This window comes from Pseudomonas sp. CGJS7 (genome assembly GCF_036961695.1).
The window spans coordinates 1-57537 of sequence record NZ_JBAMDI010000067.1 but is presented as its reverse complement, the minus strand read 5'-3'; the positions used below and the strand labels follow the sequence as shown (position 1 = coordinate 57537).

General features: G+C 67.4%; 45 protein-coding genes and 1 riboswitch. Of the genes, 25 read left to right on the top strand and 20 right to left on the bottom strand.

What is annotated here, in order from left to right; all coding sequences use genetic code 11:
• Positions 1-137: 137 nt before the first annotated feature.
• The 4 genes from V7787_RS31420 to V7787_RS31405 all read left to right on the top strand — a co-directional run bounded on the left by V7787_RS31420 (position 138) and on the right by V7787_RS31405 (position 2409).
• On the top strand, positions 138-461 hold the full coding sequence (locus V7787_RS31420) for a hypothetical protein (RefSeq protein WP_336091339.1): 324 nt from the start codon (positions 138-140) through the stop codon (positions 459-461).
• A gap of 94 nt (positions 462-555) precedes the next feature.
• Positions 556-1236, top strand: a complete 681-nt coding sequence (locus V7787_RS31415; protein WP_336091338.1) for a hypothetical protein — start codon at positions 556-558, stop codon at positions 1234-1236.
• A 152-nt stretch (positions 1237-1388) separates the two neighbouring features.
• Complete coding sequence (locus V7787_RS31410) at positions 1389-1952, top strand: SCO family protein (protein WP_336091337.1); 564 nt, start codon at positions 1389-1391, stop codon at positions 1950-1952.
• Positions 1953-1965: 13 nt separating this feature from the next.
• Complete coding sequence (locus tag V7787_RS31405) at positions 1966-2409, top strand: copper chaperone PCu(A)C (RefSeq protein WP_336091335.1); 444 nt, start codon at positions 1966-1968, stop codon at positions 2407-2409.
• 14 nt (positions 2410-2423) lie between these two features.
• Here V7787_RS31405 and V7787_RS31400 read toward each other — a convergent pair whose 3' ends face one another.
• The gene (locus tag V7787_RS31400) at positions 2424-3017 is read right to left on the bottom strand and encodes a response regulator transcription factor (protein ID WP_336091333.1); all 594 of its coding nucleotides are present in this window, start codon (positions 3015-3017) and stop codon (positions 2424-2426) included.
• Between the two features lie 201 nt (positions 3018-3218).
• Entirely contained in the window at positions 3219-5819 is a 2601-nt protein-coding gene (locus V7787_RS31395) for a glycoside hydrolase family 3 protein (RefSeq protein ID WP_336091331.1), read from the bottom strand.
• Positions 5820-5952: 133 nt separating this feature from the next.
• Between V7787_RS31395 and V7787_RS31390 the strand changes: the two genes are divergently transcribed.
• The gene (locus tag V7787_RS31390; RefSeq protein WP_336091329.1) at positions 5953-6978 is read left to right on the top strand and encodes a LacI family DNA-binding transcriptional regulator; all 1026 of its coding nucleotides are present in this window, start codon (positions 5953-5955) and stop codon (positions 6976-6978) included.
• 83 nt (positions 6979-7061) lie between these two features.
• Here V7787_RS31390 and V7787_RS31385 read toward each other — a convergent pair whose 3' ends face one another.
• The 3 genes from V7787_RS31385 to V7787_RS31375 all read right to left on the bottom strand — a co-directional run bounded on the left by V7787_RS31385 (position 7062) and on the right by V7787_RS31375 (position 13733).
• Positions 7062-8627 carry a sodium/sugar symporter gene (locus tag V7787_RS31385; protein WP_336091328.1) on the bottom strand — a complete coding sequence of 522 codons (1566 nt, stop codon included), beginning with the start codon at positions 8625-8627 and terminating at the stop codon, positions 7062-7064.
• A gap of 318 nt (positions 8628-8945) precedes the next feature.
• A complete protein-coding gene (locus V7787_RS31380) occupies positions 8946-11603 on the bottom strand; it encodes a TonB-dependent receptor (RefSeq protein WP_336091326.1) in 2658 nt (885 codons plus the stop codon).
• 732 nt (positions 11604-12335) lie between these two features.
• Positions 12336-13733 (bottom strand): S8 family peptidase, encoded by a 1398-nt coding sequence (locus tag V7787_RS31375; RefSeq protein WP_336091325.1) that lies wholly within the window; start codon positions 13731-13733, stop codon positions 12336-12338.
• 668 nt (positions 13734-14401) lie between these two features.
• Here V7787_RS31375 and V7787_RS31370 point away from each other — a divergent pair.
• Genes V7787_RS31370 through V7787_RS31355 form a run of 4 tightly spaced genes read left to right on the top strand, consistent with a single transcriptional unit; the run spans position 14402 to position 17840 of the window.
• Complete coding sequence (locus tag V7787_RS31370) at positions 14402-15223, top strand: hypothetical protein (RefSeq protein ID WP_336091323.1); 822 nt, start codon at positions 14402-14404, stop codon at positions 15221-15223.
• A 16-nt stretch (positions 15224-15239) separates the two neighbouring features.
• Positions 15240-15827 carry a hypothetical protein gene (locus V7787_RS31365; RefSeq protein WP_336091322.1) on the top strand — a complete coding sequence of 196 codons (588 nt, stop codon included), beginning with the start codon at positions 15240-15242 and terminating at the stop codon, positions 15825-15827.
• Positions 15824-16513 (top strand): M23 family metallopeptidase, encoded by a 690-nt coding sequence (locus V7787_RS31360; RefSeq protein WP_336091321.1) that lies wholly within the window; start codon positions 15824-15826, stop codon positions 16511-16513. Before V7787_RS31365 ends, V7787_RS31360 begins: the two co-directional genes overlap by 4 nt.
• Positions 16514-16544: 31 nt before the next feature.
• Positions 16545-17840, top strand: coding sequence for a caspase family protein (locus tag V7787_RS31355; RefSeq protein WP_336091319.1), 1296 nt, complete (start codon positions 16545-16547; stop codon positions 17838-17840).
• A gap of 211 nt (positions 17841-18051) precedes the next feature.
• Here V7787_RS31355 and V7787_RS31350 read toward each other — a convergent pair whose 3' ends face one another.
• From V7787_RS31350 to glnA, 5 genes are all read right to left on the bottom strand, one after another.
• Positions 18052-19263, bottom strand: a complete 1212-nt coding sequence (locus V7787_RS31350; protein ID WP_336091340.1) for an ammonium transporter — start codon at positions 19261-19263, stop codon at positions 18052-18054.
• Positions 19264-19456: 193 nt separating this feature from the next.
• Positions 19457-19795, bottom strand: coding sequence for a P-II family nitrogen regulator (locus V7787_RS31345; RefSeq protein WP_057941192.1), 339 nt, complete (start codon positions 19793-19795; stop codon positions 19457-19459).
• 36 nt (positions 19796-19831) lie between these two features.
• Complete coding sequence (locus V7787_RS31340) at positions 19832-20641, bottom strand: TorF family putative porin (RefSeq protein WP_336091318.1); 810 nt, start codon at positions 20639-20641, stop codon at positions 19832-19834.
• A gap of 209 nt (positions 20642-20850) precedes the next feature.
• Positions 20851-21306, bottom strand: coding sequence for a GNAT family N-acetyltransferase (locus tag V7787_RS31335; protein ID WP_336091317.1), 456 nt, complete (start codon positions 21304-21306; stop codon positions 20851-20853).
• Positions 21307-21429: 123 nt separating this feature from the next.
• Positions 21430-22839, bottom strand: coding sequence for a type I glutamate--ammonia ligase (glnA, locus tag V7787_RS31330; RefSeq protein WP_336091316.1), 1410 nt, complete (start codon positions 22837-22839; stop codon positions 21430-21432).
• Between the two features lie 288 nt (positions 22840-23127).
• Here glnA and V7787_RS31325 point away from each other — a divergent pair, with 288 nt between their 5' ends.
• The 5 genes from V7787_RS31325 (at position 23128) to V7787_RS31305 (ending at position 27318) form a co-directional block, all read left to right on the top strand.
• The gene (locus V7787_RS31325) at positions 23128-23934 is read left to right on the top strand and encodes an undecaprenyl-diphosphate phosphatase (protein WP_336091315.1); all 807 of its coding nucleotides are present in this window, start codon (positions 23128-23130) and stop codon (positions 23932-23934) included.
• Positions 23935-23959: 25 nt separating this feature from the next.
• Positions 23960-24466: a DUF2750 domain-containing protein gene (locus V7787_RS31320; protein ID WP_336091314.1), complete on the top strand. Its 507-nt coding sequence runs from the start codon at positions 23960-23962 to the stop codon at positions 24464-24466.
• Positions 24467-24642: 176 nt separating this feature from the next.
• The gene (locus tag V7787_RS31315; RefSeq protein WP_336091312.1) at positions 24643-25539 is read left to right on the top strand and encodes a hypothetical protein; all 897 of its coding nucleotides are present in this window, start codon (positions 24643-24645) and stop codon (positions 25537-25539) included.
• A gap of 22 nt (positions 25540-25561) precedes the next feature.
• The gene (locus tag V7787_RS31310) at positions 25562-26356 is read left to right on the top strand and encodes an META domain-containing protein (protein WP_336091311.1); all 795 of its coding nucleotides are present in this window, start codon (positions 25562-25564) and stop codon (positions 26354-26356) included.
• An 89-nt stretch (positions 26357-26445) separates the two neighbouring features.
• Positions 26446-27318 (top strand): META and DUF4377 domain-containing protein, encoded by an 873-nt coding sequence (locus tag V7787_RS31305; protein ID WP_336091309.1) that lies wholly within the window; start codon positions 26446-26448, stop codon positions 27316-27318.
• Positions 27319-27345: 27 nt separating this feature from the next.
• Here the strand turns inward: V7787_RS31305 and V7787_RS31300 are convergent, their stop codons facing one another.
• The 7 genes from V7787_RS31300 to V7787_RS31270 all read right to left on the bottom strand — a co-directional run bounded on the left by V7787_RS31300 (position 27346) and on the right by V7787_RS31270 (position 35020).
• Positions 27346-27810 (bottom strand): RDD family protein, encoded by a 465-nt coding sequence (locus tag V7787_RS31300; protein ID WP_336091308.1) that lies wholly within the window; start codon positions 27808-27810, stop codon positions 27346-27348.
• A gap of 280 nt (positions 27811-28090) precedes the next feature.
• Entirely contained in the window at positions 28091-28576 is a 486-nt protein-coding gene (locus V7787_RS31295; RefSeq protein WP_336091306.1) for an RDD family protein, read from the bottom strand.
• Positions 28577-28600: 24 nt separating this feature from the next.
• Entirely contained in the window at positions 28601-29227 is a 627-nt protein-coding gene (locus V7787_RS31290; RefSeq protein WP_336091305.1) for a YbhB/YbcL family Raf kinase inhibitor-like protein, read from the bottom strand.
• A 214-nt stretch (positions 29228-29441) separates the two neighbouring features.
• Positions 29442-31514: a tetratricopeptide repeat protein gene (locus V7787_RS31285; protein ID WP_336091304.1), complete on the bottom strand. Its 2073-nt coding sequence runs from the start codon at positions 31512-31514 to the stop codon at positions 29442-29444.
• Between the two features lie 204 nt (positions 31515-31718).
• Positions 31719-32711, bottom strand: a complete 993-nt coding sequence (locus tag V7787_RS31280) for a YheT family hydrolase (protein WP_336091302.1) — start codon at positions 32709-32711, stop codon at positions 31719-31721.
• Positions 32712-32715: 4 nt separating this feature from the next.
• Positions 32716-33522, bottom strand: coding sequence for a lysophospholipid acyltransferase family protein (locus tag V7787_RS31275; RefSeq protein WP_336091301.1), 807 nt, complete (start codon positions 33520-33522; stop codon positions 32716-32718).
• A gap of 181 nt (positions 33523-33703) precedes the next feature.
• Complete coding sequence (locus V7787_RS31270; protein WP_336091299.1) at positions 33704-35020, bottom strand: sugar MFS transporter; 1317 nt, start codon at positions 35018-35020, stop codon at positions 33704-33706.
• A gap of 405 nt (positions 35021-35425) precedes the next feature.
• Between V7787_RS31270 and V7787_RS31265 the strand changes: the two genes are divergently transcribed.
• The 8 genes from V7787_RS31265 to V7787_RS31230 all read left to right on the top strand — a co-directional run bounded on the left by V7787_RS31265 (position 35426) and on the right by V7787_RS31230 (position 50607).
• Positions 35426-36484 (top strand): glucokinase, encoded by a 1059-nt coding sequence (locus V7787_RS31265; RefSeq protein WP_336091297.1) that lies wholly within the window; start codon positions 35426-35428, stop codon positions 36482-36484.
• 215 nt (positions 36485-36699) lie between these two features.
• Positions 36700-39369, top strand: a complete 2670-nt coding sequence (locus V7787_RS31260; RefSeq protein ID WP_336091296.1) for a TonB-dependent receptor — start codon at positions 36700-36702, stop codon at positions 39367-39369.
• A gap of 302 nt (positions 39370-39671) precedes the next feature.
• Positions 39672-42287, top strand: a complete 2616-nt coding sequence (locus tag V7787_RS31255) for a TonB-dependent receptor (RefSeq protein ID WP_336091295.1) — start codon at positions 39672-39674, stop codon at positions 42285-42287.
• Between the two features lie 254 nt (positions 42288-42541).
• Complete coding sequence (locus V7787_RS31250; RefSeq protein WP_336091294.1) at positions 42542-44917, top strand: family 20 glycosylhydrolase; 2376 nt, start codon at positions 42542-42544, stop codon at positions 44915-44917.
• Between the two features lie 315 nt (positions 44918-45232).
• The gene (locus V7787_RS31245; protein ID WP_336091293.1) at positions 45233-45871 is read left to right on the top strand and encodes a hypothetical protein; all 639 of its coding nucleotides are present in this window, start codon (positions 45233-45235) and stop codon (positions 45869-45871) included.
• A gap of 228 nt (positions 45872-46099) precedes the next feature.
• Positions 46100-47296: an EAL domain-containing response regulator gene (locus V7787_RS31240; protein WP_336091292.1), complete on the top strand. Its 1197-nt coding sequence runs from the start codon at positions 46100-46102 to the stop codon at positions 47294-47296.
• A gap of 7 nt (positions 47297-47303) precedes the next feature.
• A complete protein-coding gene (locus V7787_RS31235) occupies positions 47304-50174 on the top strand; it encodes an ATP-binding protein (protein WP_336091291.1) in 2871 nt (956 codons plus the stop codon).
• 22 nt (positions 50175-50196) lie between these two features.
• On the top strand, positions 50197-50607 hold the full coding sequence (locus tag V7787_RS31230; RefSeq protein WP_336091290.1) for a hypothetical protein: 411 nt from the start codon (positions 50197-50199) through the stop codon (positions 50605-50607).
• A 37-nt stretch (positions 50608-50644) separates the two neighbouring features.
• Here the strand turns inward: V7787_RS31230 and V7787_RS31225 are convergent, their stop codons facing one another.
• From V7787_RS31225 to V7787_RS31215, 3 genes are all read right to left on the bottom strand, one after another.
• Positions 50645-51307 (bottom strand): ankyrin repeat domain-containing protein, encoded by a 663-nt coding sequence (locus V7787_RS31225; RefSeq protein ID WP_336091289.1) that lies wholly within the window; start codon positions 51305-51307, stop codon positions 50645-50647.
• Between the two features lie 469 nt (positions 51308-51776).
• A complete protein-coding gene (locus V7787_RS31220) occupies positions 51777-52508 on the bottom strand; it encodes an ankyrin repeat domain-containing protein (RefSeq protein WP_336091288.1) in 732 nt (243 codons plus the stop codon).
• A 61-nt stretch (positions 52509-52569) separates the two neighbouring features.
• Positions 52570-53553, bottom strand: a complete 984-nt coding sequence (locus tag V7787_RS31215) for an Mbeg1-like protein (RefSeq protein WP_336091286.1) — start codon at positions 53551-53553, stop codon at positions 52570-52572.
• A 171-nt stretch (positions 53554-53724) separates the two neighbouring features.
• Between V7787_RS31215 and ggt the strand changes: the two genes are divergently transcribed.
• The 3 genes from ggt to V7787_RS31200 form a co-directional block, all read left to right on the top strand.
• On the top strand, positions 53725-55473 hold the full coding sequence (gene ggt, locus V7787_RS31210) for a gamma-glutamyltransferase (protein ID WP_336091285.1): 1749 nt from the start codon (positions 53725-53727) through the stop codon (positions 55471-55473).
• 574 nt (positions 55474-56047) lie between these two features.
• A riboswitch (S-adenosyl-L-homocysteine riboswitch) is annotated at positions 56048-56127 on the top strand.
• A 12-nt stretch (positions 56128-56139) separates the two neighbouring features.
• On the top strand, positions 56140-57135 hold the full coding sequence (locus V7787_RS31205) for an ATP-grasp domain-containing protein (protein ID WP_336091284.1): 996 nt from the start codon (positions 56140-56142) through the stop codon (positions 57133-57135).
• 88 nt (positions 57136-57223) lie between these two features.
• Positions 57224-57537, top strand: a 314-nt coding sequence (locus tag V7787_RS31200) for a gamma-glutamylcyclotransferase family protein (protein ID WP_336091282.1), incomplete at its 3' end; no start/stop codon positions are given.

The following is a 57537-nucleotide window of genomic DNA, read 5'->3' as shown; positions in this document are numbered from 1 at the left end:
GCCGGGGCCGGCCTTGGCCGGTCCGGGGCCCTGAATGAACAGGGCTGGGCCGACCTAGGGTCACCCCGAGTTGGCCCTTTTGCCCCCGAGCGCTACATTGCGTCCATCCCCCCGACTTCACCCGCCACCCGCCCCGCATGAGCACCATCGGCCCCGACTCGCGCATCGACCGCACTGGCTTAGACAGCCAGGCCGCGCTCGAGAGCCTGCGCAGTCGCGAGCCGGCCGCTCAAGACCCGATCCAGCACAGCGCCGCGATCGCCCACGCCGTCCCGGCCTACGCGCCGCCCGCGGTCGATGCCGGCGAAACCGTGCTCAACGCCGATGCCTGGCAAGACGTTCCGGCCGGCGAGCGCCTGCTGGCCGGCGATGCCGGGCTGGAACGCGAACTCGGCAGCATGGACCTGTCGGCCGCCGCCGACCGCGGCACCGATGCGGTGCTGGATTCGCTGACCGCCTGAGCCGGACCCCGGCCGATCGATTCGACTCGATGAGCCGCGCACGATCGCGCTGGGCTAGGCTAGCGGCTTCTTCGCTGCCCTCCCGCGCCGTACCGTGAACGATGCCGCCCCCTCGCCCGAAGCCCTGCGCGCCGCAGCCGACCGGCTGATCTCGGCGCTGGCCGCGCACAGCGACCCGGAGTACCGGCTGACCGTGCTCAAGCGGGTGGTGCGGCGGCTCGGCGAGGACCGCTATCCCTTGTTCATCCGCCTGCTCGGCGTGGTCGCCGAGAGCGACGACGCGCGCGCCCAGCGTTTGCTTGCGGACACCTTCGGCACCGCGCTGCGGCGCATGGACCTGCCCGGCGGCGCGCTCAGCTCCTGGGGCGCCACCCGCCTGCCCGACGCCACCGGCCCGGTCGCGGTGAGCGCGCTGTCGGGGCATTTCTTCGGCGCCACCCCGCGCCGCCAGCTCGGCCCGGTGGAATACCTGACGGTCTGGCATTTGCAGCGCACCCAACGCACCGCCCTGGGCGCGGAGACCTTCCGCACCGCGTTGTCGCGGCTGATCGCCCTGCTCAACCGCAGCGAAGACGCGCGCACGCTGTACCCGCAGAAACTCGCCTCCGACGCGCAGAACGAACTCGAAGGCGCCTACACCCGCGCCACCCGCGAACGGCTGGCGGCGATCGCCGCGGCCTGGCGCGCCGGCCAATCGCCCGACGCGGTCGCGCAAGCGGCGTTGGACGCCGATCAATCGCCGCATCCCAGCGGTTGGGTGGTGCGCGACTTGTAAGTGCGCGTTGCGATGCGCTCGCTGAGCGCGTCCTGCGACACTGAGCCACATCCGCGCCGATCGCGTCGGTGCTGCAATGCAGGCCTTCCGCATCGATCAGGTGGGCCGTGCGCGATCATCCAAGTCTCATCGCCTCGCGTTCGCGTCGACGCGTGCTCGCCGGTCTCGGCGCGGCGGCATTGCTGTCGGCCTGCGGCCGCGACCGGCCGTTGTCGTTGCACGGCATCGATCTGAGCCGACGCAGCGGTTTCGGCAACGACTTCCGTCTGCTCGATCCGCAAGGACGCGAACGCACGCTGGCCGATTTCCACGGCAAGATCGTGCTGCTGTTCTTCGGCTTCACCCTGTGCCCGGACGTATGCCCGACCGCGCTGACCCGCGCGGTGCAGATCCGCAAGTTGCTGGGCGCCGACGGCGATCGGCTGCAGGTGCTGTTCGTGACCCTGGATCCCGAACGCGACACGCCGCAGGTGCTGCGCACTTACACCGAAGCCTTCGATCCCAGTTTCATCGGCCTGTCCGCCACGCCGCAGCGCATCGCCGAAACCGCCAAGGCCTTTCGCGTGGTCTACGCCAAGGTGCCGACCGGCTCGACCTACACCATCGACCACTCCGCGCTGAGCTACGTCTACGACGCCGGCGGCGCGCTGCGCATGGCCTTGCGGCATGAGCAAAGCGCGGCCGATTGCGTGCACGACATCCGTCAAATTCTGTGAGGGCGCTCTGCCGATGAACTACCGAATTCTCGCGCTCGCCGCGGTCGCCGCGTTGAGCCTGTCCGGCATCGCCCACGCTCAAGTCGCGATCCAGGAACCGTGGGTGCGCGGCACGGTGCCGCAACAAAAGGCCACTGGCGCATTTATGCGTTTGACCGCGGCGCGCGATCTGCGTCTGGTCGCGGCGCGCTCGCCGGTTGCCAACACCGCAGAAGTGCACGAGATGAAGATGCAGGGACAGATGATGCGCATGCGCCAGATCGCCGCGCTGGATCTGCCCAAGGACCGCGCGGTGGCGCTGGCGCCGGGCGGGTATCACATCATGCTGATCGATCTGAAGCAGCCGCTCGCCGCGGGGCAACAGGTCGCCATCACCTTGGTGTTCGAAGACGCCGCGGGCAAGCGCAGCGAGCAGACCGTGCAGGCGCCGGTGCGGGCGCTGGGCGCCGGACACTAGCGCGTGCGGCTCGGCTAGTCGCGGCCCAGGATCCGCTCGGGTCCGGGCCGCTTGCCCAGCTTGCGTTGCAGCGAACGCCGGTGCATGCCGAGCAGGCGCGCGGTCGCGGAAATATTGCCGCCGGTGTCGTTGAGCGCTTGCTGGATGTGTTCCCACTCCAATCGGCGCAGCGGCGTCATCGTGTCGGGCGCGTCGGTCGTGGTCGGGGTTTCGCCCGAGTCCAGGCCCAATGCGCCCAGGATCGCGGCGATGCTCGCCGGCTTGGGCAGGTAGTCGTCGGCGCCGCGCTTGATCGCGTCGACCGCGGTGGCGACGCTGGCGTAGCCGGTGACCAGGACGATGCGCATGTCCGCGTGCAGTTCGCGCAGCGGACGGATCAGTTGCAGGCCCGATTCGCTGCCCAGCTTGAGGTCGATCAAGGCGAAGGCCGGGACTTGGGCGAAGGCGTGATCGAGCGCTTCGCGCAGGTTGGCGGCGGTGCGCGCCTGGATGCCGCGGCGGGCCAGACTGCGTTGCAGGGTCACGGCGTAGGCCGCGTCGTCGTCGACGATCAGGCCGCCGGCACCGGTGCCGTGGAGAACGGCACGGGAAAAGGTCGTTGCGTTCATGCGCGGCATCCTAAACCCGGCGGCGCACGGGGGCAGTGCGGCAAACTGCCACAGGACAAACTGTCCAGGTTGTGATTTGGCGGGCTGCCCTCACCCCAACCCCTCTCCCGCAAGCGGGAGAGGGGCTAAGAGCAAGAGCAAGCTACGAGAGCCCCTCTCCCGCAAAGCGGGAGAGGGGTTGGGGTGAGGGCAAACGTCACCTCACTGCCGCTTGCAATCCACCACCTGCTCCGCATCGGTCCCATACGCCACCTCGTGCAAGGTGATCGACGTCCCCTTGCCCGCCTGCAGACCGAACGGCACCTCCAACTTGCCCATGTCCCCGCCGGCTGCGCGCACGCACTTGAGCGGCACGCCGATCCGCTGCCACTGCCCCTTCGGCAAACCGCGCAGAATCGCGCCGACCGGCAGCTTCGCCTCGCACTTGGGACCGCACCCGGCAAGCAAAGTCGCATCGCCCGCGCCGACCGCATCGACCTTCAGCGTAATCAGCAACTGCACATCGCCGTTGGTCTCGCGCACCAACTCCACCGGCGCGTCGGCGACCCACTCCACCCGAGCATCGCCCTTCCAATCCAGGCGCCACGCGTCTTCCTGCGCCTTGTAATCCACCGCGGCCACGCTGACCGCGCCGTCGGCCGTCGCCAGCGGCGGCTTGATCGCGTCCGCACGCTTGCCTTGCGAATCCACCCGCAACTTCCACCCGCGCGGCAACGCGCCGCGGCCGAGGAACTGCATCGAGCGCTGATCGATATCGGCCGTGCCCGGATCTTCGGCCAACACCCCGACCTTGCCGCCCTTGGCATAGCTCAGCCCGTAACCGAAGGCGAACTGCGGCGAATACTCCTTGTCGCCGACATTGACGATCTGCACCGCCGTGCGCGGCCACGAGTACGACAGCTTGCCCTTGAAGTCGTGGCCGATGCCGCCCTTGGCATCGCGCAGCAACACGTCGGCGATGCCGCCGCCTTCCGAGCCCGGCAACCACGCGGCGACGAACGCGTCGGAGGCGTTGATCTCGCGATTGACCCACAACGGCCGCCCCGACAGCAACACGCTCACCACCGCGATGCCCTCGGCCTTGAGCCGCTTGATCGTCTCCAGTTCGGGATTGCGCGTGGGCCGGAACGACAGCGTGCGCAGATCGCCCTGGAACTCGGCATACGGGTCTTCGCCGTAAACGAAGATCGCCACGTCCGGCTTGTTCTTGTAGCTGCCGTCGCGCGACAACTCCGCCTGCCCGCCGGCCGCCTCGATGCGCTCGCGCAAACCGCCCCAGATCGACTGCGCGTTGGGGAAATCGCTGGGCTTCAATCCGGTCCCCTGCCAGTTCAAGGTCCAGCCGCCGGATTGCTTGGCGATGTTGTCGGCGCCGTCGCCGAGCACCAACACTCGCTGCTTGGGCGATACCGGCAGCACGTTGTTGTCGTTCTTCAACAGCACCAGCGACTCGCGCACCGCCTGCCGGGCGATCGCGCGGTGCTCGGGGCTGCCGAGCAGTTCGAACTTGCCGCCGAGCGGGCGCTTGGACGGCGCGCCGGCTTCGAACAAGCCCAGGCGCAGCTTGACCCGCAGAATGCGCGTGACCGCATCGTCGAGCCGGGCCATCGAAATCTCGCCGCTGTTCACCTGCTTGAGCGCGTTGTCGTAATAGCCGCGCCAGCTGTCGGGCGCCATCAGCATGTCCACGCCGGCATTGAACGCCGCCGCGCAGTTGTCGTTGCTGCAACCGCTCAACTGGCCGTGCGCGTTCCAGTCGCCGACCACGAAGCCGTCAAAGCCCATGCGCTGCTTGAGCACGCCGGTCAGCAGATCGGCGTTGCCGTGCATCTTGCGTCCCTGCCAGCTGGAGAACGAGGCCATCACCGTCTGCGCGCCGGCCTTCAACGCCGGCGGGTAACCGGCGCCGTGGATGTCGCGCAGTTCGTCCTCGCCGATCTTGGCATCGCCCTGGTCGCGGCCCTCAAAGGTGCCGCCATCGGCGAGGAAGTGCTTGGCCGAGGCGATCACGTGCGCGCCGTCGAGGAATTGCTTACTGCCGACCTTGCCCTGCAGGCCTTCGATCGCCGCAGCGGCGTAGCTCACCACCACCCGCGGGTCTTCCGAATAGCCTTCGTAGGTGCGGCCCCAGCGATCGTCGCGCGGCACCGTCAGGGTCGGCGCGAAGGTCCACTCCATGCCGGTGGCGCGCACCTCGGCCGCGGTGGCCGCGCCGATCTTGCGGATCAACTCGGGATTGCGGGTCGCGCCCAGGCCGATGTTGTGCGGGAACAGCGTCGCGCCGATCAGATTGTTGTGCCCGTGCACCGCGTCGATGCCGAAGATGATCGGCACGGCCACCTTGCCGTCGCTGTCGTCCATCGAGGCGTTGTAGAACTTGTCGGCGATGTCCAGCCAGTCCTGCGGCGGCGCGGCGTAATTGCCGCCCGGCTCGGAGATGCCGCCGGGCTCGGAATTGCCGCCGGCCAGGACCGAGCCGATGTGGTACTTGCGCACATCTTCGGGCGTGGCGCTGTTGATGTCGGCCTGGACGATCTGGCCGACCTTCTCTTCCACGCTCATCTTGGCCAGCAGTTGGGCGATGCGTTTTTCCAGTGCGGCATCGCGCGGAATCGGCGGGGTCATGGCCGGCCAATGCGCCGGATCGATGCTCGCCGCCGGCGCGGGCGCGCCGTCGGCGGCGAACGCCGGAGCGGTCGAAAGGGCCAGCGCGAGGGCGAAAACCAGATGCCGGCGGCGCGGATTCGCCGGCTGGATCGAGGCAATCGCCCCGCGCGCGCCTGCGCTAGACTCTGCGTTCATGCAATGCTCCTGTGGTCTGAAAGGTCATGCGCGGCTTGGGTGTGACTAAACCCAAGGCCGAGCGAAACGGATGAGTATGGGCCGCGCGTTCTGGCAAAATGCGCGCAACACGCGGTAAAGGAAACGACCGGTTATGCGGGTTCGCATCGAAGATGTGGCGGAAGCGGCGGGCGTGTCGATGAAGACCGTCTCGCGCGTGCTCAACCAAGAGCCCAACGTCAGCGAGGACACGCGCAAGCGCGTGGAGGCCGCCGCGCGCAAGCTGCAGTACCGGCCCAATCCCTCCGCGCGCAGCCTGGCCGGACAGCGCTCGTTCCTGGTCGCGCTGCTGTACGACAACCCGTCCAGCAACTACCTGATGGAAGTGCAGGCCGGCATGCTCGATGCCTGCATCGCCCAGCACTACAACCTGATGCTCGGGCCGGTCACCTACAGCGACCGCAAGTTCCTGGCCAATGTCGACGAAATCATCCAGCACTCGCGCGCCGACGGCCTGGTGCTGACGCCGCCGCTGACCGACCACCCCGGGCTGATGAAGCGGCTGGGCCAGCTCGGCATTCCCTACGCCAACATCTCGCCCAAGCTGCGCACCGGCCGCATCGGCGTGGTCCTGGACGAAGAGCGCGCGGTGCGCGAGATGATGGCGCACCTGGTGTCGCTGGGGCATCGCCGCATCGCCCACATCAAGGGCCATCCCGAGCACGGCGCCAGCCAGTGGCGCTTGAACGGCTACCGCGACGGCCTGGCCGCGGCCGGCATCGAGTTCGATCCGGAGCTGGTGGTGGAAGGCGATTTCCACTACGACACCGGCGCGATCTGCGCCCAGCGCCTGCTGCTGATGGACAACCCGCCGACCGCGATCTTCGCCGCCAACGACGACATGGCCGCCGGCACCATCCGCACCGCCAGCGAAATGGGCTTGTCGATTCCCGGCGACGTGTCGGTGTGCGGCTTCGACGACACCCCGATCTCGCGCCAGATCTATCCGCCGCTGACCACCGTGCGCCAGCCCACCCGCGAGATGGGACGGCTGGCCACCAACGAGCTGTTCAAGCGGATCAAGACGCCCGACAGCGGCCAGATGATCACCGCCGGTTACGAGCTGCAGCTGCGCCAATCCACCGGCCCGGTCGGCAAGGGCCGCTCGCGCCGGCGCTGAGCGCCGGCATTCGCCCGGCCCCGGCGGCAGCAACGCCGCCGGGTCAGCGTTGAGGCAAGCTCGCGCGGCGCGCGCCCGATCGCTCACCAGAACAACGCGTACAGCGCGATCAGAATCGCCAGCACGGCGACCGCGGCGACGTTGAACGAAGGCGCGGTGGCGTAACTGACGCCGTCGTTGCGGATACGGTCGCTGCCGCTGGCGGTGCGCGTGGCCAGCGACACGATCACCAGCAGCGCGGCCGAGATCAGGAACACCAGACCGATCCGGTTGACGAACGGCAGCTCGGTCCACAGGTACTTCTTGAACAGCAGCGACAGCACGAACGAACCGATCGCCGCGGTCAGCGCGCCGGCTTCGTTGGCGCGCTTCCAGAACAGCCCGAACAGGAAGATCACCACGATCCCGGGGGTGAAGAATCCGGTGTATTCCTGGATGTACTGGAAGCCCTGATCGAAGTTGCCCAGCAATGGCCGCGCGGTCAGGATCGCGATGACGATCGACACCGCCGCGGTGATGCGTCCGACCCGCACCAACTGCCGCTCCGACGCCTGCGGCCGGTACTTGGCGTAGAAATCCAGGGTGAAGATGGTCGCCACCGAGTTGATCTTGGACGCCAGCGAAGCGACGATCGCCGCGACCAGCGCCGCGAACACCAAACCGAGCACGCCGCTGGGCAGCAATTCCATCATCGCCGGATACGCGTCGTCGGAGCGCTTCAGGCCCGGCGCCAGCATCACCGCGGCGATGCCCGGCAGCACCACGATGATCGGCAGGATGATCTTCAGCCCGGCCGCGAACACGATGCCCTTCTGCGCTTCGCGCAAATCCTTGGCGGCGAGCGCGCGCTGGATGATGTATTGGTTGAAGCCCCAATAGCTGACGTGGGCGACCCACAGACCGCCGAGCAGCACGCCGATGCCGGGCAAGTCCTTGTAGTGCGGATTGTCCGGCGACAGGATCATCTTGAAGTGATCCGGATGGGTGGCCATCAATTTCTGGAAACCTGCGATCGCCCCGGCGCCGTCGCCGATCTTGCTCAAGGTCAGCCCGGCCACCAACAAGCCGCCGAGCACCAACAAAGTCACCTGCACGATGTCGGTCAGCGCGACCGCCTTCAGGCCGCCGTACAACTGATAGGCCAGCGCGAACGCGCCCAGCAGGGTCAAGGCCAGCATCTGGTCCATGCCGGTGACCTGCGCCACCGCCAGCGAACCCAGCCAAACGATCGAGGTCAGGTTCACGAACACGTACAGGCCCAGCCAGAACACCGCCATCAAGGTGCGGATGCGGTTGCCGTACCGCTCCTCCAGGAACTGCGGCATGGTGTAGATGCCGTTGCGCAGGAACACCGGCAGGAAGAACTTGCCGACCACCAGCAGCGTGGCCGCGGCCATCCATTCATAGGACGCGATCGCCAGACCCAGCGCGTAGCCCGAACCGGACATGCCGATGATCTGCTCGGCGGAGATGTTGGCCGCGATCAACGACGCGCCGATCGCCCACCACGGCAGCGCCTTGCTGGCGAGGAAGTAGTCCTTCGCGGTTTTTTCGTGCCCGGCCTTTTCGCGCGACACCCATTGCGCGAGGGCGAAGACGCCGGCGAGGTAGATCAGGACGATCAGGGTGTCGAGCAGTGGGAGTTTCATGCGGTCCTGTGGTTGTTGTTCGTAGTTTCCAGTTGCGCCGCTACTTTGGGTCCGTCATTCCCGCGAAAGCGGGCTCCGCTTTACTTCGGCGGAGCCGAACATCCAGCGACTTCAAATGTTCTCGCACGAAAGGCCCTGGATTCCCGCCTTCGCGGGAATGACGGACTGGGAAATACGCGGTATTGCGCAGTACATCACTGAAGAGCCCACTTCACTCGCCCCGCCCCCCCACCTCACAAACACCCCGCCGCTCCGACCCGCGCACCGTGGGGTATGCGCGGAACCGGAACGGCGAGGCAGGGACGCCGCGATGCATCGTCAGAAATTCCAGCGCACGCGCACGCCGTAGCTGCGCGCGTCGTTGAGGAAGCGGGTGTTCACGCCCGAACCCACCAGCGCCTTCTGCGACACGTCCTTGTTGGTCAAGTTGCTGCCCCACACCTCAAAGCGCCAGGCACCGTCCAGGGTGGTGAAACCGGCGCCGGCATTGACCTGGGTGAAACCCTTCTGCTTGTCCGGAAACCCGGCCACGGCCGCGTTCTCGACCCGCGCCACCGCGCCGGAGGCGTCGCGCAGGAAGGTCACGTCGCGGTCGTTGTACTGGGTCAGGAAGAACGAAGAACGGTAGGCGCCGAGAATCTGCCAGTCGAAACTGCCGCGGCTGAACTCGATCGCCTGCTGCAAGCGCGCGTTGAAGGTGAACTCCGAGGACAGCGGCAACTCGTTGCCGGTCAGGTCGATCTGCGAGGTGATGCCGCCGTTGCCGTAATCCTGGCTGCGCACGTCGGCGACCACGCCGCGCTTGATTTCGGTCTTCAAATACAGCGCATTGAGATCCAGGGTGAAGCCGCCGCCGAACCGCAGCCGGCTTTCGGCCTCGATGCCGTACAGCTCGGACTTGCCGACGTTGCGGTTGACCAGGGCGAAACCGTTCGGCTTGCCTTCCGGGTCGAACGCGATCGTGGTCAGGTCCTGAAACACCTGATCCTGGTAGTCGTAATAGAAGCCGCTGACGTTGAAGGTGGAGGTGCGGCCGAAGAATTCGAACGAGTTCTTCGAACCGATCTCCAACGCGGTCAGCTCCTCGGGCTTGTAGGTTTCCGGGATCACGTTGACGTTGAAGCTGTCGTTGAAACCGCCGGCCTTGTGGCCGGTGGAGACGGTCGCGTACAGCAGATTTCGGTCGCTCAGGTCGTACTCGAAACCCAAGCGCCAATCGAGGAAATCGAAGGCGCTGGAGCCGTGCTGCTCGGACGGAATGCCGAGCACGATGAAGCTGTGCTGGCCGTTGGCCGGGCAGTTGACGGTGTTGCCGCCGATGTCGGGACGGTCGATGCAGGTGCCGTTCGGGCGGCTGCCGTCGACGATGCCTTGCAGCTGCTGCTGCAGGGTGTCGCGCGCGCCGGCGCGGACGATGCCTTCCAGCAGGTAACGCGCCTTGTCGGCGTCGGTGACCAGGCCGGTGGTGTGGAAGCTGGGCCGGTTCAACAGCGTCGGCACGAAGCCCTCGGTGCCCAACCGGGTCTGGAACACGCCGCCGTCGCCGCCCAGGCCGATGGTCCAGTTGCCGCCGATGCCGTCGCGCGATTTGCGCTCATCGGTGTAGCGCAAGCCGCCCTTGAACCGCAGACGCTCGTTGACGTCGAAAGTGCCGTCGCCGAACACCGCCCAGGACTTGCCGTCCACGTCGGGCATGGTGAACTCGGTGCCCGAATAGAACGCGCCCTTGTCGGCCAGGGCCATGAAGCCGACTTGCTGCTTCTCGTGGAAGTAGAAACCGCCGGTGGTCCAGCGGAAACGCGCGTCGTCGTCGGAGGACAGACGCAGCTCGTGGGTCTGCGCTTGCGAACGCGCTTGCAGGTAATTGGTGCCGAAGTTGTCGTAGTCGATGCCGCCCCAGGCCTGCAGCTCGCCGGCCGGGCGTTCGCGCAGATCGCGACCCGGCCAGGTGTTGCCTTCGGCGGCGGCGTTGATCTGGAAGTAATCGACGTCGCGGTAGCTGCCGTTGTACTCCAGGTTCACTCCGCCGAAGTCGTAGCGGACCGTGCCCTGGAAGCCCCACAGCTTGTTGTCGACCTTGCCCTGCACGCCCTTGTAGATCACCGAGCGCATGTCGATGTCTTCCGGCTTGAACCCGGCCTTGGCCGCGTCGAACACACCGGCGCCCGGGTAACCGGTGCCCAGTTCGCGGCCGACATCGAGCATGGCGAACACCGACAGTTTGTCGTCGGGTTCGTACAGCAACGACAAGCGTCCGGCGGTGTCGTCTTGAATGCCGGCCGGCTTGAGGTGCTGCCACGCGCCGACGTTCTTGAAACCGGCTTCCTTCTCGACGTGGTAGCCGGCGAAGCGCAGCGCCGCGTACTCGCCGAGCGGGAAATTCAGCGCGGTTTCGTAGCCCTTCTGCTCGCGATTGCCGACCTCGCCCTGCACGTAACCGCTGAACGCGCCGCCGAGTTCGGGCCGCTTGGTCACGATATTGAGCGTGCCGGCCAGCGCGTTGCGGCCGCGCAGCGTGCCTTGCGGGCCTTTGTTGATCTCGACCCGTTCCAGGTCGTAGAACATCGCGCCCAGACCGCGCGGACGCGGGATGTAGGCGCCGTTGACGTGCGGCGCCGCGCCGGGATCGCCGAGCTCGGTGTTGTTGGACGAACCCACGCCGCGGATGAAGACCTCAGTCGCACCCTCTTGATTGGCGATGCTCAGGCCCGGCACCGCGACCTGCATCTGGCGCAGTTCGTTGTTGATGCCCAGGCCGCGCAGATCGTCCTGCGACAAAGCCTGGGCGGTGCCGGCGTATTTCTGCAGGCTCTGCTCGCGGCGCTCGACGGTGACGATCACCGAGTCCAGATCGGTGGCCTCCTTGTCCGACTCGCGCGCCGGCGCGGGCGCAGCGTCCTGGGCGGCGGCGTTGCCGAGCATCAACGCGGCGAAGATGGCGAAGCTCAGGCGCGAGCCAGGATTACGCACGGTCATCGGTACACCTCTCCCCGGAGTCGGCTTCGGAGCCGATCGTGTTTTTGCGGCGTGGGCGGATCCGGCGCGGACGCCCCCTGCGGAGCCGCGCGGCAATGCGAAAAGGCTTGTAACTCGCCTATGACAGCGCTGTCAACAAAACGGTCACGATGCGGCGATGCAGCATGGTTGCGGGCGATAACCGTTGTCCTGGCGCGGCGTGTACGCCTGTCCCGTGGTTGCGTGATCTCAATCACGCGGGTGGCCTGTTCATGCGCGGCGTTGCGGCCGCGGGTGCGTTGGGCGGGGAGGCGGAGTAAGACCAAAGTCGCGTGCGCGCATGTGGTTGTGCGAGCGCGCAAGGATTCCTGTTTGTGTGTGGATCGCGCTGGAGATGGCGCAATGCATCACGGCGATTGCGCTCGCCGCATTTCGCTAAAGCCCCTCTCCCACTCTTGAACCCCTCTCCCGCAGGCGGGAGAGGGAACGCCTCGCTTGAGCCCCTCTCCCGTTCACGGGAGAGGGGTTGGGGTGAGGGCAACACGATCGCGAAACATTTCAAGCAAGAGCATTCGCGCCTGCGGCGCTCATCCCCTCACCCTAGCCCTCTCCCGCGCCCCGAAGGAAGTCACCTTGGGTGGCAAGCGGGAGAGGGAACACATCTGTCGCCCTGCTTGAATCCCTCTCCCGCAAGCGGGAGAGGGAACTGTTCCCGCGAGCGGGAAAAGAAAGTGCCGCGTCGCGGGAACGCACTCAAGGCGTAGCGTCGGTCGCCTTGTCCGCATTGACGATGCCCGACCCGATCGCCGGGTTCTGCACCGACGGGAACGGCGTGATGTTCGCCGCGGCCTTGATGATCGCCTCGGCCTGCGCCGGCGTGCGATCGACGCCCGGCTTGGACTGCATCAACGCCACCACGCCCGCCACGAACGGCGCCGCCATCGACGTGCCGCTGTAGTTCGCATAGCTCGCCGCGCCCGGCACCGTGGTCCCGGCGTTGAGCGTCGACAGGATGCTCTGCCCCGGCGCCGCCACGTCCACCAACGGGCCCCAGTTGGAGAAGCTGGCGCGCACGCCGGCCGAAGTGGTCGCGCCGACGTTGATCACGTTGGCGCAGCTGGCCGGCTGGAAGCCGGACGCGTTGGCGTTGCTGTTGCCCGCCGCCACCACCACCGTCACCCCGCGCGACACCGCGCCGTTGATCGCGGTCTGGAAGGTCGAGCTGCACGCGCCGCCGCCGCCCAGGCTCATGTTGATCACCGTGGCCTTGTTGGCGCCGACCGCCGGCACGCCGGCGACGGTGCCGCCCGAGGCCCAGGTGATCGCATCGGCGATATCGACCAGACTGCCGCCGCAGGCGCCGAGCACGCGCGCGGTCAGCACCTTGGCCTTGAACGCGGTGCCGGCGACGCCGACCGCGTTGTTGGTCACCGCCGCGGCGATGCCGGTGACGTGGGTGCCGTGCCAGCTGGAGTTGGTGGCCGGACGACCCGCGCCGCATTGGCCGGCGGTGGTCCAGTCGCCCTGATCGGCCGGATTGGCGTCGCGCGCATTGCCGTCGCGCGCGGCGGCGGCGCTGCTGATGAAGTCGTAGCCCTGCGGCGAGGTCAGATTGGCGGCCAGATCCGGATGGCTGGTGATGCCTGTGTCGATCACCGCGATGATCTTGCCCTGGCCCTGATAGGTGTTGTCCCAGGCGGTGTTGGCGCGGATGCCCCAGGTGCCGTTCAAGCCGAATTGCGAGGGATAGCTCGGGTCGTTCGGCGTCAAGGCCGGATAGAACATCGAGTTGGGCTCGATGTAGGCCACATCCGGATTGGCCGCGATCTGCTGCATCAACGTAGTCGCTTCGACCACGTCCAGCGGACGGCTGACTTCGATCAACTCACCGCCGGTGGACACCGAGCGCACGTGCTTGATGGTCAAATCCTTCTGACCTAGCGTGCGCACCGCGCTGTCGAGTTGGCGCTGCAGATCCAGGCCTTTGGCCAGACCCGACTTGTAGGCGACGATGAAACCGGCGACCGGTTGCTCCGGATCCAGACTGGTCAGATTGACCCGATCGGCGGCGAACGCCGGGACGATGGCCAGGACCGATACGGTGGCGGCCGCCAGCGCTTGCAGGCGGAAATACTGGGATGGCTGAGACATTGCGAAACTCCGTGAGGTTTCGTTGAGCCGCACAGTGCGGCGGAACCGTCCTGGTCCCTCTCGCGATCAAGCTTGCGGTTGCAGATGACGCGGGCTTACGCGAGTGCGTCCGGACGTGTCTGCGGGCAGCGCTAATGCCCGCGTTACGCAGCCTATGCAGGAATATTTATTCGGCAACGGCTAACTCGCCGCGCGTCACAGCCGATTCGTTGATATCGATCATGGATCGCGCATCGCCCGCCCGGTCGCCGGCGACGCTCGCGCGCCGGCCGCCAAGCGTCTGAATTCTGAACTGCGATGCGCTGCGCGAAACGCCTGCGCACGCGCAAATCGCGGTAAACGATTACCCAACCCACAGTGGCATGGCCGATATCCAATCTTCGCGCGCGCTCGGATCCCGCGCCGGATCAAGGCCCGCGGCCCGTGCGCGCGAGCCGACGAACGGCGTTGTTCGCCTGTCCGGGCCGCGCCGATCAAAACGTTGATTGCTAGTGAACCGCGACGCGCACGCCGCGCCGCGAAGCGATGGAGATCGACGCTAGGAGCCAGGCACCGACCCGAACCCGACCCACCCGCGACGCGCCGCTACCGCGCGACCGGGCTACGGCCGCGCGCGCTTCACACCCGCGCCCGCAGAACGTTTCGCCGGTAAGTCATCAGGAGGCGCGATGAAACGACTGCTCTGCTCGCTGTTGCTTTGCGTCTGCCTGCCGGCGAGCGCGGCCGAGGCCATGCAACCGGTGGTCGACCCGGTGATCGACGCGGTCTTCAAATCGCTGGCGCAGCGCTACCGTTACAACCTGGTCAGCATGCCCGACGACAGCAACGCGCAGATCGGCAAGGTCTATTACGTGACCGAGCCGGCCTGCGCCTCGGCGCTGACCCGGATGGCCGAAACCGGCGCGGCGATGCAGGTGTTCGAAGCCTTGAGCCTGCGCGAGGACGAAGTGCCCGCCAGCGCCGCGCGCACCCAGTGGACTTCGATCCGTTTCGCTTCGGTCCTGAGCAAGGGCGCCACCGGCGAACTGTTCGCGCGTCTGCCCGAGCGCAAGGGCGAAATCAAACTGGCGCTGGAAGCCCTGCAACGCACCAACGCGCAGGTGCAGTTCGGCATCCGCCAGGTCGGATCGGTGTCGATCAAGCGGGCGATGGATAAAGAACTGCGCCGGCAGCAAGTCGTCGGCCCGGCCGATCTGGGCAACGACGCACGCGGCGCGATCGCGCCGCACGCCGAGCTGGTGCTGCAGAAATTCGAATACGACAAGCAAGGCGCGAGCGGCCGCAAGGGCAGCGTGCTGCTCGGCTTCATGGAACTGTTCGGCGCGCGCCTGGACGCGTCGAAGAATGTGCAGCACGCCTACGGTTATCAGCTGCCGACGTATTCGATCCTGGCGTTCAAGCCGGTGACCGCCTTGTTCGAACCGGGCGCCTGCCAGCGTCAAGCCGGCGACAAAGACGACCGGAACCCCGCGCCAGCCCACGCGCCATGACTTTCGAGCGACGATCATGATGCTCCGCGTTCGGCCCCATCGACTCATCGCCACCGCGCTGCCGTGCGCCCTGGCGCTCGCGCCGCTATGCGCGCAGGCGCAATCGATCCAGCGCGAGAGCGCCGCCATCGATTGGCCGACCGCGCAACAGCAAATGCGCGACGCCGCCGAGCGCGATAAGCCCGCGGTCGAAGGGCTGCGCTCCAGTCCCACGCTGCAGGAAACCCTGGACCGCGTCTCGCTGCCGGTGTTGGTGCCCGGCACCGGCCCGGTGCGCGCCGCGCCGGCGGTGATCGAACAAGGCACCGCCTACGCCGCCGACTACCCGCTCGACGGCGCCGATCTGGTCGTGCTCGGCTCGGCCTCGGCGCTTGCGCTGCCGCCCGACAGCGCCATGGCGAAACTGCTCGCCGAGTCCGGGCCGCCGCCGCAGTACCAGTTCGAAGCCTACGAGTACGGCGCCGATCTGAGCTTCATCCGTTACGGCGCCTCGTATGTGCTGCGCGTGGCGTGCGAGCAAGCTGAGGATCCGCGCTGCGATCGCGACGAATTCTTGCGCAAGGTGGCCGAGAGTCTCATCGCCGTGGGAGGCAAGCCGCGATGAAATTCCTTACTTTGGTAGGGCTGTGCCTGTGCTCGTTGGCGGCCGCGGCCCAACAAACGCCGAGCTTCTCGCCACCCGGCGAACTCGAACCCGGTTCCGGCCGCGGCGTGGCCGATCCGACCGTGTACCTGCGCGACATCCGCTTTCCGATCGAGAAGCCGCCGGCGTTCCTCAATTCGCAGGTCTATCGCAAGGGCGGCTCGCACGCGCCTCCGCCCGGCGGCAGCCAGTGCGATGCGGCCAACTACAGCTATCCGTGGCGCGACAACTTCTGCGAGAAACGCGACTGGGGCATGCCGCTGTGTCCGGCGGGAAAGGGTCATCAAGGCCAGGACATCCGTCCGGCGACTTGCAAGGCCGGCCTGCACTGGGCGGTGGCTGCGGACAGCGGAAAGATCGTCCAGGTCGGCAAGTACAGCGTGACCCTGCAAACCCCGAGCGGCACCGTTTACCGCTACCTGCACCTGGACATGGACAACCTGGCGGTGCGGCGCGGCGACGCGGTGCAACGCGGCGCCCGCATCGGCAAGGTATCGAACGATTTCGGCGGAGCGTCGACCACCATCCACCTGCATTTCGACATCAAGGACAGCGTCCGCATCGACGGAGTCAGCCGGGTGGTGTTCGTTCCGCCCTACAGCAGCCTGCGCGCCGCCTATCAACGCCTGCTTGCGCCGCCGCCCTGAGGCGACGGCGTTCATCGATGAGGATCGTGTCATGCGCCTGATGCTCGCATCGCTGCTGATCGCCGCCGTCGCGGCCTTCGGCGCGCCCTCGCCCGCGCACGCCGGCAAGCTGTCGGTGCCCTCGACCCAGGGCGAGGTCGAGGTCTACGGCTCCAGCCGCGCGCTGGTCATCGGCCAGTCGCGCTACCGCACCTGGTCGCCGCTGGAAACCGTGCCGGAGGAAACCCAGGCGCTGCGCGAGGCGTTGTTGCGGCAGGGTTTCGATCAGGTCGATTTGCTCAACGATCTGGAAGGCGAAGAACTGGGCAAACGCATCCGCGCGTTTCTCTATCAGGAGGTTCCGCTCAACACCCGGCTGCTGTTGTTCGTCGCCTCGCACGGCTACACCGATCGGCGCTTCACCGGCTTTCTGGTTCCCGTCGACAGCCCGGCGGCCGGCGAAGCGGGATTCATCGATCAATTGGTCAGCCTGGAAGACATCTCCAACTGGTCCAAGCAATCGCCGGCCAAGCACGTGATGATGGTGTTCGACAGTTGTTTTTCCGGCGCGGTGTTTCTGACCCGATCGAACCTGAAGCCCGGCGAGTTGTTCCTCAGCAACGCCGACAAGGCCGTGCGCCAGTTCATCAGTTCCGGCAGCGCCTCCGATCAGGTGCCCGCGCGCAGCGACTTCGTGGTCAAGTTCATCGAGGGCATCGGCGGAGCCGCCGACACCTATCCCGACGGCATCGTCACCGGCAACGAGCTGGGCTACTGGCTCAAGGCCGAAATCACTCAGTTGGGCAAACAGACGCCGCAATACGGTTCCTCGACCTTGCGCGAGTTCCAGCAGGGCGATGTGTTGTTCAAGCCCAGCGGCGTCGCCACCGCGGTTCGCATCCGCTACAAGTCCTCCGAAACCGGCGGCACCCGCGGCGCGCAGGCGCAGTTGCTGGGTGAACCCGATCGGCCCGAGATGGCGATGTTCCGTGGTATCGACGTCACCTACTATCAGAAGGTCGCCGACGGAGCGACCATCCACGAAGCGCTCAGCAAGAGCGGCATTCCGTACCGCAAGACCCGCGCGCAGTTGCCCGAGAGCTTGAACACCAACGCCATCGCGTGCGGCCCGGATACGCCGGTCGAGGCGATTCGCGCGTTGGCCACTTCGCTGGTCGATGGCGGCGTGGTGCTGCAGGCGATTATTCCGTTTCAGAAGCACAAGAAGCCGCTGAAGATGGAAGTGTTGACCACTACTTGGAACCGCGGCCCCGGCCTGCGGGTGTGGAACGATACCGGCATCAGCCGCGAACAGATCGCGGCGCTGAAGGCGTGTCCGTCTGCGTAAGCGCGGTTGCAGCCTCCCCCTCTCCCGCCGCTAAAGCCCCTCTCCCGCTCGCGGGAGAGGGGTTGGGGTGAGGGCACGCCTGCCGAGAAACTTTCAAGCACCAGCATTCGCGCCTATGGCGCTCACCCCCTCACCCCAGCCCTCTCCCGCAAGCGGGAGAGGGAGCCATTCGCCGCGGCTCCTTCCCGCACACGGGAGAGGGTTTCGCTCATCAGCTCTCGTAAGCCGACTCACCATGCGTAGTGATATCCAAGCCTTCGCGCTCAGCCTCCTCAGCCACCCGCAAGCCCACCAGCGGCCTGACGATAGCGAAGGCGACCACCGACACCACGCCGGACCACACCACAGTCACGCCCACACCCAACGCCTGCACGCCAAGCTGCGCGGCGATACCGTCGTTGCCCGCACCGAAACCGAAGCCACCCAGCGCCGGCGCACTGAACACCGCGGTCAGCAACGCACCGACGATCCCGCCCAGGCCGTGCACACCGAACACGTCGAGCGCATCGTCCGCGCGCAACAAGCGCTTGAGCCCATGCACGCCCCACACGCACACCGCGCCGGAAATCGCGCCGATGGCGATCGCGCCGAACGGACCGACCGTCCCGCAAGCCGGAGTGATCGCCACCAATCCGGCGACCACGCCCGAAGCGCCGCCCAGCATCGACGACTTGCCCTTGATGACCTTCTCCACCAGACTCCACGCCAACGCCGCCGCCGCGGTTGCCAACAAGGTGTTGAGGAAAGCCAGAGCCGCGCCCGCGGTCGCTTCCAGGTTGGAACCGGCGTTGAAGCCGAACCAGCCCACCCACAGCAGCGACGCGCCGATCATGGTGAAGGCGACGTTGTGCGGCTTGATCGCCTCGCGCCCGTAGCCCACGCGCTTGCCGACGAAGTAGGCGCCGACCAGACCGGCGACGCCGGCGTTGATGTGCACCACCGTGCCGCCGGCGAAGTCGATCGCGCCCTTGGCGAACAAGAACCCGTCCGGCCCGTACCAGACCATGTGCGCGATCGGCAGATAGGCGAAGGTGAACCAGATCGCCGAGAACAACAGCACCGCGGCGAATTTGATCCGCTCGGCGAACGCGCCGACGATCAAGGCGCCGGTGATGCCGGCGAAGGTCGACTGGAACGCGATGAACACGTACTCGGGCAAGGCCACGCCGGCGCTGAACGTCGCCGCCAGCGATTCCTTGTTCACGCCCTTGAGGAACAGCTTGTCCAGATTGCCGATGAACGCGTTGCCGCCGTTGAAGGCCAGCGAGTAACCGTAAGTCACCCACAGCAACACGATCAGCGAGAACACCGCCAGCACCTGCATCAGCACCGACAGCACGTTCTTGGAGCGCACCAGGCCGCCGTAGAACAGCGCCAGTCCGGGCACCGTCATCAGCAATACCAGCAAGGTCGAGGTCAGCATCCAGGCGACGTCGCCTTTATCCACCACCGGTTGCGCGGCCGCGGCGGCCGCGGCGGCTTCTTGCGCCTGGGCCGGGGCGATCGCCAGCAGCGCCGCCGGCAGCGCGCTCCAGGCCAGGGTTCGCAGCGCCCGCTCGCGCGAGCGGGGGTCGAGCATGGTTTCGTACTTCATCATCGTCTCTCGCAGGCTGGGGTCAGAGGGCGTCGTCGTCGAGTTCGCCGGTGCGGATGCGCACCGCGCTTTCCACCGGCAGGACCAGGATCTTTCCGTCGCCGACCTTGCCGGTGCGCGCGGCGTTCTGGATCGCTTCCAGGGCGGCGTCGAGCAGGCTCTCGGGCACCGCGCATTCGATCTTGAGCTTGGGCAGGAAATCGACGACGTACTCGGCCCCGCGGTACAACTCGGTGTGGCCCTTCTGGCGGCCGAAGCCTTTGACTTCGGTGACGGTGATGCCCGATACGCCGACTTCGGTCAGCGCTTCGCGGACCTCGTCGAGCTTGAACGGACGGATGATGGCGGTGATCAGTTTCATGTCGCGGCTCCGCGGTGTGGATGGATGCGCGCGGCGTCAGAACGCCTTGCTTACCGTCAGGGTGAAGGCGCTGTCGGCCAGGAAGTTGTTGTGGGCGTTGGTGTAGAGCGCCTTCTCGGCATCGGTGTCGCTGTAGGCGGCGGCGACCGAAAAGCCGTTGTCGAAACTCTTGGTGACGCCGAGTTTCCAGTCGGTGTATTCGAAGGCCTCGTTGTTCTTGATCCACTGCTTGCCGCCGTGCAGGTTCAACACCCAGCCGGGCTGGAAGGTCCAGTTGAGGTTGAGGTCGAGATAGCCGCTGCCATCGGAATCGGCGTAACCGAACAGATCGGTGACCGCGTGCGAGTACTTCAGGCCCACCGACACCGTTTCGCTCGGCGCCAAGGTGCCGCCGAGGTAGATCTCGGTGGTGTTGGGGCTGTTGAAGCCGGACGGATAGTCGCCGGGGTAGTAGTAGGTCAGCACGCCGACGTCGTAAGAGAAAATCTCGCCGGCCTTGCCGCGATAGCCCAGATAGCCGTCGAGTTCCAGACTGCTGGAGATCTCGTCGCCGACCACCACCGTGTCCGACAACCAGCTGATGTTGCTTCCCCAGGCGCCGACGTAGAACCCGTTGTCGTGCGCGTATTCGATACCGCCTTGCAGAGCCGGCTCCTGATTGGTCTGCGAGACCCCGCGGAACAGGTAGTCCGAGGTCAGACTGATCGAGCCCGTGGTTCCGGCGCGCGCCTGGGTGGCCGCGAGCGCGGCGCAGGCGAGCGCGATGGCGAGCGTCGCCTTGGCGACGGCATGGGCGTGGGCCGCGTAGGCGGCGTTGATGCTTTCAGTCTTGAGATGAGACGACATGACGCAGGCTCCTCATAAGCGGTGGCCCCTCCCCGGTCATTGGCGATGTGCGCTCGGTGGGTGTTGCTGCTGGCGGAGCGTTTCGTCGCCGCTCGCGCTGTTTTCGGGAACAAGCCGCCCCGCGGCGGGCTTGGCCCGTCGTTCGCGTCCTCAAGGTTGTGGGTGGAAAACGAAAACGGCCCGGGGCGTGCGCCTCGGGCCGTGGATGGTTACAACGCCTTGCTCATGAACACGCTGTTGGGATCGTCGCGATACTCGGCGAAGGGCCCGCAGTAGCTGAAGCCGTAACGCGCGTACAAGCTGCGCGCCGGCTCGAATCCTTCCATCGAGCCGGTTTCCAGACTCAAGCGCCGATAACGCCGGCGCCCGGCCTCTTCGATCAGATGGGTCAGCATTCTCGCCGCCACGCCGCGTCGGCGGTGCGCGCTGGCGGTGCGCATCGACTTGATTTCGGCGTGGCCGTCGTCGAGTTGCTTGAGCGCGCCGCAGCCGAGCAGGTCCTCGCCGTCCCAGGCGCTGAAGAAACTGATCTCCGGGCGTTTGAGCCCGTCCAGATCGAGCGCATGGATGCTTTCCGGCGGCGACAGCTCGGCCATGCCTTGCAGATGCTCGCGCAGCAGCGCGATCACTTCGGGTCGGTCGAGTTCGCCAAGTCGGATCTGCATCGTTGCATCGCTCCTGCACAGGCAACAGCACGCCGGCGGGCGACGGCCGCGGCCGTCGTCCGGTTCGACACTTGTCGTTTCGTTTGCGCGACGCGCCCTAAGGCGCGCCGCGCGGGTGCCGCATCAGATCGCGTAGTACAGCTGGTATTCCAGCGGGTGGGTCGCCGCGCGGAACTTGGTCACTTCCTGCATCTTCAGCGCGATGTAGCCGTCGATGAAGTCGTCGGTGAACACGCCGCCGGCCTTGAGGAAGTCGCGGTCCTTGTCCAGCGCTTCCAGGGCCTGGTCGAGCGAGTGGCACACGGTCGGGATGCCCTTCTCTTCTTCCGGCGGCAGATCGTAGAGATCCTTGTCGCTCGGCGCGCCCGGATCGATCTGGTTCTTGATGCCGTCAAGGCCCGCCATCATCAGCGCGGCGAAGGTCAGGTAACCGGACTGGATCGGATCGGGGAAGCGCATTTCGATGCGGCGCGCCTTCGGGTTGGCCACGTACGGAATGCGGCAGCTCGCCGAACGGTTGCGCGCCGAGTACGCCAGCATCACCGGCGCCTCGTAGCCCGGGACCAGACGCTTGTAGCTGTTGGTGCCGGAGTTGGTGAAGGCGTTGATCGCGCGCGCGTGCTTGAACACGCCGCCGATGTACCACAGCGCCATCTGCGACAGGCCGCCGTAGCCGTCGCCGGAGAACAGGTTGACCCCGCCCTTGGCGAAGGACTGGTGCACGTGCATGCCGCTGCCGTTGTCGCCGACGATCGGCTTGGGCATGAAGGTCGCGGTCTTGCCGTTGCGGTGGGCGACGTTCTTGATGATGTACTTCATCGTCAACAGCTCGTCGGCCTTGGCCACCAGCGAGTTGAACTTGGTGCCGATCTCGCACTGGCCGGCGTTGGCGACTTCGTGGTGGTGCACTTCCACTTCGATGCCGACCTGTTCCAGGGTCTTGCACATCTCGGCGCGGATGTCGTGCAGCGAGTCGAGCGGGGCGACCGGGAAATAGCCGCCCTTCACGCCCGGACGGTAACCGCTGTTGCCGCCTTCGTATTCCTTGCCCGAGTTCCACGCGGCTTCTTCCGAATCGATGTGGAAGAAGGTGTGGCCCATCTCATTGGCGTAACGGACCGAGTCGAAGATGAAGAATTCCGGTTCCGGACCGAAGAACGCCTGGTCGGCGACGCCGCTGGACTTCAGGTAAGCCTCGGCGCGCTTGGCCACGCCGCGCGGATCGCGCGAGTAGGCCTGCATGGTCGCCGGGTCGAGGATGTCGCAGGTCAGCACGATGGTCGGATCGGCGGTGAACGGATCCAGGTACGCGGTCGACGGGTCGGGCAGCAGGATCATGTCCGACTCGTTGATGCCCTTCCAGCCGCTGATCGAGGAGCCGTCGAACATCTTGCCGTCTTCGAACAGCGAAGGCTCGACGATCGACTTGGGGAAGGTCACGTGGTGCTGGACGCCACGCATGTCGGTGAAACGCAGATCGATGAATTCGACCTTGTGATCCTTGACGAGCTTTTCGACGTGTTCGAGGGACATGGGCTGGATCCGGGATTAGGGGTTGGGGATTCGTGCAAAACGAGGGCGCTGGAGCCGTCTGGGAATAGTTATAGCAAGCGGCGTGCCAAGCGTTCCTGGCGCGTAACAATCTGATTTGAAAGGGCGAAATTCATCCCAGATCGACCCAATGAACCAATTAGGTGCAGATGAAACCGGCAACGCACCAATTTGGAACAAAGCGCTTTCCGCTATCCTGACCCGCCGCCGCCCTCCCCCGACCGCGGCGCCCCGCCCGAATTCCCACCTCCAATCCCAGCCCCGCCCCCAATGACCGATCTGTTCTCCGCGCTGCTCCTCGGCATCATCGAAGGCATCACCGAATTCCTGCCCATCTCCAGCACCGGCCACCTGTTGATCGCCCAGCACTGGCTCGGCGCGCGCTCGGACCTGTTCAACATCTCGATCCAGGCCGGCGCGATCCTGGCGGTGGTGGTGATTTACTGGAAGCGCTTGTGGGGCCTGGCGACCGGCGTCACCGAGCGCGACAACTGGGACTACCTGCTCAAGCTGGCGCTGGCCTTCGGCCTGACCGCGGTGCTGGGCATCATCGTCAAGAAAGCCGGCTTCACCCTGCCCGACCACGTCACCCCGATCGCCTGGGCGCTGGTGCTGGGCGGCGTGTGGATGATCGCGGCCGAGCACTTCGCCGCCAAACGCGCGGCCGCGCTCGGCGAGCGCACCGAAATCACCTGGACGGTGGCGGCGCTGGTCGGCATCGCCCAGGTCGTGGCCGGGGTGTTCCCGGGCACCTCGCGCTCGGGCGCGACCATCTTCATCGCCCTGCTGGCCGGCACCACCAGCCGCGCGGCCGCCACCGAGTTCACCTTCCTGGTCGGCATCCCGACCATGTTCGCGGCCAGCGGCTACGAGCTGATGCACGTGGTCGGCACCCCGGCCGCGGCCAACGAAGACTGGAGCGCGCTGGCGGTGGCCTTCATCGCCTCGGCGGTGACTGCCTTCATCGCGGTGAAGTGGCTGTTGCGCTATATCCAGACCCACCGTTTCACTGCGTTCGCGATCTACCGCTTCGTCTTCGGCGCGGCCTTGCTGCTGCTGATGCCGTCGGGCAGCTGATCGCGGCGGCCACCGGAGCTTTGCGATGAACCCACAAGACTACGAAGCCGAACAGCGGCTGATGGAATACGCCGAACTCTCCGGCGCCGAACGCTACGCCGCGTTCCTGGAGTCGGTGGCGCGCACCGGCCGCTTCTGGGTCGCGGTCGCGGGCGAGTTCGTGCTGACCTTGTTCGACGAAGACGGCCAGGAACTGCTGCCGGCCTGGCCGTCGGCGGCGACCGCGCGCGCGGCGTTGGCGCGCGCGCCGCAGTTGCACGAGTACGCGCCGGCGCCGCGCGAGTTGGCGCAGTGGCGCGAGCACGCGGCGACGGCGATGAGCCAGGCCAAGGTCGGCGTGGGCGTGTTTCCCAATGCGCAGATGCAGAGCGCGGTGGTGGAAACCTCGCAATTGCTGGCGCATCTGGATGAAGTGCTGGCCGAAGACGGCTCGCTGGACGGCGAGGACACCGACGGCGACGAAGCCGAAGGGCTGGACCTGGAACGCGCGCAGCGCGAGTTGATGCGCAAGTTCGCCAAGCCGAAGGATTGATCCGCCGCGCCGGCGGTGGCGCCTCGGGCCAGTCGGCACTGTGAAGGCCGGCACTGTTTCGAGCGCGGACGACACGCACGCAGGCGTGACCCGGCTTCGTTCTCCCCAACTTTGGACGGTGGCGCCGCGCGCGCTCAGCGCTCAGGCTGGAGGCTGGCCACGCTCCGGGGACGTCCATGCCGCACATCGGTTCGCCCGCCCGCACCGCCGCGCAGCGCCTGCTGCGAATCTTGATCGCGAGCACGGCCGGTTTCGCGCTCAACGGCTGCGGACTCGGCGAGAACAGCGCAACAGAGCGACACGCCGACGCCGAACCCGCGCCGGTCAGCCGGCGCGCGTTCGCGCGCACCGAAGACCTGACCGGTTATCGCTGGCAGGTGCTGCTGGCCTCCGACGCCAACGGCAATCCGATCTCGCTGCTGCAGCCCGATGCTTACCGGCGCATCAACGTCGAGTTCATCGACAAGCGCATGCTCATCAGCGGCGGCTTCAATGCCATGCAGGGCCAATGCACGGTCGCTACCGGCCGCATCGACTGCACCTCGATGCAGCAGACCGAAGCCGGGGTAAACGACGATCGCCTGACCGCGATGGACGCCGCGCTGGTGCGGCATGTCGCGCCGCCGTACCGTTACCGAGTGGAAGGCCAAGGCGTGCGCCAACGCTGGTTTCTGACCACGCGCGACGGCAGCGAGTTGATCTTGCAGACCGTCGATGCGCCCTACGGCCATCCGGGCCGGCGGCTGTATCTGCAAGCCTCCGGCGAACGGCGCGATTGCGGCCAACCCGGTTCGCCCGGACGCCTGTGTCCGTGGGTCCGCGAGGTCGAACCCGACGTGCATGGCCAGACCCTGCGCGTGCGTTCGCAGTGGCGCCCCTTCACCGCGCCGATCGACGGCTACAGTCCGGAGTCCGGCAAGCATGAGCTGTTGACCTTGCGGCACTACCCGCCGATTTCCGCGCTAGCCAATTCGCCAGGAAATTACGCGCTCGAACGCAGGGAAGATTTGAACCAGAACTTCTATCGATACGTCGTCGACGCGGCCCCGCCATCGGGCCAGCGTCGCGATTGACCGCCGCCACCGGAGCGATGCCATGCCGAAGTCCGATTCCGTCGCAGCAGGAGCGATCGCGCTAACGCTGCTGCTGAGCGCATGCGCCGGCAACGACGATCTGCGCGGCGACCGCAGCCTCGCAGCGGGACAGGGATTGATCGGCGAACAGTGGCGGGTACTGACCGCGACCGCCGCCGACGGCGAGCCGATCGCCCTGCTGCAACCCGATGGCCGTTACGACACCACGGTGAGCTTGAGCAAGAACGGGCTCTCCGCTCATGCCGGCTGCAACGCTCTGAGCGGCGGTTACCGGCTCGAACGTGGGCGGATCGTCGTCGTCGACGGATTCTCGCAAACGCTGATGGGCTGCCTGGATCAACGCCTGATCCGCGCCGAACAATTGCTGCAAGCGCATTGGCAGTCGCCGTTCGAGTACGCCGTGGAAGGCCGCGGGGTGAACCGGCGCCTGCACTTGGTCAGCGCCGACGGCACGCGCTGGCTGCTGCAGACCCGCGACGCGCCCTACGGCCATCGGCCGACCCGTCTGCGCCTGGAAGTCGCGCCGCAGACGCGCCCCTGTCCGAGCGGAACGCCCGCGCCGTTCGATACCTGCCTGTGGGTCCGCGAGCGCAGCGCCGGGCCGGGCCAATGGGGCAAGCCGCTCGGCGATTGGCATTCGTTCGCGGCGCGCATCGACGGTTACCAGCATTTGCCCGGCTTCCATCAATTGCTGGAAATCAAGCGCTACCCCCCGTTGGTCGCGCAGCATCCGCTCGGCCCGATCCACGTGCTCGCCAGCGAGCTGGGACGGCAACGCGCGACGCCGCCGGAATGACCCGGCCGCCAGCTGAACGCGGCTAACCCCATCGCCGGCGCGGCCGCGTTGATCCTATCTTCGCAAGCAAAACCGGATCATCCCCGACCATGACTACCTTCCACCTGACTCCGCGCCGTCCCGTTGCGCTGGCCCTCGCCGCCACGCTGTCGACCTTGCTGCTCGCCGCGTGCGCAGCGCCCACCTCCAACGGCGACAAGCCCGCCGACGGCGCCGCCGCTGCCACCGATGCAGCGGATACGAAATCGGCCGCCGCCCCGGCGGGATCGGTCCCGCTCGACGGTTACCGCTGGCAATTGCAGAGCGCCACCGACAACACCGGCAAGCCGATCGCGGTGTTGCAGCGCGAAGGCAAGTACGGCCTGAACCTGAGCTTCGCCAAGGATCGGGTCGGCGTCAGCGGCGGCTGCAATCACATCGGCGCGGGTTATTCGCTCAAGGGCGAACGCATCGAGGTCAAGCAATTCCAGACCACGCTGATGGCCTGCCAGGACCAGCGCCTGATGCAAATGGACAGCGAGATTTCCAAGCTGCTGGAAGGCAGCGCCCAGTTCGCGATCGAAGGCCAGGCGCCGCAACCGCGCCTGCTGCTGACCACCGCCGCCGGCGCCAAGCTGGTGCTCGACGGCGAGCCGACCGCGGAAACCCGTTACGGCAGCGCCGGCACCACGATGTTCTTCGAAGTCGACGCTCAGCGCCGGCCTTGCTCGCATCCGATGATGCCGAACTACCAGTGCCTGTGGGTGCGCGAGCGCAAGTACGACGCCAACGGCGTGGCTCAGGCGCCGGCCGAGGATTGGCATTTCCTGTATCAGGACATCGAGGGCTACACCCACGAGCCGGGCATCCGCAATGTCGTGCGGATCAAGAAGTTCGACATCAAGAACCCGCCGGCCGACGCCTCGTCGGTGGCGTACGTGCTCGACATGGTGGTCGAGAGCGAATTGGTGCCGAAGAAGTAATCGCCGCTATCGACGACGCGCGGGCGATCAGGAAATCCTGATCACCCGCGTGTTCGCCAGTTTGTCGTGCCAGGCGGTGCGGGCTTGCCCGTAGAAGAAGATCGAAAACGGCTCGAACGGGATGCAGCGCCCCAGGGTGCGCACGACCACCGTGCCCCAACCGGGCGGCTTGCCGTCCTCGTCGACCACGCGCGTGCCGGTGACGAACTTGCCGATGGTCGCGCCGAACAGTCCCTCCATGACCACGTAGTAGATCAGCATCACCGCCGTGGTCATGAATATATCCTTCAGCGGGTCGCGGCCGATCGAGGCGCGGCCGATGGCGAGGACGACGACGACCTTGAAGATGCCGAAGACGAACGAGTCGATGAGGTAGTTGAACAAACGCCGGCCGTAGCTGGCGGACTCGTAGTCCTCTTCGACCTGCTGCGCGCGCGCGACGGGCGCGGCGATGCGGGACACCACTTGGTAGGGGTTGTGATCGTCGTTCATGGCCGTGTTCCTGTTCCTTGGATGCGGCGCGACCGGCGCGGCTCGGAAATGTTGAAGCGGATCGGGTTCGGGCGCCATTCCTCGGCGTCCATTCGAGTTGCCCAGCGTCGCGCCTGTTTAGAGCCCCTCTCCCGCTTGCGGGAGAGGGGTTGGGGTGAGGGCCCGGCCTCGCCGCGAAACTTTCAAGCAAAAGCATTCGCGCCTTCGGCGCTCATCCCCTCACCCCAACCCTCTCAGCCTTGCACACCCTTCGGGCGCCGCAAGCGGGAGAGGGAGTCTGTTAACGCGCCCGCACCACCAACGTCTTCGGCAACCGATCATGCCAAGCCGCCGCACGCTCGGCGCCGGTGAACAAAATCGTGATCGGCTCAAACGGAATCTGCCGCGCCGCGGTACGGCCCAACACCTGCCCCCAACTCGGCGGCCGGCCTTGTTCGTCGACCACGCGGGTGCTGGTCACCAGCTTGCCCAAGGTAACGCCGAACATCCCTTCCATCGGCACGTAGTACACGAACTGCGCGACCAGCATCATCAGCGACATGGTCGGATTCCACGGCGCATTGGGTTCGGGCTGCAACAGCTTCAGCACTGTCGGGTCGAACGCCGAGTACACGCTCAGACTGCCCAGCAGCAACGCGGTGCAGGCCAGGCTGTCGATCAACAGATTGACCAGACGCTGGGAACGGCTGGCGGTCACCAACTGGGCGATGCGCTCGGCCCGCACTTGGGCTTGCGGGGCGTCGTAAGGATTGTTCGGGTCGCTCATATCGCTGCTCGAAAAAACGGCCGCTCAGCCGCGCACCGCGGGGTTCAACGAATAGGTGCCGTAGATCGACGCCTCGCCGAGCACGTGGCCGTGCATCGCATTGAACACGTCCGCGGCGGTGAAGCGCTTGTCCAGCGGCAGACGCTCGAGGTCCAGCGCGAACAGGCGGAAGAAATAACGGTGCACGCGCTCATCGTTGGGCGGAGGGAACGGGCCGTCGTAGCCGTACCAGTCGCCGGCCATGTCCGGATCGCCGGCGAACCAGCCGGTGTAGTCGTTGATGCCCTGACGCGCGCCGCGCGGGCCGGACGGATCGCGCTTGCCGTGCGCGGTCACGCCGTCGCTGCAGCTGCCCGCGGCGATTTCGCGCACGTCGGCGGCGATGTCGGCGACCGCCCAATGGACGAAATCGGCGCGCACCTGGTGCAGCGGAATCTGCACGTCGCTGCGGCCGACCAGTTCGGCCACCGTCGGCACGTCCGGGTCGATGCACAGCAGCGCGAACGAACGCGTGCCCTGCGGTACGTCATCCCAGGCCAGATGCGGATTGCGGTTGGGCGCGAAGCCGAATCCCTCGCCGACCGGTTGGCCGGCGGCGAACTCGGCCGGCAGGCGCTGACGGTGTTGGAAGCTGTTGCTGTGGATGCGCATGAAGACTCCTGGGTGGACGGCGCGGACGGCGCGCCGCGTCGGCGTGGGGTTCACGCTATCGCCTCGACGATACCCCGGCGCGATGACCGGCCGTGGCGACGGCGCGCGGGTTCGCCCCGCGGGATACAGCATGCCGCGCTCGGCCGCGGCGAACCGGGCGGGCGATCGCGGCGCGGGCGGGCGCGACCGGCGCGCTCGCCCGCGTGCGCGGCGGTCAGGCCTCCGGATAGCCCAGACGCTTGGCCACCGGCTTGAGCAACGCGAACGCCTCGCCCAAGGTGTCGATGTAAGCGCGCCAGCGGCCGGACGGCAGCCGCTGGTTCATGTTGATCCCGCCCGGCAGCGAGACCTGCACGCGCAAGGTGTCGGCGATGATCTGGGCGATCGCGCCGGGATCGTCGCCGGTCTGATCCAGACGCACCAGGTTGTGCGGGAACAGATTGTGCTCGTGCAGGTCGGCGACCTGCTCCAGCGTCTGCGCCAGCCAGCGCGCGCCGTCTTCCGGCGAGGTCAGCGCGTACGGCGTGGGGCTGCCGTTGGCCAGCCAGTCCAGCAGCATGTCGCGCGGATCCAGGATCGGAATCAGCAGGAAGGCTTCGGCCAGATTCGGCCGCAGCGCGCGCAGCAGGGCGTTGTCCCACCACAGCAGCCAGTCGAAGATCGGGCCGTCGGCGGCGCCGCGCGCGGGCAACGCGGCGCGGTACAGCTTGATCAGGAAGGCCGGGTCGAGCGAGCCGGCGAGCAGTTCTTCGACCGTGCCGTAACGCTGCATCGGATCGTTCGGCGGCTGCGGGCCGTAACGGTCGACCAGCAGCGGCGCGCCGACCGCGCTGAGCACTTGCGCGATGCGCTCCACCCGCGAGCCGGGCGCGCCCCACAGCAGCAGAATGCCGCGGGTGCCTTCCTCGACCCAGCCCAGCGGCGGCCAGTCTTCGCCGCCGCGCTTGCTGATGGCGTTGAACGGCAGCCGTTGTTCGACCACTTCGGCGTGCAGCTCGGCCCAGGTCGCCGCGGCCGCTTCGGGTTGGCCGGCCAGGTCCAGGGTGCGGCCGAGCAACTGCCGCAGTTCGCGCTTGGCGGTCGGATCGGCGGCCATGCCGATCAAACGCTCGATGCGTTCGGCGGCGGCGTCGGGATCGCGTTCGGTCAGCGCCTGGACCAGACGCATCTCCGCGGCCACGTCGCCCGGGCTGATTTCGACGATGCGCTCGGCGATGGCTTCGGCCTGCGCGTGTTCGCCGAGTTGATCGTGCACCGCCGCGCGCGCTTCCAGCGCGGCCAGGTGGTCGGGCATGGCCTGCTGCCAGCGCTCGATGACGTCCAGCGCGGCGGCTTCGCCGAACGGTTCCAGCACCAGCCGCGCGCGCCACAGGTCCGGCTGTTGCGGATGCGCGGCCAGCGCGTCTTCCAGCGATTGGCGCGCGTCGTCGACCGCGCCGAGCCGGCGCCAGGCTTCCATCATCGCGTTGAGCGTGCGCGGGTCGTGGGGATGTTCGGCGAACGCTTCGCGCAGCACCGCCAGCGCGCGCTCGTTGCGGCCGGCGTCGAGTTCCAGCTCGCCGGCCCAGCGGCGCACGCCGAAGCCGGCGTCCTCGCGCTGGATCAGCGGCTCGATCCGGTCGGCGGCTTCGGCGTAGCGCGATTGCTGGCGCAGCAGGTCGGCGATCAGCAACTGCAGGGTGAGCTGATCGGGATTGCGCTGGGCCAGCGCGCTGAAGGCCTGTTCGGCGAAGGCCAGATGGCCCTTGGCCAGATAGGCGAAGCCCAGGCCGTGCAGCACCTGCGGATCGTCCGGCGCGACCGAGGCGGCGTGGCTGAGGATCGCCAGCGCGCGGTCAGCGTCGCCGCGGCGCAGCGCCAGGGTGCCTTCGATCGCCGCCACTTGCGGATGGTTCGGCGCGATCCGCGCGGCGGTGCGGCCGAGCCGCTCGCCTTCTTCCAGATCGCCGCGGGCGATCGCCAGTTGCGCCTTGACCACGTAAGCGGGGAATTGATTCGGGTCCAGGCCGATCGCCTGGGCCAGCGCGGCCTGGGCCTCATCGAGCTGACGACCGTCCAGCAACGTGCCGGCGCGCTCCAGATGCAGCTGCGCGTCCTCCGGCGACAGGCCGATGGCGCGGTCGAGCGCGGCCAGGGCCGCCTCGCGCTGGCCGTCCAGCCGCAGCGCGGCGGCGTGCAGGCGCTGCGCGGTGACGTCGTTGGGTTGCTCGCCGGCGAGCTGTTCGGAAGCGGCCAGAGCTTCGGCCGTCGCGCCGCGACGCAGGGCGTCGAGGATGGAATCGTACATGTGACGTGCTTCGCGCAAGGATAAGAGGGCGATTGTAGGGGTGTGCGCGGGTTTTGCGCTTTTTCCACCGGGTCGGCTCGCGCGCGGGGCGGAAAAACGCCGGCGCGAACGCGCGCTTCGAACCCGCCCGCGACAACACCGAAGACCGGCCCGATACGGCGCGTTATCAACCACTTAGGCCGGCGATACCGCGGCCCGGCGGGCTCAGGCCGAAGCCAGCGCGGCCATCCGGTCGGCGATCCAGCGTTCGGCGAAACCGTCCAGGTGGGCGTTTTCCAGGAACCCGCAGTGGCCGCCGCAGGACGCGACTTCCAGGCGCGCGCTCGCCGGCAGTTCCAGTTCATGGAAGGCGGCCAGCGGAATCACCGGATCGTCGGCGGCCATCAGGATGCTCACCGGCACCTGCAACTGGGCCAGGCGCCGGCCGGCGACCGAGTAACCGTCGAAGTAACGGTCCAGGGTGCCGAAATCGGTGTGCCGCTCGACCATCCACTGGGTCAGCGGCCGCATCCGCAGGCCCAGGGTGCGGTCGTCGAAATCGTGCACGGCCGGAAACAACTGCCGCTTGCGCGCCAGCGAGCCGCGCCATTTGCGCTCGAAGTACCACAGGTACATCGGCAGGCCGGTTTCCATCGAGTCCATGGTCCGGGCCGGATCCAGCACCGGACACACCGAGGCCACGTGCGCCAGCGGCAAGCCCGCTTCCGGCGCGCGCAAGGCCAGGCGCAGGGCGAAGTTGCCGCCCAGCGAATAGCCGGCCACCGACAACGGCCGCAGCGGAAAACGCCGGGCGATTTCGACCGCGGCCTGGACCACTTCGTCGATCCGGTTGGAGTGGAACAGGCCTTCGTTGAGGTGATGGGTGTCGCCGTGATCGCGGAAGTTGAGCCGGAACACTTCGAAGCCGCGCGCCAACAAGCGCGCCGCGGTCAGGCGCATGTAGTTGGAATCCACGCTGCCTTCCCAGCCGTGCAGCAACAGCACCATCCCGCGCGGGGTGGTGCCCGGCACCGCGCTGTGCAGGCCGTGCAGACGCACGCCGGCGTCGGTTTCGATGATGTGCGCCTGGGTGCGGGCGCCGGCTTCGGCCAGCCGGCGCTCGGCGTTGCGCCGGCGCAGCGGGCTGGAGCCCAGCAGCGATTGCACGTGCGCGTTGCGCAGCCAACGCGGCGGTGCGTAGTCGGCCGCGGTCAACATGCGCTCAGCTCGCCATCGCCTCGACGATCCGCTGCCGCGCCAGTTCGGCGATGCGGCGGCGGCCGTCGGCTTCGCCCGGGCCGATCGGGGTGAGGAAATGCACCTCGGCCACGCGCCCGGGTTCGCCGAGCAGACGCACGAAATTGGCGAAGAAGCTTTCCCGGCCCTGGAACGCGACCACGGTCTGGGCCTCGCCGCGCTCGCCGTAACGCAGCGCCACCGGCTGCACCGGCACGCCGGCTTCGACCGCGGCCAGGAAGATCCGCGCATGGAACGGGCCGATTTCGCGCCCGCCGCGGGTGCCTCCCTCGGGGAACACCCCGACCGAGCGGCCCGAACGCAGGCGCGAGAGCATTTCGTGCAGCACCCCGCCGAGCGATTCGGTGCTGCCGCGGGAGTGGAAGATGGTCTGACCGCGCGCGGCCAGCCAGCCCACCACCGGCCAGCCGGCGATTTCGCGCTTGGCCACGAAACCCATCATCCGCTGGCTGTGCAGGATCTCGATGTCGACCCAGCTGACGTGGTTGGCGACGAACAAGGTCGCCCCGCGCAGCGGCGTGCCGACCCGGCGCAGGCTGAAGCCGAAAATCCGCATCAATCCGCCGGCCCAGGCGCGGATCAGGCGTTCTTCCAGGGTTTCCTCGCCCAGCGCGATGCGCGCGGTGGGCAGGGTGATCAGCAGCAGCACCAGCGGCAAGTGGATGAGCACATGCCATGCCAGCAAGGGGACGCGGATCAGGTAACGCAGCGCGCGCGCGGTCGACGCGCCGGTGGGCGCGACCGCGCCGGCGTGGGGAGGCGGCGCATTCATTGTGCTCACAATACCGAAGCGCCGTCGCAGCGGCCAGCGGCGATTGCGCGCGAACCTGTCCGCATCGGGCGGTGGTGAATAATTGACCGCCCGCTCGGGGCGCGTTTCAAACGTTTCCGGCGGCCCGCGGGCCGCCCGTGCGCGGGTTGCGGCGGCCGTGGGCCGCCGCGCGCCAGCGGATTCAGTTGGACGAGGCCGCCACCGCCGCGGTCGACGCCGCCGCGCGATCGCCCTGGCCGACCTTATGGCCGATCTTGGCGAAGTACAGGATGTACAGGTAGCACGGCACCATCAGCAGCAGGAAGACCAGCTGGAAGTCCATGTGCTGCTTGAGCACCGCGTACAGCTGCGGCACCACCGCGCCGCCGGCGATGCCCATCACCATCACCGCCGAACCGACCTCGGTGTGGCGGCCCAGGCCGCGGATGCCGAGCGGGAAGATCGCCGGCCACATCATCGCGTTGGCGAAGCCCAGCGCGGCGACGAAGCCGACCGACACATAGCCCTTGGTGACGAAGGCGCCGATGGTCAGCAGCACGCCCAGCACCGCCGACAGGCTCAGGTAGCGTTCCTGCGAGATGAAGCGCGGGATCACGATCAGGCCGACCACGTAACCCACCAGCATCCCGCCCAGGGTCAGGGAGGTGAAGAACTTGGTCTTGTCCAGCGGCAGGCCGAAGCTGTGGCCGTAGGTGCCGATGGCGTCGCCCGCCATCACCTCCACGCCGACGTAGACGAAGATGCACAGCGCGCCCAGCCACAGGTGCGGATAGGCCATCAGGCTGGCGCGGCCGCCGCCGGTGTTGGCCGAGGAACGGTTGGCTTCTTCGGCGCGCAATTCCGGCAGCGGCGAGAACAGCACGCCCACCGCCAGCACCGCCAACAGGCCGGCCATCATCAGATACGGGCCGTGGATGCTGGCGGCGAAGTCGTTGAGCAACTGCGCCTTGGTCGCAGGGTCCGCCGCCTTGACCCGCTCGGACAGATCGCCCATCCCGTGCAGCACCATCGTGCCGAGCACGATCGGCGCGAGGATGCCGGCGATCTTGTTGCAGATGCCCATCACCGCGATGCGCTGGGCCGCGCCCTCGATCGGGCCGAGGATGCTGATGTAGGGATTGACCGCGGTCTGCAGCACCGCCAGGCCCGCGCCGATCACGAACAGGCCGCCGAGCGCGCCGGGGTACCAGCGCTGGGTGGTGAACTCGCCGAATATCGCCGCGCCGATCGCCATCACCAGCAGGCCCAGGGCCATGCCGCGCTTCATGCCGGTGCGGCGCAGGATCGCCGAGGACGGCACGGCCAGAAAGAAGTACGACAGATAGAACGCCATCGGCACCAGGAACGCGCCGACCTCATCGAGATCGAAGGCCAGCTGGGCGAACGCGATCAGCGGCCCGTTGAGCCAGGTCACGAAGCCGAAGACGAAGAACAGCGCGCCGATGATCGCGATCGAGCCCAGATAACGCGGCTGAGCGCTGGCGTTGGAAACCGACATGAGACATCCCCTCCCAGAGAAGCGGGTGACGCCCGCCGCGCGTGCGCCCGTCCCGGATGACCGGCACGACAAGCGACCGGTCAACGTTGTCACAAGTCACCGGGTCCTGCCAACAGACCCACGCCGATTCAGCTCAAACCCGCGCCAGAACGTGATCTTCGACGCGCCAGCGCATGTTGCGACGCACCAATAAAATTGGTTCGAGGGCGCGGTTTTCGAAACCCGTTGGCACTTTTTCTTGCGATTGTTGACAACGTTGTCAAACCCAGAGCACTCTCGGCGCCGCCAGGGGACACCGATGGGCAGCCGTGGAGGGCGCATGCAGTGGTACGGGCTGTTGAAGGCAAGGCGATTGGGGATTGGACAACGCAGCGGCGCCGCAGCGCCGAACGCCCGGGTGCGCGCATGAGCGCGGCGCCCCGACTCACCGCGGCGGCCTCGGCCAGCGCGAACACCTTCATCGCCGCCGATGTCGGCGGCACCCACACCCGGGTCGGCCTGGTGCGTCCGGGCCAGGGCGGCGAGTCGACCGTGGCCGTGCTCGCGCACCGCAAGTACGTCTGCGCCGACTACCCCAGCCTGGCCGCGATCCTGGCCGAGTTCATCGCCGGCAACGGCGTGGGCGTGGACCGGGTGGTGATCGCCACCGCCGGCGTCGTGCTCGACGACGAAGTGGTCAACTCCAATCTTCCCTGGCGCATTTCGCTGTCGCAGCTGCGCAGCGAGCTGGGCCTGCACGAAGTGCTGGTCATCAACGATTTCCAGGCCAACGCCAACGCCGCCCAGTGCATGGCGCCGGCCGACTCGACCCTGCTGACCCCGGACGTGGTCGAAACCGACACCACGCCCGGACCGGTGCTGGTGATCGGTCCGGGCACCGGCCTGGGCGCGGCGGTGCGCATTCCTTATGGCAAGTCGACCGTGGTGCTGCCGACCGAACCGGGCCACACCGCGTTCGCGCCGGGCAACGCGCGCGAAGTCGACATGCTGCGTCTGGCCCAGCAACGCGGCCAGACCCACGTGCCGACCGAATACTTCGTCTCCGGCCCCGGGCTGGTGAATCTGTACAGCGCGCTGTGCACGCTCAATGGCGTGGAAGCCACCTTGCGCGCGCCGGCGGCGATCACCGAAGCCGCGCGCCGCGGCGAAGCGCTGGCGCGCGAAGCGGTGCTGACCTTCTGCGCCTTGCTCGGCAGCGTGATCGGCGATCTGGTGGTGATCAGCCGCGCGCATGCGGTGTTCATCGCCGGCGGCATCCTGCCGCAGCTCAAGGATTTCGTGCCCGACAGCGAATTCCACGCACGCATGCTCGACAAGGGCGTGATGCGTCCGGTGCTCGAGCGGGTGCCGGTGCGGTTGATCGAAAACGAAAGACTCGGCGTGATCGGCGCGGCGAGTTGGTACCTGGACCATCTGGCGCAGGCCGAGCACGACGCTCCCGCCCCGCCGCGGCAACACCCGTAAGCCACCGCGACCCGGCCGCGCCGCGCACGCGCGGCCGCGGTTTCGCGGCGAACGCGAATCACCGCTGCATACCGCTGCACATCGGGCGATCGCTTGCCCGAACCGGTTTCCGAACGCCAGTTGCACGCCCAAGCACGCCAAAAACCGGACTTCGCGACGAGCCGGCCTGTCCGGTCGATCGCCGAGCCACCCGCCGCCAAGGGAGGAGTAGCTAAATGAAAGCGCGCAAGACCGTTTTGTCCGCAAGCATTTTCGCGGCCCTGGCGATGGGGTCCGGGTTCGCATCGGCGCAGCAGTCCGCGCCGGCCGAACCGGCCCAGGCCGCGGCCGCGCAGCAAGCCACCGACATCGACGCGGTGGTGGTGCAAGGCATCCGCGCCAGCTTGCAGAAATCGCTGGAAACCAAGCGCAACGCCGACGCGGTGGTGGAAGCGATCACCGCCGAGGACATCGGCAAATTCCCCAACACCAACGTCGCCGAAGCGATGACGCAGATTCCCGGCGTCACCATCGACCGCCGTTTCGGCCAGGGCGAACGCGTCAGCATCGACGGCACCGACCCGAGCCTCAATCTGACCTTTCTCGACGGCCATCCGCTGGCGCAAACGCCGTGGCTGCACGGCGAGCAGCCCAATCGCGGTTTCGACCACACCTTGATCGCCTCGGAGCTGATCGGGCGGATGGAAGTGTACAAATCGCCGGAAGCCAAACTGCCCGAAGGCAGCCTCGGCGGCACGGTGATGATGCACACGCGCAAGCCGCTGGATCTGGAAGCCAACAGCTTCAACGGCAGCATCGGCTACAGCTACAACGACCAGGCCAGCAAGGGCAAGCCGAGCCTGTCGGGCCTGTACAGCTGGAAGAACCCGGAAGAAACCTTCGGCTTCAACGTCGCCGCGCAGCACTACGAAGAACGCGTCGACCGCCAGGGCGTGGAAATCTTCAACTACGAAGCGCCGTCGACCTTCCCCAACGCCGCAGCGCAAGTGCCGGCCAACGCGCGCGTGCCCAACTTCGTCAACGCCGCCTGGTTCCAGCAGGATCGCGAGCGCGACAGCCTCGCGGTGAATCTGCAGCTCAAGCCGAGCAGCGCGCTGGAGTTCAACCTCGACACGCTCTACATCAAGGAAAGCTTCGACAACTACAACCAGTCGGTCTACAACTTCCTCAGCGACCGCCCGCTCTCGGTCGACCAGCTCAACATGGGCCCCAACGGCGTGGTCACCAGCGGCCACTCCGGGCCCAATGCGCGGGTGTTCTACGACGCCAACGCGCGCGTGTCGGAAGTGGAAACCAAGGGCGTGGACCTGCGCGGCAGCTTCCGCGGCGACGGCTGGAAGATCAACGGTCAGCTCGGCCAGAGCAAGGCCACCAACGACAACATGCGCACCTACCTGCTGCAGTCGACCTACACCGGCGCCTACCGCTGGGACATCGGCAAGGGCGTGTTCTTCGACGACGTCGCCGGCTCGCGCGATCCGCGCAACTGGGGCGCGACCAATTCGATCGGCAACGTCAACTTCTTCCAGATCGAAGCCAAGGACCAGTACGCGCAGGTCGATTTCAGCGTCAACTTCAACGGCTTCTTCAACCAGCTCGAACTCGGCCTGCGCCGGCACAAGCACGAAGAATCCAACAGCCTGAACGTGTTCAACATCGCCGCCGACACCACCCTGGCGCAGATCGGCACCTCCGGCTACACCGACATCCTCAAGGATTTCGGCGGCTTCTCGCCCAGCCACGCCCAGCACCTGCAGCTCAGCCGCAGCGACGTGATCAACTGGGTCAACGGCCGCAACATCGATTACTCCTTCACCAACGGCGACGCCGGCAACTACCTCAACAACACCTTCCACGTCGAGCAGACCAACACCGCGGCCTATGCCCAGCTGAATTTCAGCCAGGACCGCCTGCACGGCAACCTGGGTCTGCGCCGGGTCGAAGCCGACATCCGCACCAGCAGCTTCGAGCTGGGCGGCGCGACGCCGGTGCTGCCGCCGCCGCCCGGATCGTGGACCACCCGCCGCAACAAGAACGATTACCTGCTGCCCTCGCTCAACCTGGTCTACGACCTGAGCGAGGACTGGGTGATCCGCGCCAGCGCGGCCAAGGTGGTGGCATGGGCGCCGTACCGGCAGTTGGTCGACGCGACCTTCCTCGACAACGGCCTGCTCACCGGCACCGGCGGCAATTCCAAGCTCGATCCGTACGAGTCCAACAACTTCAACGCCTCGCTGGAGTGGTACTTCGCGCCCGAGTCGGCGCTGGCGCTGTCGGTGTTCTACAAGGACATCAGCAACTTCGTAAACCTGGACAACGGCCTGGAGCGCAACTTCAACTCGTTGCGCGACATCGACCCGGCGCGCTGGAACAGCGCCCTGCTCGGCCGCAACGGCTGCACCGCCGACGGTTTCTGCGATTACGCGGTGCTGCGTCCGCGCAACGGCGGCGCGGCGACCATCAAGGGCTTCAACCTGGGCCTGCAGATGCCGTTCGGCGAAACCGGCTTCGGCATCACCGGCAGCTACACCTATGCCCGCGGCAAGAGCGAGCAAGGCGACGAGCTTCCGTACCAGTCCAAGCAGTCGGTCAGCATCAGCCCGTACTACGAAAAGGGCGCGCTGACCGCGCGGATCAGCTACGGCTGGCGCAGCCATTACCTAGCCGGCGGTTACGTCGCCGGCGCGCCGCCGGCGAGCGTGGACGACTACACCGACCTGGGCGCCAGCGTCGGCTGGAGCTTCAACGAACACTGCACGCTGCGCCTGGACGCGCAGAACCTGCTCAACGAGAAGTACACGCAATACCTGGGCGTGAAGAGCCTGCCCTTGAACGAGTACACCAGCGGCCGCCGCTACATGGCCTCGCTGAGCTTCTCGTTCTGAACGAGCATTCGCCTCCGGCGCGGCCGGCGGCGAAGCGGTAAACGACGCGTCGCCGCGCATTCCACGCGGCGATGCGATCGAAGCAGCAAGCGGCACCGGCAATACCCGCAGCAAGCGCAGGACAGCGCGCGCCGGCAACGGCGAACGCGCGACACCGGCGCTGTCGCGCAGCGGCAACACCGCAACGCCGGACGCGGCCACCGCCGCGACGGATCAGAGGTTTCGCATCGAAAAACCGGACTTCGCGACGAACCGGCCACCGGACGATCGCCGAGCCATCACCGCCCGAGGGAGGAACAGTAATGAAAGCGCGCAAGAGCATCCTGTCTGCCAGCATCATCGTGGCATTGTGTATGGGGCCCGGCCTGGCGATGGCCCAGGACGCCCAACCGGCCGCCGCCGGCCAGGCCACCGACCTGGATACGGTCGTGGTCACCGGCATCCGCGCGAGCCTGGAAAAATCGCTCGACACCAAGCGGGCCAACGTGACCGTGTCGGAGGCGATCACCGCCGAGGACATCGGCAAGTTCGCCAACACCAACGTCGCCGAAGCCATGTCGCAGATTCCCGGCGTGGTGCTCGACCGCCGCTTCGGTCAGGGCGAGCGCGTCAGCATCGACGGCACCGACCCCAGCCTCAACCTCAGCTTCCTCGACGGCCACCCGGTGGCGCAGTCGATCTGGCTGTACGGCGAGCAGCCCAACCGCGGCTTCGACTACACCTTGCTCGCGCCGGAAATCCTCGGCCGCCTGGAAGTGATCAAGTCCTCCGAAGCGCGCCTGACCGAAGGCAGCCTCGGCGGCACGGTGCTGATGCACACGCGCAAGCCGCTGGACATGGACGCCAACTCCATCGCCGGCTCGTTGAGCTTCAACTACAACGACCAAGGCGGCGACACCCGTCCCAGCGGTTCGCTGATCTACAGCTGGAAGAACGCCGAGGAGCGCTTCGGCGTCAACGTCGCCGTGCAGCACTACGAAGAATCCGTCGACCGTCAGGGCGTGGAGATCTTCGGCTACCAGAAGGCCAGCGTGTTTCCGAATCAAGTCGGCGCGGCCCCGAACGTGGACGTGCCCAACTTCGTCAACGCCGCCTGGTTCCAGCAGACCCGCGAGCGCGACAGCGCCAACATCAATCTGCAGTTCAAGCCCACCGACCAGTTGGACTTCAACCTCAGCGGGCTGTACATCAAGGAAAGCTTCGACAACTACAACCAGTCGGTCTACAACTTCCTGACCCAGCGTCCGGGCGCGGTCGACCGGCTCAACGCCAACGGCATCGTCGCCACCAGCGGTCACAGCAACGCCAATCCGGTGTTCTACGACAACAACGTGCGCGCCTCCGAGCCTGTGACCAAGGGCGTGGACTTGACCGGCAAGTTCCAGACCGACAGCTGGGGCGTGTCCGGCCAGGTCGGCCACAGCAAGTCGGACAACTCGCTGGAACAGTGGTTCATCGAACCGGTCTACACCGGCGCCTACAGCTGGGATCTCAAGCGCGGCCTGACCTTCGACGATCCGGCGGCGGCGGCCAATCCGGCCAATTGGGCCGGCGACGGCTTCATGGGCAACTACGGCGTCATCGACACCGAAACCAAGGACACCTACGGTCAGGTGGATTTCAACATCCGCTTCGACAGCGTACTCAACAACCTCAGCTTCGGCGCGCGTCGCGGCAAGCACGAGGAAGACTATCGCCAGAACGTTTACGTCGGCCTGCCGGTCGCCGATCTGGTCACCGTCGGCACGATCAACCCGGCCAACCTGCGCGGCATGAACCCCGGTTCGGCGCGTCACGTCCAGGTCGGCCGCCAGAACGTGATCAATTACGTCGACCGTTTCCGCGGCGGGCTGCGTCCTGACCCGGGCAGCTTCCTCAACAACACCTTCAGCGTCGAGCAGACCAACACCGCCGCTTACGTCCAGGCCGACTTCGCCACCGGCGGCCTGCGCGGCAACGTCGGCGTGCGTTACGTCGAGTCCAAGACCGACGGCCAGGGTTACGCCTACGGCGGCGCGCCGAGTCTGGACAATCTGGACTCCAAGCTGCGCCGTACTTCGAGCAAGCAGGATTTCTTCCTGCCCTCGCTCAACCTGGTCTACGACACCGGCAGCGACGTGCTGCTGCGCTTCGGCGCGGCCAAGGTCATCGCCTGGGCGCCGTACAACCAGTTGGTCGGCAACACCTTCCTCAACGACAACACCTTCAACGGCACCGGCGGCAGCTCCGACCTGGATCCGTACGAATCGACCAACTACAGCCTGTCGGCGGAATGGTATTTCGCCGAGCAGTCGGTGCTGGCGGCGTCGGTGTTCTACAAGGACATCGACAACTACATCATCAGCCTGCCGCGCAACGAGCGTCAGTTCAATTCCAACGCTCAGACCGCGCCGGTGTTCTACCAGACTCGTCTGGTCGGCATGAACGGCTGCACCACCGACGGCTTCTGCGACTACAGCATCACCCGTCCGCAGAACGCCGGTAAGGGCAAGGTCAAGGGCTTCACCGTCAGCTATCAGCAGCCCTTCGGCGACACCGGCTTCGGCCTGACCGCGAACTACACCTACGCCGACGGCGAAGGCGCGCAGGGCACCGATCTGCCGTACCAGTCGCGCGATTCGGTGGCGATCAGCCCGTACTACGAAAAGGGCCCACTGTCGGCGCGGGTGAGCTACAACTGGCGCAGCGACTACATCGCCGGCGGTTACGTGGCCGGCGCGCCGATCTCCAGCGTCGACGACTACGCCGAACTCGGCGCGAGCGTCAGCTGGACCTTCGACGACCGTCTGACCGTGGCCCTGGAAGGCATGAACCTGCTCGATTCGCAGTACCGTCAGTACTACAGCGACGAAGAGCGCATCGCTCAGCGCTACTACACCGGCCGCCGCTTCATGGCCTCGTTCCGCTTCAAGTTCTGATCCACCGGCGCCGCGGCCCTCAGGGTCGCGGCGCCGTTCGCATCCGAAGCCCGGTACTCAGGTGCCGGGCTTTGGCGCTTTGATGGGGCGAATGCGAGCGGGCAGGAGATGTTTTGCGAGAAGGGCTTTGGCGCCGATGCCGAAGCGGTTCCCACAAAATTTTTCGCGGCAGTTTTTTACGCTTCACCCAGCATCGCGCGAAGGGCAGTCCGCGGCCGTCTCGCACGATCGGCCTTGCATGGAGTCAGTCCACGATGAAGACGCGCACCACCCGCAATCTGTTCGCCATCGCCGCGCTCGCGGCGGCGTTGTCCGCCTGCAATCAGACCGCGCCGCCGACCGACGCCGCGACCAACGACAAGGCCGCCGCACCCGCCGCCGCGGCCGATTCCCAAAGCCGCCACGCCACCGCGATCGTGCCGCGTCCGGCCAAAACTATCGGGGGCCAGGGCGTATTCGAGTTCGGGCCGGCGACGGCGCTGCAGGTCGGCGCGGGCCAGCCCGGCGCGCGCCGGGTCGCGGAGTATTTCGCCGCACAGGTGCAGGCGCTGCGCGGCTTCGCGCCGAAGATCGGCGAAGGCGCAGCCGCGGCCGGCGCGGTGTCGTTCGAACTGGATCCCAACTCCAACCTCGGCGATGAGGCGTACACGCTGGAGATTCGCAGCGACGGCGTAAAGCTGCGCGCACGCACCGAAGCCGGCCTGTTCTACGGCGCGGTCAGCCTGTGGCAGTTGGCCACCGCCGACGGCGGCCAGGGCGCCAGCGCGATCGCCGCGCAGCGGATCGAAGACGCGCCGGCGTATGCCTGGCGCGGACTGATGCTCGACGTCGCCCGGCATTTCCGCAGTGTCGATGAGGTCAAGTCGGTGCTCGATCAAATGGCGCTGCGCAAGCTCAACACCTTCCACTGGCACCTCACCGACGACCAGGGCTGGCGCATCCAGATCAGTCGCTACCCGCGCCTGACCGAAGTCGGCGGCTGCCGCATCCCGGCCGGCGCCAACGGCCGCGACGCGCAGGGCAAGCCGCAGCCGTACTGCGGCTTCTACACCCAGGCGCAGATCCGCGAGGTGGTCGCCTACGCCGCCGCGCGCCACATCAACGTGGTGCCGGAAATCGAAATGCCCGGGCATGCGCAGGCGGCCATCGCCGCGTATCCCGAGCTCGGCGTCACCGACGTGGTCAAGCAGGCGCCGCCGGTGTCGCCGGACTGGGGCGTGCACACGTATTTGTATGGCGTGGACGATTCCACCTTCACGTTTCTGGAAAACGTGCTCGACGAAGTCGCCGGATTGTTCCCGTCCAAGTACATCCACATCGGCGGCGACGAAGCGGCCAAGGATCAGTGGATCGCCTCGGCGAAGATTCAGGCCAAGATCAAATCGCTGGGCCTGAAGGATGAGATGGCGCTGCAGAGTTGGTTCGTCGGCCGCATCGGCGCGCATCTGCAGCAACACCAGCGCGTGTTGCTGGGCTGGGACGAAATCCTGGAAGGCGGCAAGCTGCCGGCCAGCGCGACGGTGATGTCCTGGCGCGGCGAAGAAGGCGCGCTGGAAGCCGCGCGCGAAGGCCACGACGTGGTGATGGCGCCGGACCGCAAGCTGTACCTGGACTACGCGCAAAGCGATCGCGACGACGAACCCAGCGGCCGCTTCCCGGTCAGCACCCTGCGCGCGTTCTACGAATTCCAGATGATTCCCACCGGGCTCGACGCGCAGCAGGCCAAGCGCGTGATCGGCGCGCAAGGCAATTTGTGGACCGAGCACAAGCGCGATTTCGAACTGGTGCAGAAGGCGCTGTATCCGCGCGTGGACGCGCTGTCGGAAGTGGTGTGGACGCCGGCCGCCGAGCGCGACTGGAACGATTTCCAGCGCCGCCTGGCGCCGCAGTTCGCCCGCTACCGGGCGCAGAAGGTGCCGGTCAGCGACGCCGCCTACGCGGTCGACTTCAAGGTCGACGACGGCAAGCTGACCCTGTCCAACCAGGCAGGTTCGGGCCAGATCCGTTACCGCACCGACGGCGGCGAACCCGATGCGGCCTCGCCGGTGTACGCGCAGCCGCTGGCGGCCAAAGCGCCGTTGGATCTGGTCGCGACCACGTTCCTGGACGGGCAGGCGCTGTCCGCGCCGCGCCGGTTCGGCGCCAAGGAGCTGGCCAACCTCAGCGAACGCAGCAGCGCCGCGCTCAAGCCCTGCCGCGAGGGCTACAACCTGCGTCTGGCCGACGACGCCGCGCGCGACGGCGGCCGCGACGGCGCCCGCGCCGCGCTCACCGCCAACCTGATCGACCCCTGCTGGATCTACCCCGGCGCCCGCCTCGACGGCGTGGCCACGCTGCGGGCGACGGTCGGCCAGGTGCCGTACAACTTCCAGCTCTGGCATGACACCGACAAGATCGTGACCCGCCCGGCCACCCTCGGCGGCTCGCTGGAAGTGCGCTTGAACGACTGCAAGAGCGAGCCGATCGCGCGGCTGCCGCTGGAGGCGGCGCGCAAGTCCGATGGTTTGACTGTGCTGGAAGCCGCGTTGCCGAAGCTGAGCGGGCAGCATGATTTGTGTTTTGTGTTCGCTACCGGGCAGCACGATCCGTTGTGGGCGCTGGATCGGGTTTCGCTGGCGCCGGCTGAGTAACCCGCAAGCCCTTGGCCCCCTCTCCCGCTTGCGGGAGAGGGTTGGGGTGAGCGCAGCGGCGGCGCAATGGCGGTTCTTCCCCAACTGGAGCGCCCTCACCCTAGCCGCACCCCGGCCCAAACGCATAGCGTTTGGGCGTTCGCGGACGCGCGAGCCAGTGGCTCGCAAGCCGCGCCCCCTCACCCCGCAAGCGGGAGAGGGGACCAAGCCCTAACCGGCCACCGAATCCGCCCAAATCCAAATAATTTTGTGCGCCGATTCATGGATTTGGCATTCAGCGGTTAGCATGTAGCCGCCCAAGGGGGATCCACCACAATGCCAATCCGCAACCTGCTGTTGGCCGCGGCGCTCGCCACGGTCCTGGCGTCCGGCACCGCCGGCGCACAAAGCCTGTCCAAGCCCAACGAGTTCTATTTCGACGCCGACGCACAGACGGTCAAACCGGTGATCGCCGTGCGCGAGACCGGCGAGGCGGCGATGGAGCGCCTGGCCAAGATCCTGGAACGCAAACCCAATGCGCCGACCGAGGCCGCCCAGCTCGCCCATCTGGCGATGCAGGCCGGCCGCAACGACCTCGGCCGCCAGTTGTACGGCCGCGCCCTGCGCGAGATCGACAGCGGCAGCACCTATTGGCGCGCGATCAACTGGAACTACGCCTGGGACCTGTACCGCAGCGGCGCCTTCGACGACGCGTTCAAGCAGTGGCTGACCCTGCACAACGCGCGCAACGTCAACGCCGGCTGGATGCCGCCGACCTACGCCATCGCGCTGTGGTCGCTCGGCCGCAAGGATGAAGCGCTGCAGTGGTATGCCGCCGCGGTGCGCACCGAGCCGGACCAGTGGCGCGACACCTCGCGCTATGCCGAGCTGCTGCCGGACTGGCGCGCGGCCGATCGCGCCACCCTGGCCGAAGTGCAGAAGGCCTGGGCGGCCAATCCGCCGGCCTGGCCGTAACCGGCGCGGCGACACCGCCCGCCCACGCATCGCCGCGGCCCGTGCGCCGCGGCGCATCGCCACCGCCCCGCCGCATTCACGCCGCGCGGGCGGCGCGCTCGCTAACGTCGCTGGCGACCGTTCGTCGCCGGCCTTCCCGTTGAATTGGGGACGCGGCTAAAGTCGGCCGTTCACGGCCGGGACCGGGGCGCGCCCGGTCGGCCGTCGCCCAGCGCAGGCGGGGATCGGATGGCCATATCGGCATTGAGCGTTCTGGTAGTCGAAGACCACGGCTTCCAACGCCGCATGGCGCTGCGCCTGCTCGCCGAACTGGGCATCGACCGCCTCCACGAAGCCGCCGACGGCGCCCGCGCGCTGGCCTTGCTGCGCGAACTGGCGCAGCCGCCGGACGTGGTCATGGTCGACCTGGACATGCCCGGCATGGACGGGATCGAATTCATCGACCATCTGGCGCGCGAACATCTGGCGCGTTCGATCCTGGTGGTCAGCGCGCTCGACGCCGCGCTGCTGCACACCGTGCAGACCATGGCCCGCGCCTGCGGCCTGCGGGTGCTGGATGCGGTGCCCAAGCCGCTGACCAAAGCCAAACTGTACAAAGCCTTGGACAGCCTGCGCCAAACCAAGGCCGACGAAGAGCCCCCAGACCCCGGCGAAATCCACCTGGACCAAGTCCAAACCGCCCTATCCAACGGCCAAATCGTCCCCTGGTTCCAACCCCAAGTAGAACTCAGCAACGGCCGAGTCATCGGCGTAGAAGCGCTCGCCCGCTGGCGCCGCAGCGACGGCCGTGTGGTCCTGCCGCACTACTTCGTCCCGGTGCTGGCCGGCGCCCGCCTGCTCGACCAGCTCACCGAACGCATGCTCGCCCAGGCCTGCCGCTGGAAACGCGAATGGGACCGCGCCGGGCTGCGGCTGAAACTCTCGGTCAACGTCTCCGCCTCGACCCTGGACGACGTCGGCGCCGCCGACCGCTACCAGCGCATTGTCCGCGAGGCCGGCGTGGACCCCGGCGAGATCGTCCTGGAACTGACCGAAAGCTCGCTGATGGCCGACCCCGCGCGCGGGCTGGCGGTGCTGGCGCGGCTGCGGCTGAAGGGCTTCGGCCTGTCGATCGACGATTTCGGCACCGGCTGGTCGTCGCTGTCGCAGCTCTCGCAGGTGCCGTTCACCGAACTGAAGATCGACCAGGAATTCGTCGCCGGCGCCACCGCGCAACCGCGCAAACGGGCGGTGGTCGAAGCCAGTTTGGACCTGGCGCGCAAACTCGGCCTGGACGCGGTAGCCGAAGGCGTGGAAACCGTCGAGGATTGGCAGATGCTGGCCGAGCTGGGCTGCGCGATCGCCCAAGGGCGGCTGATCGGCGACGCGGTGCCCGGCGAAGAACTGCCGGCGATGCTCGGCCGCTGGCGCCGTCCCGAATACTGAGGTGTCGATGTTCGCCTGGTTGGATCGTTACAGCGTGCGTCGCCAGCTGTGGGGGCTGTTCGCCCTGTTCCTGTTCGCCGGCACCAGCGTGCTGGCGCTGGACGAGTTCGAGCAGTACCGCGCCCGGCGCAGCCTGCAGACCCTGCGCGACGACGCGCTGGCCGGCTTGCGCCTGATCAAGACCGTCTCCGACGCCTACGGCCTGGACGTGGTCGACACCACCTTCCGCGTTCGCAACAACCTGGTCGGCTGGGACGAAGGCCTCAAGCGGGTCGACGATGCCGGCCGCCGCATCGATGTGGCCTGGCGGCAACTGCAGGCGCTGCCGCATTCGCCGCGCGAAGCCGAACAACTGCACGCCGCCGCCCAGGCCCGGCGCACCGCCGACGCAGCCGCGGCGGAACTGCGCGAGATCCTGCGCCGGCGCGATCTGCCCGCGCTCGGCGATTTCGCCGACCGCCGCCTGTACCCGGCGATCGATCCGCTGACCCAGCGCATGCAGACGCTGTCGGATCTGGAACTGATCCAGGCCGACAAGGTGGTGCGCGCCGACATCGCCCGCAGCGAGCGGATCAGCATGCTGCGCATCGCGGTGTCGGTGCTGGCGCTGCTGATCGCGCTGCTGGTCGGCCGGCGGGTGCTGCGCAACGCCTCGCGCGGCATCGACCAGCTGACCTGGCTGGCCCGGCGCATGCGCGAACACGACTACACCGCCGAACCCGGCGAGCCGCCGCCGGGCGAGTTGGGCGTGGTGATGCAGGCCTTCGTCGAGATGCGCCGCGACGTGCTCGGTTTCGAAACCGAACTGACCGGCCAGCTGATCCGCAACGAACGCACCCGCGCCGAGTTGGAACGCCGCGAACGCTTCCAGTCCTCGCTGCTGGATTCGGCCCAGACCGCGATCCTGGCGGTGGACGGCGAAGGCCGCTTCACCTTGGTCAATCCCTTCGCCGAACGCCTGCTCGGCATCCGCGAGGCCGAGGCGATCGGCCGCGAACGCCTGCATTCGGTGTTCGAAACCCGCGCCTTGCAGGCGCTGGCGGTCGAGCTGGGCACCCAGTTGGGCCGGCCGGTGCCGGCCGACTGGACCGCGCTGCGCGAACTCGCGCGCGGCCACGCCGCGCCGCGCGAAACCCGGCTGCGCCACCGCAACGGCACCTGGGTGCCGGCGCTGGTCGCGGTCTCGGCCACCCGCGAGGGCGAGGATGAAGCGCCGGGCCTGTTGGTGATCGCCGCCGACCTGAGCGCGCTCAAGCGGCTGGAACGCGAGCTGCGCGCCAGCGAGGCGCGCGCGCAGGACGCCAACCGCGCCAAGTCCTCGTTCCTGGCGGCGATGAGCCACGAAATCCGCACGCCGATGATCGGCGTCACCGGCATGATCGAGGTGCTCTCGCATTCGCGCCTGGACGGCGAGCAACGCCACGCCTTGGAGGTGATCCAGCAGTCCTCGCAATCGCTGCTGCGGATCATCGGCGACATTCTGGATTTTTCGAAGATCGAAGCCGGGCGTCTGGAACTGTCGCCCGAACCGGTGGACCTGCCGGCGCTGCTGCGCACCACCGTGGCCGGATTTCTCGGCGCCGCCGCCAGCCGCGGGGTGCAGCTGAGTTGCCATATCGATGACGCCGTCGCTCCGGCGTATGTCGGCGATGCGCTGCGGCTGCGGCAGATTCTCGGCAACTTCCTGTCCAATGCGGTCAAGTTCACCGAGCACGGCATGATCCAGGCCGCGTTGGAATATCGCGGCGCGGCCGAACCGCGCGAAGGCGAGGACGCACCGCGCGACCGCCTGTGTCTGCGCGTGACCGACACCGGCATCGGCGTGAGCGCGGAACAACAGCAGCGCTTGTTCGAACCGTTCCAGCAGGCCGACAACGACACCACCCGCCGTTACGGCGGCACCGGACTGGGCCTGGCGATCTGCCGGCGTCTGGCCGCGTTGATGGACGGCGAAGTGCTGATGCAGAGCGAACCCGGCGTCGGCACCACGCTGCGGCTGCTGGTGACGCTGCCGCGCGCCGCCGCGCTTGCGTCCGCCGACGCTGCCGTCGCCGCCGCCGAAGACGCGTTGCCGGCGCGCGCGCCGCCGGATCCGGTCCAGGCCGAACGCGAACGCAGTTTGATTTTGTTGATCGACGATCACCCGACCAATCGGCTGGTGATCGCGCGGCAACTGGCCCTGGCCGGTTACGCCTGCGACACCGTGGCCGGCGGCGAAGAAGGCCTGCGCCACTGGCGCAGCGGCCGTTACGCGCTGGTGTTGTCGGACGTGCACATGCCGGGGCTGGACGGCTATGAATTGACCCGGACCATCCGCGCCGAAGAAAACCGAGCCGGCATCGGCGTCGGCGACGCACGGCGCACGCCGGTGATCGCGCTGACCGCGTCCGCGCTCAAGGGCGAGGCCGAAGCCTGTCTGGCCGCGGGCATGGACGAATGCCTGGTCAAACCGGTGGCGGTGGCGCGCCTGGCCGCGAGCCTGCGCCATTGGTTGCCGCACACCGCCGCCGCGGGCGAGCGCGAACCCTCGGCGCTGGAAGAAGGCCACGACCACACCCGGGTGCTCGATGTCGGGGTCATGCAGCAACTGTTGCAAGACAGCGGCGGCGACGCGGCCGAAGTGCTGGAGGATTTTCTCTCGGCCAGCGCCCAGGACGCGCACGCGCTGCGGACCGCGCGCGAACACGGCGATCTGACCGGCGTGCAGCGGCACGCGCACCGGATCAAGGGCGCGGCCTTGCTGATCGGTGCGCAGGAACTCGCTGAAGCCGCGCAGGCGCTGGAGCAGGCGGCGCGCGCGCAGGATTGGGGGCTGGTGCTGCCCTTGCTCAGCGATGTGGATACGGCGCTGGAACGGTTGCGGCGGTTGCCGCGCTGATCATCGAGGCGGACGCAGGGCCATGGCATTCGTTATCAAAACCGGAATCGACGATCCGCGGGCGAACACCTGGGTTTTCGCCGCACAGAAAACCATGTACGGCGGCAAGGGCATCGCCGTGGGCGACACGGTGTTCGTGTTCGCCAGCGAGAACGAGGGCGGCGCCGGATTGATCGCGCGCGGTACGGTGGTCGCGGCCGCCGCGGTGCCCAAACGGGCGGGCATCGATCGGCAAACGCCGCGGGTCGATGTGAGCATCGAACGCGAGGCGCTGGCCAAGCGGCCGTTGGGGCGGAGCGAGCTCAAGCGCCACACCGACTGGGACGACGGCCGGCCGGCGACCGAGCTCAATTTCAAACTCTATCGTCAGGCGACCGACAAGATCGTCGGCGTCTCGGATGAGACCGCGGCGTATCTGGCCGGATTTTTCTAGCCGACGTAGCGCCGCGAATCCGTTCGCGCCGGCGCGGTCATGGGCGCTCGGTTCGTTCAATCGCAACGCCGTGTTCGCGCAGCCATGCGATGACCGCATCGCGCTCGCCGCGGGTGCGCGCGTTGAGCAATTTGTCCGGCGTCATGAACATGTAGCGCTGAAAGCTCACGCCCTGGTCGTTGCGCGCGGCGGGGTCGGCGCCGGCGCGCAGCAAGCTCAATGCGTGGCCGAACTCGTTGATCTTGGCGGCCTGGTGCAGCGGCGTGTTGCCGGTGCGATCGGCCAGTCCGGGTTGCGCGCCGGCCTTGAGCAAGGCGCCGACATTCTCCGCGCGTTCGGCCATCAACGCCGAGGCCAGCGGGGTGGCTTGGGTGACCGCGTTGCGCGCGTTCGGGTCGGCGCCGTGTTCGAGCAGCAGGCGCAGATAACCCGGGTCGTCGGCCATCGCCGCCAGATGCACCGCGGTCATGCCGTCCTGCGCGGCGACCGACGGATCCGCGCCGGCGGCGAGCAAAGCGCGCATGCCGGGCAGGCTGTGGCGATACAGCGCCCATTGCAGCGGCGTGGTGCCTTTGGCGCCGCGCGCGTCGACCTGGGCGCCGGCCGCGACCAGCTCGCGCACCCGCGCGGCGTTGCCGTCGGCGGCGGCCTCGGCCAGCTCGGCGGTGCGGACATCGGCGAAGACTTCGCTGGCTCGCATCGGGGGTGTTCCTTGAGCGGCGGTGGCCGCGCAGAGGTGCAGGATAAGCGCGAGGGCTGCGGCGACCGTGCGCGAAGCGGCGATGCGTGGCGGCCTGCGGGCGAATGGCATGGCGCGGGGCCTCGGCGGGGCGCGATGGTGAGGGGATCGTAGCGCAGCGTGGTGTAGGGCGTGGTGGGCGTACGATGCGGCCTGCCCTCGTTCGTATCATCTGGGCGCGACGCACCTACCTACCGTCATTCCCGCGAAGGCGGGAATCCAGGGCCTTTCGTGCGAGAACGTTTGAAGTCGCTGGATGTTCGGCTCCGCCGAAGTAAAGCGGAGCCCGCGTTCGCGGGAATGACGGATTGGAAGGATGGCGCTGAAGTCTTTGGATTCCCGCCTGCGCGGGAATGACGGTCTGGGGAGATCGCGCTAAAGGCTTTTGGCTCCGAATGGTCGGCTTCGCCGAAGCCGAGCCGCACCCCACTCAGCCCCCGCCCGCCTCCACCGCCACCTCATGCTCCTCCAACCACGTCAGCACCGCCGCACGTTCGGCGCGCGCCTGCGGGTTGAGCTTGTCGGCCGGCGTCTTGAACAGGAACGACTGAAAACTCGCGCCCTGCTTGTTGCGCGCACGCGGGTCGGCGCCGGCCTTGAGCAAGGCCAGCACCTGCCCCGCGGCGTTGAGCTTGGCCGCTTGATGCAGCGGCGTATTGCCCATGCGGTCGGCGCGGTCCGGGTCGGCGCCGGCCTTGAGCAAGGCGTCGAACTGGGCTTGATAGCGCGGCCCGGCGGCCTCCGACAACGGCGTTTCGCCGGTTTCGGCATGCGGGGCATTCGGGTCGGCGCGGTGCGCGAGCAGGATCGTCAGGTATTGCGGATCGTTGGCGATCGCCGCGCCGTGCACGGCGGTGCTGCCGCCCATGCCCGGCTTGGAAGGATCGGCGCCGTTGTCGAGCAAGGCCTCCAAGCCGCGCGGGCTCTGCGCCAGCATCGCGTACTGCAACAGGTTCACGCCGCGGTCGCCGTGCGCGTTGGGATCGGCGCCGGCCTGAACCAGGGTGCGCACCCGCGCCGCGTCGCCGTCGGCGGCGGCCTGCGCCAGTTCGGCGCTGCGCGGATCGGGAAAGGCCTGCTTGGCGTCCATCGCTTCTCCTCGGCAAGCCACGCCCGCCAGGGCCAGACAGATCGTCAACGCGGGGAGCGTGGCGGCGCGCATGGGTCGATTGTGGTCGTCCGCGACGGCCGTGCCAAGCCGCGCGCGGTTATCGCGCGCCGGCTCAGTTCCAAGGCTGCTGCTGTTTCATCGCATCGATCACCGGAGCGATCGCATGCAGCTCGCCCGGGCGCTTGACCTTGTCGGCCACGTATTCGGCGGTGCGCTTGGCCATCTCGATCGGATTCCAGGTGAAATCCGGCGCCTTCGGCGGATCGGGATCGTCCAGGTTGATTTCGTGGCCCGGCGCGTCGGGGATCTTGTTCAGCACCGGCACGTCTTCCTGCGCGGCGGTGAGGATCTCGCCGCCGATGTTGTAACGGCGGATCTGGCCGTTGGCGGCATCGTCCTTGACCGTGCCCGGGTCCAGGCCCAGATCGCGCAAGGTGTCGTCGTGCACGCCGGAGGCGTTGAAGGTCACCGCCGCGGTGTCGGTGGCCAGCGCCGCGGTCGCGGCCAGGCCGCCGCCGAGCGAATGGCCGGTGATCACCATGTTCTCGCCGAAAGCTTCCTGGGCGTCCTTGGCCAGCTGCACGGCCTGATCGTATTGCTTGGCGTCCCAACCGATGCCCTGGCGCGCGTTGGTGATCCAGTCCTGCACGTCGTTGGAGCCGGCGTAGGCGACCACGTACTTGCCGTTGCCGTCGCTGTAGATGCCGGCGCGGAAGCCGGTATCGGAATTCTCCAGCGACTTGGGATCGATCCCGGCCTGGGTCAGCTGGGCGTCGTCGAGCCGGGTCCAGTTGCCGACGGTCTTGGTGTCGGGGTTGTAGACGGCCTGCGAGATTTCGGCCATCTGCAGATCGATGGGCTGCGAATCCTTGCCGCGCAGTTGCTGATCGAACGAGGTCGGGTCCGGCGCGGCGTTGGCGGCCGGCCCGGGCCGCGCGGTCACGCCGAGCAGCTGCGGGTGATAACTGGCGTCCAGGGTGTACGGGCTGGTGTCCACCGGCGGCGGCACCACCACCGGCTGCGCCGCGGGCGGCAACACTTCGGGCTGGGTCTGCCAGTTGGGCTGAAGCTGGGTCGGTTGCAGCTGGACGTTCATCTCGCCTTACTCCCCGGACTCGTGCAGCCAACCTACGTGGCCGTACGCGGAGGCAACAACTGGGGCGGACCCGAGGGCTGCGCATTCATATTTGACCGATATCGACCTTCGGCCTACGCGGCCGGGCGCATGCCTGCGCTATCGTCGGGGTTCGACCTGGAGAGACCCGCAATGTCATCACCGAACACCGCGTCCGGCCGCGGCGTGGCCGCGCTCGCGCCGCTCGCGCTGGCCCTGGCCTGCGCCTTCGCCCTGCCCGCTCCCGCCCACGCCGCCGACCGCATCAGCGGCCAGCCGTTCGCCACCCGCAGCGAGGTCTACGCGCCGCACGCGATCGCCGCGACCTCGCACCCGCTGACCACCCAGATCGCCCTGGACGTGATGAAGGCCGGCGGCAGCGCGGTGGATGCGGCGATCGCCGCCAACGCCGCGCTCGGGCTGATGGAACCGACCGGCAACGGCGTCGGCGGCGATCTGTTCGCGATCGTGTGGGACCCGAAAACCAAGAAGCTCTACGGCTACAACGGCTCGGGCCGCTCGCCCAAATCGCTGACGATGGCCGAGTTCGAAAAACGCGGGCTCAAGGAAATTCCGCCGCACGGCCCGCTGCCGGTGACCGTGCCCGGCGCGGTCGACGGTTGGTTCGCCCTGCACGAACGCTTCGGCCGCAAACCCATCGCCGAGGATCTGGCCCCGGCGATCCGTTACGCCCGCGAAGGCCATCCGGTGCACGAGGTGATCGCCTATTACTGGAACGCCTCGGTGCCGCGCCTGTCGAAGTGGCCCGGCTTCAAGGAGCAGTTCACCATCGACGGCCGCGCGCCGCGCACCGGCGAGATGTGGAAGAACCCCAATCTGGCCAACACGCTCGAACAAATCGCCAAGGGCGGCCGCGACGCGTTCTACAAGGGCGAGATCGCCCGCACCATCGATAGCTACTTCAAGGCCAACGGCGGCTTCCTGAGTTACCAGGACATGGCCTCGCACCAGGGCGAATGGGTCGAACCGGTCAGCACCAATTACCGCGGCGTGGACGTGTGGGAGTTGCCGCCCAACGGCCAGGGCATCGCCGCGCTGCAGATCCTCAACTTGCTGGAAGCCTATGACCTGAAGTCGTACGGCTTCGGCAGCGTCGAGCACGTGCATCTGTTCACCGAAGCCAAGAAGCTGGCCTTCGCCGACCGCGCGCGCTGGTACGCCGATCCGGCGTTCGAGAAGAAATCGCCGGTGGCCAAGCTGATCTCCAAGGACTACGCCGCGCAGCGACGCAAGCTGATCTCGCTGGACAAGGCGCTCAAGGAAGTGCAGCCGACCACGCCGGCGCAATTGGATCAAGGCGACACCATCTACATGACCGTGGCCGACGCCGACGGCATGATGGTGTCGCTGATCCAGTCCAACTACCGCGGCATGGGCAGCGGCATGGCGCCGCCGGGGCTGGGCTTCATCTTCCAGGACCGCGGCGAACAGTTCGTGCTCAAGCCCGGCCATCCCAATTCGTTCGCGCCGGGCAAGCGGCCGTTCCACACCATCATCCCCGCCTTCGCCACCAAGCAGGGCAAGCCGTGGCTGTCGTTCGGGGTCATGGGCGGCGCGATGCAGCCGCAGGGGCATGCCCAGATCATCATGAACCTGATCGATTTCGGCATGAACCTGCAGGAAGCCGGCGACGCGCCGCGGATCCAGCACGACGGCTCGACCGAACCGGCCGGGCAGGCGACGGTGATGAGCGACGGCGGCGAGCTGGATCTGGAGACCGGGTATTCGTACGAGGTGGTGCGCGAGTTGATGCGGCGCGGGCACAGCGTGCGGTTTGCGCATGGGCCGTACGGCGGGTATCAGGCGATCATGGTCAATCCGAACGGTGGGTATGTCGGGGCGAGTGAGTCGCGTAAGGATGGGCAGGCGGCTGGGTATTGAGGGGTGAGGAGTGAGGAGTGAGGAGTGAGGAGTGAGGAGTGAGGAGTGAGGAGTGAGGAGTGAGGAGTGAGGAGTGAGGAGTGAGGAGCGAGGGGTGAGGGGTGAGGGGTGAGGCGCGGGTGTGCGGCGTGCGCCGCACGTCCTGTGTCGCACCTTCTGTCTCTTGCGCCTCGCGCCCTGCGCCCTGCGCCTTACGCCCTGCGCCTTGCGCCCTGCGCCTTGCGCCTTGCGCCTTGCCTCGGCCACCACGTACTCACCTACCGTCATTCCCGCGAAGGCGGGAATCCAGTGCCTTTCGTGCGAGAACGTTTGAAGTCGCTGGATTCCCGCTTTCGCGGGAATGACGGCTTGGCGGATGACGCTGAAATCACCACAGCCCCCACCCGTCCGCATCGATAAATTCTTGCGCCGCAAAAATCCCACGCGCGAAGCTTTCGCTAATTCGCTCGCGACACCAACAAACCTCACTCACCGTGTTGACACGCGCGCGGCGGCTGCACGAAAGTAACCACGCATCGTCGTCAACCCGATGCATTCCCGTTGCGCGATACCGCCCACGCGGCATCGCGCAGTCCGGACCGAGGGGTGCTGCGACGGAGTCCACACACTCCGCCACGCTCGGTCCGCGATGCCGATCAAGGGCGCCCTCCCGATCAAGGAGGCGTCATGCCTGCGTCCGATTCCATCAATACCCACGTCCCCTCGTCCGATAACGCATCGAGCGAACCCATGTCCGTCACCTCGCCCCAATCTCCGCGCGTACCGCGCTTCGACCCGCCGCTGTCGATCGCCCTGGTCACCTCCAAAGTCCATCCCGAGATCGACCCCGACGATGCCGGTCTGGTCGAAGCGTTGCGTGCGCACGGCGTCCACTCCACCGCCTGCATGTGGAACGATCCCGCGGTGGATTGGAGCGCGTTCGACGCGCTGTTGATCCGCAGCACCTGGGACTATTTCCAGTACTACACCGAGTTCCTGGCCTGGTACGCGCACATCGAGTCGATCGGCGCGGTGGTGGTCAATCCGCTGCCGCTGCTGATCTGGAACAGCGACAAGCGCTATCTGCTGGAGCTGGCCGCGCAGGGCGTCGACATCATTCCCACCACCCTGGCCCGCGGCAGCGAGCTGTCGACGGCCTTGGCGTCGATGAGCGGCGAGGTGGTGGTCAAGCCCAGCGTCAGCGGCGGCGCCTGGCATACCGTGCGCGGACAGGTCGGCAGCGCGGAGTTCGAGCAAGCGCTGGCGGGGTTGCCGCGCGAGCTGGACTATCTGGTGCAGCCGTTCATGCCGCAGATCGTCGAGCAAGGCGAATGGTCGCTGCTGTTCTTCGGCGGCGTCTACAGCCACGCCGTGCTCAAGAAGCCGGGCGCCGGCGACTACCGCGTGCAGACCTACCACGGCGGCAGCGCCGATCCGACCGCGCCGACGCCGGAGACCTTGGCCTCGGCACGGCAGGCCTTGCAGGCGGTGACGCAGCTGGGTTACCGCGACCAGGCCTATGTGCGCGTGGACGGCGTGGTCGACAACGGCGTGTTCCGGATCATGGAACTGGAATTCATCGAACCGTTCCTGCACTTCGCCGCGCATCCGCCGTCGGCTACGCTGTTCGCGGCGCAGCTGGCGCAACGTTGGCAGGCCCTGCGCACGCCGGCGCAAGTCTGACCATCCGTTACTGCGCATCGCCGCGGCGATGCGCAGTAACGCAGCCGATACCGACAACGCGCGGCGGGCGCCGCGCGATGGAGCGAGCATGAGCGACACCTTCACCGAGCAGTTGTTTTCCTACGGCACGTTGCAACTACCGGCGGTGCAACAAGCCACCTTCGGCCGTTTGCTGGACGGCCGCGCCGATGCCTTGGTCGGTTACCGGCGCACGATGGTGAAGATCGACGACCCGCAAGTGGTGGCCACCAGCGGCGAGGCCTATCACCCCATCGTCGAAGCCAGCGGCGACGACCATGACCGGGTCGACGGCATGGTGTTCGCGATCAGCGCACAGGAACTGGCGCAAGCCGATGCCTACGAAGTCGACGACTACGAGCGCGTCGACGCCGCGCTGGCATC

Bases quoted from the DNA above. Each gene is read 5' to 3' on its own strand.
- V7787_RS31420 (WP_336091339.1), top strand. From the start codon at position 138: ATGAGCACCATCGGCCCCGACTCGCGCATCGACCGCACTGGCTTAGAC.
- V7787_RS31405 (WP_336091335.1), top strand. From the start codon at position 1,966: ATGAACTACCGAATTCTCGCGCTCGCCGCGGTCGCCGCGTTGAGCCTG.
- V7787_RS31400 (WP_336091333.1), bottom strand. From the start codon at position 3,017: ATGAACGCAACGACCTTTTCCCGTGCCGTTCTCCACGGCACCGGTGCC.
- V7787_RS31395 (WP_336091331.1), bottom strand. From the start codon at position 5,819: ATGAACGCAGAGTCTAGCGCAGGCGCGCGCGGGGCGATTGCCTCGATC.
- V7787_RS31390 (WP_336091329.1), top strand. From the start codon at position 5,953: ATGCGGGTTCGCATCGAAGATGTGGCGGAAGCGGCGGGCGTGTCGATG.
- V7787_RS31385 (WP_336091328.1), bottom strand. From the start codon at position 8,627: ATGAAACTCCCACTGCTCGACACCCTGATCGTCCTGATCTACCTCGCC.
- V7787_RS31380 (WP_336091326.1), bottom strand. From the start codon at position 11,603: ATGACCGTGCGTAATCCTGGCTCGCGCCTGAGCTTCGCCATCTTCGCC.
- V7787_RS31375 (WP_336091325.1), bottom strand. From the start codon at position 13,733: ATGTCTCAGCCATCCCAGTATTTCCGCCTGCAAGCGCTGGCGGCCGCC.
- V7787_RS31370 (WP_336091323.1), top strand. From the start codon at position 14,402: ATGAAACGACTGCTCTGCTCGCTGTTGCTTTGCGTCTGCCTGCCGGCG.
- V7787_RS31365 (WP_336091322.1), top strand. From the start codon at position 15,240: ATGATGCTCCGCGTTCGGCCCCATCGACTCATCGCCACCGCGCTGCCG.
- V7787_RS31360 (WP_336091321.1), top strand. From the start codon at position 15,824: ATGAAATTCCTTACTTTGGTAGGGCTGTGCCTGTGCTCGTTGGCGGCC.
- V7787_RS31355 (WP_336091319.1), top strand. From the start codon at position 16,545: ATGCGCCTGATGCTCGCATCGCTGCTGATCGCCGCCGTCGCGGCCTTC.
- V7787_RS31350 (WP_336091340.1), bottom strand. From the start codon at position 19,263: ATGCTGACCTCGACCTTGCTGGTATTGCTGATGACGGTGCCCGGACTG.
- V7787_RS31345 (WP_057941192.1), bottom strand. From the start codon at position 19,795: ATGAAACTGATCACCGCCATCATCCGTCCGTTCAAGCTCGACGAGGTC.
- V7787_RS31340 (WP_336091318.1), bottom strand. From the start codon at position 20,641: ATGTCGTCTCATCTCAAGACTGAAAGCATCAACGCCGCCTACGCGGCC.
- V7787_RS31335 (WP_336091317.1), bottom strand. From the start codon at position 21,306: ATGCAGATCCGACTTGGCGAACTCGACCGACCCGAAGTGATCGCGCTG.
- glnA (WP_336091316.1), bottom strand. From the start codon at position 22,839: ATGTCCCTCGAACACGTCGAAAAGCTCGTCAAGGATCACAAGGTCGAA.
- V7787_RS31325 (WP_336091315.1), top strand. From the start codon at position 23,128: ATGACCGATCTGTTCTCCGCGCTGCTCCTCGGCATCATCGAAGGCATC.
- V7787_RS31320 (WP_336091314.1), top strand. From the start codon at position 23,960: ATGAACCCACAAGACTACGAAGCCGAACAGCGGCTGATGGAATACGCC.
- V7787_RS31315 (WP_336091312.1), top strand. From the start codon at position 24,643: ATGCCGCACATCGGTTCGCCCGCCCGCACCGCCGCGCAGCGCCTGCTG.
- V7787_RS31310 (WP_336091311.1), top strand. From the start codon at position 25,562: ATGCCGAAGTCCGATTCCGTCGCAGCAGGAGCGATCGCGCTAACGCTG.
- V7787_RS31305 (WP_336091309.1), top strand. From the start codon at position 26,446: ATGACTACCTTCCACCTGACTCCGCGCCGTCCCGTTGCGCTGGCCCTC.
- V7787_RS31300 (WP_336091308.1), bottom strand. From the start codon at position 27,810: ATGAACGACGATCACAACCCCTACCAAGTGGTGTCCCGCATCGCCGCG.
- V7787_RS31295 (WP_336091306.1), bottom strand. From the start codon at position 28,576: ATGAGCGACCCGAACAATCCTTACGACGCCCCGCAAGCCCAAGTGCGG.
- V7787_RS31290 (WP_336091305.1), bottom strand. From the start codon at position 29,227: ATGCGCATCCACAGCAACAGCTTCCAACACCGTCAGCGCCTGCCGGCC.
- V7787_RS31285 (WP_336091304.1), bottom strand. From the start codon at position 31,514: ATGTACGATTCCATCCTCGACGCCCTGCGTCGCGGCGCGACGGCCGAA.
- V7787_RS31280 (WP_336091302.1), bottom strand. From the start codon at position 32,711: ATGTTGACCGCGGCCGACTACGCACCGCCGCGTTGGCTGCGCAACGCG.
- V7787_RS31275 (WP_336091301.1), bottom strand. From the start codon at position 33,522: ATGAATGCGCCGCCTCCCCACGCCGGCGCGGTCGCGCCCACCGGCGCG.
- V7787_RS31270 (WP_336091299.1), bottom strand. From the start codon at position 35,020: ATGTCGGTTTCCAACGCCAGCGCTCAGCCGCGTTATCTGGGCTCGATC.
- V7787_RS31265 (WP_336091297.1), top strand. From the start codon at position 35,426: ATGAGCGCGGCGCCCCGACTCACCGCGGCGGCCTCGGCCAGCGCGAAC.
- V7787_RS31260 (WP_336091296.1), top strand. From the start codon at position 36,700: ATGAAAGCGCGCAAGACCGTTTTGTCCGCAAGCATTTTCGCGGCCCTG.
- V7787_RS31255 (WP_336091295.1), top strand. From the start codon at position 39,672: ATGAAAGCGCGCAAGAGCATCCTGTCTGCCAGCATCATCGTGGCATTG.
- V7787_RS31250 (WP_336091294.1), top strand. From the start codon at position 42,542: ATGAAGACGCGCACCACCCGCAATCTGTTCGCCATCGCCGCGCTCGCG.
- V7787_RS31245 (WP_336091293.1), top strand. From the start codon at position 45,233: ATGCCAATCCGCAACCTGCTGTTGGCCGCGGCGCTCGCCACGGTCCTG.
- V7787_RS31240 (WP_336091292.1), top strand. From the start codon at position 46,100: ATGGCCATATCGGCATTGAGCGTTCTGGTAGTCGAAGACCACGGCTTC.
- V7787_RS31235 (WP_336091291.1), top strand. From the start codon at position 47,304: ATGTTCGCCTGGTTGGATCGTTACAGCGTGCGTCGCCAGCTGTGGGGG.
- V7787_RS31230 (WP_336091290.1), top strand. From the start codon at position 50,197: ATGGCATTCGTTATCAAAACCGGAATCGACGATCCGCGGGCGAACACC.
- V7787_RS31225 (WP_336091289.1), bottom strand. From the start codon at position 51,307: ATGCGAGCCAGCGAAGTCTTCGCCGATGTCCGCACCGCCGAGCTGGCC.
- V7787_RS31220 (WP_336091288.1), bottom strand. From the start codon at position 52,508: ATGCGCGCCGCCACGCTCCCCGCGTTGACGATCTGTCTGGCCCTGGCG.
- V7787_RS31215 (WP_336091286.1), bottom strand. From the start codon at position 53,553: ATGAACGTCCAGCTGCAACCGACCCAGCTTCAGCCCAACTGGCAGACC.
- ggt (WP_336091285.1), top strand. From the start codon at position 53,725: ATGTCATCACCGAACACCGCGTCCGGCCGCGGCGTGGCCGCGCTCGCG.
- V7787_RS31205 (WP_336091284.1), top strand. From the start codon at position 56,140: ATGCCTGCGTCCGATTCCATCAATACCCACGTCCCCTCGTCCGATAAC.